Here is a 56,038-nt window from a genome sequence, read left to right on the forward strand (position 1 = left end):
GGCCTTGACGATGTGGCCGATCTCGTAGCCGTACGCGGGGTCGTACGAGACGACGGCCGGGTTCGTCGACGCCAGCAGCGGCGAGTGGCCGTCGGCGTGCTGCAGGCCCTCACCGGTCAGCGTGGTGCGGCCGGCGGTGGCGCCGATCATGAAGCCGCGGGCCATCTGGTCGCCCGCCGCCCAGATCGCGTCGCCGGTGCGCTGGAACCCGAACATCGAGTAGAAGACGTAGACCGGGATGAGCGGCTCGCCCTGCGTCGAGTACGAGGTGCCGACCGCCGTGAACGCCGCCAGGGCGCCCGCCTCGTTGATGCCGACGTGGATGATCTGGCCCTGCGGGCTCTCCTTGTAGGCCAAGAGGAGCTCGCGGTCGACCGAGGTGTAGTGCTGGCCGTTCGGGTTGTAGATCTTCGCCGACGGGAAGTAGGCGTCCATGCCGAACGTGCGGGCCTCGTCCGGGATGATCGGGACCACGCGGTCGCCGAAGTCCGGGGAGCGCAGCAGGTCCTTGAGCAGGCGGGCGAACGCCATCGTCGTGGCGACCTCCTGCTTGCCGGAGCCCTTCTTGACGACCTGGTACTTCGAGTCGTCCGGCAGGGTGACCTGCGTGTACTTCGTGCGGCGCTCCGGCACGTACCCGCCGAGTGCGCGACGGCGCTCGTGCATGTACTGGATCGCCTCGTCGTCGTTGCCCGGGTGGTAGTACGGCGGCGTGTAGGGGTTCTCGTCCAGCTGCGCGTCGGAGATCGGGATGCGCATCTCGTCACGGAACTGCTTGAGGTTGTCGAGCGTGAGCTTCTTCATCTGGTGGGTCGCGTTGCGGCCCTCGAAGCTCGGGCCGAGGCCGTAGCCCTTGACCGTCTTCGCCAGGATGACCGTCGGCTGGCCCTTGTGCTCGGTCGCGGCCTTGAACGCGGCGTAGACCTTGCGGTAGTCGTGGCCACCGCGCTTGAGGTTCCAGATCTGGTCGTCGGTGTAGTCCTGCACCAGCTCGAGCGCCTTCGGGTCGCGCCCGAAGAAGTTCTCGCGGACGTACGCGCCGTTCTCGGCCTTGTACGTCTGGTAGTCGCCGTCCGGCGTCTGGTTCATGAGGTTGAGGAGCGCGCCCTCGGTGTCGCGGGCGAGCAGGTCGTCCCACTCGCGGCCCCAGACGACCTTGATGACGTTCCAGCCCGCGCCGCGGAAGAACGCCTCGAGCTCCTGGATGATCTTGCCGTTGCCGCGGACCGGGCCGTCGAGTCGCTGCAGGTTGCAGTTGATGACGAAGTTCAGGTTGTCGAGGCCGTCGTTGGCGGCGACCTGGAGCTGCCCGCGGGACTCGACCTCGTCCATCTCGCCGTCGCCCAGGAACGCCCAGACCTGCTGGTCGGAGGCGTCCTTGATGCCGCGGTTCGACAGGTACTTGGCCTGCTGCGCCTGGTAGATCGCGTTGATCGGGCCGATGCCCATCGACACGGTCGGGAACTGCCAGAAGTGCGGCATGAGGCGCGGGTGCGGGTACGACGACAGACCGCCACCGGCGTGCGACTTCTCCTGGCGGAAGCCGTCGAGCTGGTCCTCGGAGAGGCGCCCTTCCATGTAGGCGCGCGCGTACATGCCGGGGGAGGCGTGACCCTGGAAGAAGACCTGATCGCCGCCGGACGGGTGGTCCTGTGCGCGGAAGAAGTGGTTGTAGCCGACCTCGTACATCGCGGCGCTCGACGCGTAGGTCGAGATGTGCCCGCCCACCGCGATGCCGGGACGCTGCGCGCGGTGCACCGTGATGGCCGCGTTCCAGCGGATCCACCGGCGGTACCGGCGCTCCAGCTCCTCGTCGCCGGGGAACTCCGGCTCGTTCTCCGGCGCGATGGTGTTCACGTAGTCCGTCGTCGGGACCATCGGCACACCGAGGTGCAGTTCCTTGGACCGCTTGAGCAGGCTCAGCATGATCTCGCGACCGCGCTGGTGGCCGTGGGTCCGGACCAGCCCGTCCAGGGACTCACGCCACTCGGCGGTCTCCTGCGGATCCTGGTCGTTCGCCCCGGTGCTGTACGGGTCCTGGTCGTTCACCGTCACCCTTGACCTCGTTCGTTCTCGTGGTGGTGGACATGGTGGCTCCGGTGGTCGGGTCACGACCGGCTGGGGCCCCGTCCACTCTAGGCCCCAGCGCCGACGCTGATGCTGATGGTGTCGTGCAGGTGGACGGGTGCTTGCATTCGCGTGACGTCGGCGTAGCATGGCCGATCGTGCACACGCGACCCGCGTGCGCACGACCCGACGGGCACACCCCACGCCCGAGGAAGAAGCACACGTACCGATGGCACTGGAGATCGGCTCACTCGCGCCGGACTTCGAGCTCCCGAACCAGTTCGGTGAGCACGTCCGACTCAGCGACCACCGCGGCCACCGCCCCGTCGCCCTCGTCTTCTTCCCGCTCGCGTTCTCGTCGAACTGCACGAACGAGCTGTGCGAGCTGCAGGACAACATCGCGATGTTCCAGGACCAGCGCATCGAGCTGATCGGCATCTCCGTCGACTCGAAGGCCACCCTGCGTTCCTTCGCCGAGACGAACGGCTACGACTTCGAGCTCCTGGCCGACTTCTGGCCGCACGGTGCGGTGTCGAAGGAGTACGGCGTGTTCCTCGAGCACAAGGGCTTCGCCACCCGCGCGACCTTCGTCATCGACGTGCAGGGCCGCATCAAGGCGTCGATCATCACCGAGCCGGGCCTGCAGCGCGACGTCGCGGAGTACCGGGCGGCGCTCGACCGGCTCGCGGCCTGCTCGGCACCCGTCGCCGTCGGCTAGCGTTCCGAACCCCTCGTGTCGACGCGTCCGCGTCGGCGGACGGGAGGCCCGGTGCACGCCACCGACACCGACCCGCGTGCGCGCGTGGTCGCCGCTGACGACCGCTACGCGCCCTTCCCGGTCCGGGCGACCCCCGGCACCTGGGGCCTCACCCGCACGGTCGTGTCGACCCCGACGGGCGCCGTCGTGGTGCACCACCGCGCCGGTCCGGACCCGCTCCTGCTGCTGCACGGCGTGGCCGGTTCGTGGTCGACCTGGACGCCCCTGCTGACCGCCGCCGGCGGGGTCGGTGGTCGAGGACTGGTGCTCGTCGACCTGCCCGGCTGGGGTTCCTCACCCGCTCCCGACGGGCCGTTCGGGATCGACCGGGTCGCCGGGGTGCTGACCGCGGTGTGCGACGCGGTCGGGGTCGGCACCGTCGACGTCGTCGGGCACTCGATGGGCGCGTTCGTCGGCATGCACCTGGCCGTGGTGGCACCCGAGCGCGTCCGGTCCCTCGCCCTGGTGTCCGGCACCACGGTCGCGACGTCCCGCGCCGCACGGCACCCGCTGCGCGCGCTCCGGAGCCTGCCGGCGTTCACCCTGCTGCGCGCGGGCCTGACGGTCACCGGCGCCGCGGCGCTCCCGGTGCTGCGCGGGCTCGACCGCATCGGCCTGCTGCCACTGCTCGCCGCGCCGGTGTTCACGCACGTGCGACGGCTCGACCGGAGCGTGCTCGACGCCTTCGTCGACGAGCTCCGGCCGGAGCGGTTCACCGACGCGGCCCGGGCCGCAGCGGCGTACGACGTCGACCGGTGGCGCGGCATCACGTGCCCGGTGACGGCGATCGCGGGGCGTGACGACGTGTTCGCCCGGGTGTCGGACCTCGACGCGCTGCGGTCGCTCATCCCGCGGACCCGCACGGTGCTGCTCGACGACTGCGGGCACTTCGCCCACGTCGAGCGCCCCGACGCCGTCGCGCGGGTGCTCGGCCTCGTCTGAGCGTGCTCGGCGTCGTCGATCCGCTCGTGGAACGTCGCTCGATGCACACGCACCAGGACGGGACGCCCGGGTCAGGTGTGCACGGGGAACGTCGCCGCGACGCGGGAGCGCACCTCGGCGACGACGGCCTCGCGCATCGCGGGGGAGAACAGGGCGTGGTCCCCGTCCTCGACCCGGACGACCGACACCGACCCGCGACGGTCGTCCCCGCCGAAGCGACGCACCGCCCGCTGGCCGCCGAGGCGGTCGAAGAGTGCGGCGTCCTCGGGGGCGACGATCACGACGACGTCGGTGCCGTGCTCGACGAGCGGACGGACGTGGCCGACGACGCCGCCCATCCGGTCACGGCGGGCGATCCGCTCGCGCAGGGCCGTCGGCACGAACCGGTTGTACCGCTCGCGCAGCCACAGCCGGGCGGCGGAGGGGGTGTCGATCGCCCGGACGGTGTCGGCGTACGACCCCGGCTCGGCGGGGACGCGGCGGTAGTCGTTCGGGCTGATCTCGACCACGAGCCGCGGGGACTCGTCGATCGCGCGGCCGGCGACCCAGGCCCCGGCGCACATCCCGACCAGCACGAGCCGGTCGGACGGGGTCCGGAGCGCGGCGACGACGGCGGACTGGTCCTCGACCCACTCCTGCGCGAACAGGAAGCTCCGCTCGTCCTCGTGCACGCCGGTGCTCTCGCCGGTGGCGCGGCGGTCGACCCTGACCACGCGGGCGCCGTCGCGCGCGAGGGCGCGTGCGAGCTCCACCTGGTAGTCGGTGGCCCCGACCCGGTGCTCCGCGCCGCCGCTGTGCAGCACGACCACGGGTGCGTCGTGGTGCTGCGCGGACGACACGGTCTCGATGCCGAAGAGTCCCTGCTCGCCGAGCACGACGATGCGTTCGGACACCCGGCCGTCCACGTCGAGGACCTCGTCGACGGCGGGTGCGGTCGTCACCACGGTGTGCTCGGGTGCCCAGGCGTCGAGCCAGGCCACGACGGTGTCGACGGCGGCGCCGGGGATGCGGGCGTGGATGCTCGTGCCGTCGAGGAGTTCGGCGCTGCCCGTGACCTCGGTGGTCGGCACGGCGCCGAGTCCCCTCGGTGCGGTGCTGCCCGGACGGACGAGGGCGACGGTGGGACCGGTGCGCGGGGTGAAGGCGAGGGCGGCGAGCGTGGCGGCCTCGTCGGGGTCCACGTCGAAGCCGATCAGGCTCTCGATGCCGTCGACGACCCGCTCGGCACCGATCGTGATCGACGCGAGGGCGCGCTGTCGTCGGAGCCACCCCTTGCCCGACGCCGGCGCGTCCCACACGACCAGGCCGTCGGCGTCGGTCGCGGCCTGGGCGGCGACCAGCGCCGCGGACGCGAGTCCGACGAACGCGACCTGGCGGACCCCCGTGCTGCGCAGCAGCGCGGCGGCGTGGCGTGCCGACCGGACCTGCGCGTCGGGATCGGGGTCGGGTGCGCCGTCCCCACGGCCGGACGGGTCGTAGCGCACCGAGGCGATGCCACGGGCCTCCAGGCGGTCGGCGAGCAGGCGGAGCGTGCGGTACGCGATGACGCCCTCCTGGCCGAGCGGCGGGCAGATGACGACCCCCGCGCGGGCGTGCGCCGGCAGCTGGACGGCGGCCCGCAGGGCGGGCCTGCCGGACCAGCCGTGCAGGGTGGTCACAGGGCCAGGGCCGCGCGGACGGACGCCGGCCAGGTGTCGACGTCCGTGCCGTGGGCGGCGAACAGGGCGATGGTGATGCGCTCGAGACCGAACGCGATGCAGGCGCTGTGGGCGACCTGTCCGTCCTCGGTGCGCAGGCCGAAGGACGTGCCGAAGTGGTCCTCGTGCAGGTTCGCCGAGCTGATCGCGGTGGCGTCGTGGTCGGGACCGTAGACGGGCGTCACGAACTCGAACTTGAGCGCCTGCTCGACCTGGTTGCGGGCGAGCATCGCGCCGACGCGACCGAAGAACGGGTCGTTGGCGGGGACGACGTCGATCTCGAGCCCGAACGACTCGAGCAGGGCGCGCATGACCGGGATGCTGCCGTCGCGGTGCGCGGCGGCCGAGGCGGGCGTGCCGACGTGCACGAACTCGTGCATGTGGAAGGCCTGCAGGCGCATCGGGTCGAGCGAGGGCTCGCGGCGGAAGGAGTCGCCCAGGACGTCGAAGAACCGCCCCTGCTGCGGCACGGTGTCGCCGATCAGGCCGTAGACCGGGTGGCAGACGGCCGGCGTGAGCATGAGGTCGGCCGGCTCGAGGAACCCCTCCCAGCGCTCACCGCGCTCGCGGGCGGCGAGCAGGGCGCGGTGGGTGCGGTCGTCTCCGGTGAACCCGGAGATCGACGCGGCGAGGTCCGGGAAGGACGCGATGTAGTCGGTGCGCTCGAACGCCGCGAGCGGCTCGACGGGCGGGAACCGGAGCACGTCGGCGTGCAGGTGGGCCTGGCTGCGGACGGCGGCGGCGTCGACCCCGGAGGTCACGCGCTCGAACACGCCGGTGCGGCCGTAGAGCCCCGGCGTGCCGAGGTCGATGAGCACACCGTCGGTGAGGAGCCGGGCGCGGAGCGCGGCGCGTGCGGCGTCCAGGTCGGCGGCGCCGTCGGTGGTGGGGGTCGTGTCCGTTATGGTCACAGGATCACTCCTGTCATGAGTGCCAGGTCGGCGTCGTTCGTGAGGAGACGGTCGTTGCTCACCATGACGGCGGCTCCGTGGGCGTCCCGGAGGTGTCGGGCGATGCTCATCGGCCCGGACGCGGCGTAGCCCGCGATCCCGACGATGCGCAGCGCCTTCGTGACGATGTCCGTCACCCGTTCGGACGACCCGATCTTCAGGGCGTTCGCGGCGAGGGCGGACGCGCTCGAGGCCAGCACCGCGGGGTCGTCCGCGGCGGCGTCGAAGCGTTCGGCGGCATGGCGGACCGAGTCGGCCATGGTCTGCAGGTCGACGAGCACCTCAGCCAGGCGCAGGGCTCCCGGCGGGGTCGTGCCGATCGTGGCCCGGGCCTGCCGGCGCACGGCGCTCCGGGCCCGTTCGGTGGCGGACACCGCGATGCCGAGCCAGACCGAGGCCCACAGCACGTGCGACACCGGCAGGACGGTCTGGGCGGAGATCGTGGCGTAGTCGTCGCGGAACACCCGGTCGGTCGTGGTCTCGGTGTCCAGGACCCACCCGTTGCTGCACGTGCCGCGCAGGCCCATGGTGTCCCAGGTCGACGTCTGCGACAGGACCATCGTGTCCCGCCGGCAGACGAGGAGCCGCTGGTCGGACGCCGGGGCCTCGGGGTCGCGGCGGGCGGTGACGAACACCGCGTCGGCCTCGGTGGCGTACGAGATCACCGGCGCGTCCTTGCGCAGGCGGATCCGGCCGTCCTCGGTGGCCTCGATGGCGCACGTCGAACGACGGGCATCCCCACCGACCCCGCGCTCCGTCGTCGCCGACGCCACGAGCGCGCCGTCCCGCACCGCGGCGATCGTCTCGAGCACGCCGGCACCGTCGCCACCGTGCCGCCAGAGCGCCATCACCTGCCCCTGGTGCATCGCGAACACCATGCCCGTCGCCGCGCACGCACGGCCGAGCTCGGTCGCGATCACGGAGAGCTCGGCGACGGTGGCTCCTTCGCCACCGTGCTCGACGGGTACGGCGGCCGCCAGCAGCCCGTACTCGCGCATCGCGGCGATCGCCTCGCGCGGGGGACGGGCGTCACGGTCGACCTCGTCCGCGAACTGCGCGGCGACCTCGGCCACCGCGCCGGCACGCTCCGCGAAGCGGTCGACGACCGACGGCGCGGGCAGGGTCAGGGTCACGACGCGAGCTCCGCGGCCGCGGTGATCGACTCGACGGTGGCGAAGGTGGACCGGTTCAGCACGGAGTCGGGGAACTCGACGTCGAGCTCGGACTCCACCGCGAGCATCACGTTGACCGTGGCGTGCGAGGTCAACCCGAGCGCGTACAGGTCCGCGATCGACGCCACGTCCCACGCGTCGACGGACAGCCGACCGTGGTCGACGAGCGCCCGTCGGACGGCCCGGCCGATCGCCGGGTCGGCGATCGTCGCGGTGGTGCTGGAGGAGTTCGGGACCTGTTCCATGACGGCAACCATAAGGAAGGACCGCCCTCGGGAAACCGCCGTGCGGGTGCGGGAAACCGCACGGAGTCGGGAGCCGGCGGTCAGCGCTCCGAGAGGGCCACCGCCGTCGCCACCGCGAGCCCCCGTTCGTGGGCCAGCGACACCGCGATCGGGCCGCAGCCGACCGACTCCGCCAGGGCCGCGGCCGCTCCGGACAGCTCGACCACGGGGGCACCGCCGGCGTCGAGCACGACGGCGACGTCGCGCAGGGGGACCGCCTGCCCGGGCGCGGGCCGGAGCAGCTTCACCACGGCCTCCTTGCCGGCGAACCGTGCGGCGAGGCGCTCCGGGTCGTCGCCCGTGTCGGCACGCTCACGCGCGGTGAACAGCCGGTCCAGGTAGCGCTCGCCGTGGGCGGTGATGCCCGCCACGACGTCGTCGACCGCAGCCAGGTCGGTGCCGGTGCGGATGGTCGTCACGAGGAGCAGGCTACGCACCACTCGCGCCCGGCGCATGCCCCGACGGGCATGGTCGCCGGGGAGGGTTCGTATGATCGTCGCCAGGGACCACCGAGGGGGAACGATGGCATCACCGTGGACGGGCATCATCGAGGACGCGCGGCACTACCCGTCGCCGCACAACTCGCAACCGATCGTCGTGCGCGTCGAGGACGACCGCACCGCGACGGTGTTCTACGACCTGCGGAAGGGGTTGCCGGCCGAGTCGTTCGGGATCCCGTTCGGCCACGTCTGCGCGGGGGTGTTCCTGGCGGGGCTCGAGGTCGTCGCGCGGGCGCACGGCTTCGCCGTGCAGGAAGAGCTGGACCACGCCGAGATGGACTTCGGCCGGCTCGACGCCGCCGGCGACGACCACCTGCACCGGCTGGGCACGGTGACGTTGCGACCGCGCACGGTCACCGCGGACGACCGGGAGGCCCTGGCCGGCTTCCTCGCGCGGCGCACGTCCCGCAGGCCCTACGACGCCACCCTGGTCGGTGCCGACGGGATCCAGGCCGCCGAGGCGATCGCCGCGGCTGCGGGGCACCGCTTCCGCACGACGGACGACCGAGCGACCGTCGACGAGATCGTGCGCGTCAACCAGGAGACCCTGTTCGACGACCTGCAGCACGACGCCGTGCACGCCGAGATCCTGCACTGGCTGCGGTTCTCGAAGCGACAGGCTGCGGCCACCGGCGACGGGCTGTCCGCCGAGACGATGCTCATGCCCGGACCGGTGCTCCGGTTCGCCATGGAGCACCGCGGGATGTGGCAGGCGCCGGGCGTCGGTGCGGTCATCCGGAAGGTGTACCTGTCCACCATGCGGGGCGTCCGGCAGCTCGGTTGGCTCGAGGGGCCGTTCAGCACCCCGGCCGAGTACGTCGAGGCCGGCCGCGTCTTCATGCGGCTCTGGCTCGAGTTGTCGCGCCGAGGGGTCGCGATGCACCCCTTCGGCACCGTCATCACCAACCCGCGGTCGCACGCCGCGTTCGTCGAACGGGCCGAGGCCGACGAGTCCGACGGGCGGATGGCGTGGATGCTCTTCCGGTTCGGACACAGCGCCCCACCACCCCTGGCCCACCGCCGGCCCGCTGCCGCGATGACCGTCGGGGGTGCACGGTGAAGCGCGCAGCGGTGTTCTCGGTGGTGTGGGTGGTGGAGACGTTCGTCGCCCTGTTCATGCCCCGCGTCGGCACCCACAAGCTCCTGCTCACGCCGGGCATCGAACCGCTCCGCTGGACCCTCGGCCGCTGGCGCGCCTGGCGGACCGCGGAACAGGCCGCGAAGCGGGTCCCCGCGTACCGGGCGTTCCTGGCGGAGTCCGGACGTGCCTCCAGGCTCGACACCCGCGGCGGGATCGCCGCAGCGATCTCGGGACTGCCCGAGATGGACAAGGACTCCTACGTCAAGCGCTGGAGCATCCCCGAGCGCTGCGTCGACGGGCGGCTGCCGCGGCGCGGGGTCGTCGTCGACGAGTCCAGCGGGTCGAGTGGCACCCCCACCAGCTGGGTGCGCGGCCCGGACGAACGACAGGCCACCCGGCAGCTGCTGCAGCTCGGGTTCTCGCGCACCGCGAAGGACCTGACCAAGCAGCCCTTCGTGCTCAACGCCTTCTCGCTCGGCGCGTGGGCCACGGGGATGAACGTGACCGCATCGCTCACCGAGTCGTCGATGATCAAGTCCGTCGGACCCGACCGCGACAAGATCGTGCAGACGATGCGCGAGTTCGGCACCGACTTCACCTACGTCATCTGCAGCTACCCGCCGTTCCTCAAGGCACTGTTCGAGGACGACCGGCTCGACTGGAGCCGCTACACGATCGTCGCGGCGTTCGGTGGCGAGGGCATCAGCGAGAACATGCGCGCCCACATCGAGCAGTACGCGCAGGCCGTGCTCGGGTCGTACGGGGCGAGCGACCTCGAGATCAACCTCGGCATCGAGACGCCGTTCAGCGTGCAGCTCCGCCGGGCGATCGCCGCGTCGCCCGAGCTGTCCGCCGCGCTCACCAAGCAGGGCGAGTACGGCGTGCTGCCGATGGTGTTCCAGTTCAACCCGTTCGGCTACCTGATCGAGACGAACGAGCTCGGCGAACTCGTCGTGACCATCGCCCGGTCCGAGAACATCAGCCCACGCATCCGGTACAACATCCACGACCGCGGGCACGTGGTGCGCATGAAGGAGCTGCGGTCCGTGCTGCGGGCGACGGGACACGCGGCGCTCGCCGACCAGGCGGAGCTCGACCTGCCGCTGCTGTTCCACTACGGCCGGTCCGACCTGTCCGTCGACTACAACGGAGCCGTCGTCGCGCCGGACATCGTCCGTGACGTGGTCTACGGCGACCCGGACCTGCTCGAGGCGGTCGAGAACCACCGGCTCATCAGCTACGAGGACGACCGCGGTGACCGGCAGCTGCACATCGCGTTCCAGCTGGCGGCCGGTGCGGGCGGGTACGACGCCGACACCGCCCGCGGCACCGTCATCACGGAGCTGCGCCGGTTGAACCGGGACTTCTCGAACGCCATCCGCACGGCGCCGCCCGGCACCCTGCCCACGGTGGCCTTCTACCCGTACCGGACGGGGCCGTTCCGCGAGGACGGCAAGAAGCTCAAGAACGAGTACGTGTGGCAGCTGCCGGCTGGGTCGGTCGAGCAGTGGGACCTCGACCTGTCGTGGGTCGCGGCGAAGGAGGCCTGAGCCGAGCGACGGCGGCGCTAGTCGTACTGGGGCGGCCAGTCGAAGGGTGCCGGCAGGCGCGGGACCTCGCCGACGCCTGTCACGACGAGCACGACCTGCCGCAGGTCGGTCAGCTCGATCGAACGCGGGTTGCCGATGCGGCGGTGCCCGTCGACCCAGACCGTCAGCTCGCCGCGCAGCCCGCCGACGTGCTCCGGACCGAGCGACACGCCCCACTCGTCGAAGAACTGCCCGAGCGTGAAGGTCTGCTCCGTCGGGGACTCCACGTGCACGATGCCCGAGGTGTCGTGTGTGTGGATCTCGGCGGCGAACTCGCGCTCGGCGGAGTGCCCGACGTTGGCGGGCACGGTCACCGGGTCGTCGCCGTCCAGGATCGTCAGGTGCGTGTGCACGTGCTCGGCGAGCCGTTCGCCCCACACGTTGCCCAGACCGGCCGCGTCCGCGCGCGCGGACAGGTCGGTCGGCCGTGGCCAGGGCGGAGCGTCGCGGGTCGTGTCCGCTCCGGGCGACGAGCACCCCGACAGCAGCAGGACCGCGGCGACGGCGACCGCGACGCTCCGCAGGGTCACCAGCGGTCGTGGACGCTCGCGCGGAACCACGTGTCGTACAGGTCGTGCACGGTGGCGTCGAGCCCCTCGACGGGCGGCAGGTCGGCGGCGGCCGCGTTCGAGCGGGCCTGCTCCGGGTTGCGGGCACCCGGGATGGCCGCGGTGACGCCGTCCTGCGCGATGATCCACGCGAGCGCCGCCTGCGGGACCGAGACGGCGTCGGGCAGGGACGCGGCGAAGGTCTGGGCCGCACGCACACCGTCGTCGTAGTCGACGCCGCTGAAGGTCTCGCCCTGGTCGAAGGCCTCGCCGTGGCGGTTGTAGTTGCGGTGGTCGCCCTCGGCGAACGACGTGTCGGTCGTGTACTTGCCGGAGAGCAGCCCCGAGGCCAACGGGACGCGCGCGAGGATGCCGACCCCGGCCTCCCGGGCGGCCGGCAGCACGCGGTCGAGCGGCTTGAGGCGGAACGCGTTGAGGATGATCTGGACGCTCGCGACACCGGGCCGGGCGATCGCGGTGAGCGCCTGGTCGGCGGTCTCGACGCTGACGCCGTAGGCGGCGACCGAGCCGTCGGCGACGAGCGCGTCGAGCGCGTCGTAGACGGCGTCGTCCTCGTAGACCGGGGTGGGCGGGCAGTGCAGCTGCACGAGGTCGAGGGTGTCCTGCCGCAGGTTCGTGCGGGAGCGGTCGACCCACTCGCGGAAGTTCGCGGCGACGTAGTTCTCGGGGACCTGGTCGGCGCGACGGCCCATCTTCGTCGTGATCGTGAGCGGCACGTCGGGGTTGGCGGCACGCCACGCGCCGATGAGCTGCTCGCTCCGGCCGTCGCCGTACACGTCGGCGGTGTCGAACAGGGTGACGCCGGACTCGACGGAGGCGTCCATGACGGCGTTCGCGTCGGCTTCGGAGACGGGACCCCAGTCACCGCCGAACTGCCAGGTGCCGAGACCGATGGGGGAGACGGAGCGGCCGGTGCGGCCGAGGGTGCGACTCTGCATGCTGCCGAGCGTAGTCAGGCGGGTGCGGACCGGGTTCAGCCGGTCGTGGACACGCCCCGGCGCAGCAAGGCCCGCGCCGCCCGGGCCCTCGGGATCACCCAGAGCGCGGCCCACAGCACCATCCCGCTCCAGAGCAGGATGAGCATCGCCGTGATGAGCGCGTCGTGCTGGTCGCGCATCGACCAGGTCATCGCGATCCACAGCACGCCGAGCACGACCTTGCCCCAGCCGGCGCCCTCGCGGTCGGCCTGCGCCTGGACGAGCGGGATCCAGTGGGCGGCCGGCACGTGTGCGGGCACCTGGCCGTCGGCGATCCAGTCGCGCACGGTGATCGACTGCTCGTACCCGCCCTCGGCGCGCCACGCCCGCCGCTGCAGGACGACCGCGATCGTCGCGCCCAGGGCCGCCGTGGGGATGCCCACCGACACGAGGACCGTGGTCGTCGCCTCGGTCCACGACGACAGGACGAGCATGACGAGGACGACGGCGAAGGCGGCGCCCGTCACGCCGGCACCGAGCAGGCGGAGCCGCCCGGCTTCGTCGAGGACTCCGACACCGTTCACGGGCACGAGCGTACCTGCGGCGGCCGGGAGGGAGTGGCGGTGCGGTGGCCCGTGGCTGCTGGCTAGTGGCTAGTGGCTCGGTGGCTCGGTGGCTCGGTGGCTCGGTGGCTCGGTGGCTCGGCGCTCGGTCAGCTCGGCGCTCGGCGCTCGGTCAGCTCTGCGCCAGCAGCCAGCACGTGCCGGCGGCGGCGAAGGCCATCGCCCAGCTCACCAGGCTGCCGATGAGGAAGTACTCGGCCTGGTAGCCGGTGGTCTCGCGGCGGATCTCCGGGAACCGGACGATGCCCTTCGCGGCGATGAGTGCGGCGACGACGGGGAAGGCACCGGCCAGGGCGAACCCGGCCAACAGCAGCCGTTCGATCGGGCCGATCAGGCGGCCGCCCTTGAGCGTGACCGTGCCGTCCGCGGCTGCGGCTGCGTCTGCGTCTGGCGACGTGTTGGTTCGCCGCCGGGAGGAGCGCTTCCGTCGGGTCGGCTCGGCAGTCTCCGCGCCGGGCCGCTCGTCGGGCGAGAGCCCCGGCGGCAGCGCCTGGGCGACGACCACGTTCGCCGAGTCGACGAGGAACAGCGCCGATCCGATCCCGGCCACCACTGCCGCGAGCGGGACCGCCCGGACGAACGCCGGACCGGCGTCGCGGTGCCAGTCGACGACGAAGCCGGACGCGTCCGGAGCAGGTGCCCAGAGCAGCAGCACCGCGACGGCGACCGCGAGCAGGGCGGCCGGCCAGGAGCCCGAGCGGCGGAGCCAGGGGAGTGCCCGACCGCGACGGCTCGCCCCGCCCCCGGACCGGACCGGGACCGTCGTCGCGACCCACAGCGCCGCGAGGACGACCAGCGTCAGCGCGGACCGGACGTCGACGCCGAGACCGAGCACGGCGACCACTGTCACCCCGGCCCAGAGCAGGACGACCGCCGTCGTGCACAGGGCCCGTCGTGGTGCCGCGTCCGTCCCGGTCCGTGCACGTGCGACGTCGGCCAGCCCGACGAGGGCGAGGAGGATCCCGGCGAGCATCAGCGGCCCCCGTCCCCGAGGACACGCAGGCCCTCGACCACGGCGGCCACGCCCGACTTCTGCACCGACTGCGACACGGCCGACGGGGTGATGCCCTCATCAGCGGCGATCTGCGCCTGCGTCCGGCCCTCGACCAGGCCCAGCGCGATCCGACGTGCGCGGGGTGTCAGCCGTGCCACCACGTGGTCGCGGCTGAGGAACCAGGCGTTCACGAGCCGCTCCGTCGTGCCGTGGCGGTCCTCGGCGTCGTGGTACCACGACCGGAGGAACGCGGTCCGCGCGTCCTCGCGGCGGTGGGTCTCGTTGATGGCGTCCCGCGCGGACCACCACCCCGGGCCGTCCTGCAGCGGACCGGTGCCGCCCGTGCCGATCGTCCGGACCTGGCCGCGCCCGATGCCGAGACGGATCTGCACCGTCGGGGGGAGGGCGAGGGTCGCGGCGGTGGTCGCCACGAGGGCGTCGGGGAGCGTGGCGTAGATCACCTGGAACTCGTCGCCGACGGTGGCGCGCAGGGGATCGAGCGCCCTGACGTCCGCGGTACGGTCGAAGGCGTGCTCGACCGCGTGCTGGGCCGCCTCGCGGTCGGCGAGCGCGCGGGAGTCGACCAGGTCGACGATCACCGCGATGACGGGTTCGGGCTGCATGGGTTAAGCGTAGAGCTTCATATCGGCGAAAGTAAGTCTGGGGCTGAACTTCGAGGGGGGTACCAGACGCTCTAGGATCGTCGTGAGGGCCTTTAGCTCAGCTGGTAGAGCGCCACGTTTACACCGTGGATGTCGTCGGTTCGATCCCGGCAGGGCCCACCTGGAGATCTCGGTCGGGTGCCCGGCACCACCGCCTGCGCGATCCCGCCGGGCCGGTGCCGGTTCACGCCGGGTCCGTGCCGGATCGGCGCCGCGTCCGTGACGGACGGGCGCGTTGCCGACGCGTCGACGAGCCCTCAGCGGTGCGCGGCTGCGGTCGTCTGATCGCGCGGCGATCCTGCCCCGGCGTACGACGACACCAAACCGGTCGTGGTGCCCGCCCCGAAGAGGTGGACGGTGGCCGGTTCCGGTCGCCGTCAGCAGACGAGGAGCTTCCCGTGAAGAAGAACACCCGAATCCTGAGCACCGCGACCGTCGCCGTGGCACTGACGCTCGGCGGTCTCGCGACGAACGCGACCGCGGCGAACGCAGCCGAGGCCCCCAGCACGAGCGTGACGACCCCGACGCTCATCGAAGGACCCCTCGTTCAGGGTCCGCTCATCGACCTCGGCGGGATCCTCAACTCGCTGCGCATCGGTCAGTTCCAGTAACACCCGGAGCCACCGACACCAGCGGAACCGTGATCCGGCCCCGACACGGGCCGCGACCCGACAGGAAGAGCCTCTCCGTGACGAGCAAGCACCACCAGGACGACCGCAACGAGCACGGGGCGCCCGTCCGCGTCCCGCTGACCTCCGCACAACGGGGGATCTGGTACGCCCAGCAGCTCGACCCGTCGAACCCGACCTACCAGATCGGGCAGTACCTGGACCTCCACGGCGAGCTCGACCAGCGGCTCGCGCGGATCGCGCTCACCAAGTCGGTGGCCGACCTCGATGCGCTCTCGACACGCATCCGGTCGGACGCCGAGGGCCCGTACGGGATCATCGAACGTCCGAGCCCGACCGACGAGGTCATGCAGGTCGTCGACCTGCGGCACCTCGACCCGGCCGCGGCTCGTGCCGAGGCGCTGGCGTCCATGGACCGCGAGATGGGGACGCCGCGGGACGTGCAGGGCGACGACCTGTTCGGCGCGGTCCTGTTCCAGGTCACGGACACCCGTTCGCTGCTCTTCCTGCGCGTGCACCACGTGCTGCTCGACGGGTACTCCGCGGTCATCGCGCTGCGGTACATGGCCGAGGTCTACACGCGGTTGTCGCGGCACGCGCCCTCGGGGCGGCTGCTGGACGTCACCGCGAAGCCCCTCGCGCACCTCGCCGCGCGCGTGTCGTCGCCGCTCCCCGGGCTCGACGACCTCCACCGTGACATCGCCGAGTACGAGGCGTCCGACCAGCGCGACGCCGACGAGGCCCACTGGCGCGACGCGCTGGACGACGACGCGACCGTGGCCGGACTCGAGGGGACCGCCGCGACGGCCGCGAGCTCGGTCGTCCGGGTGGCCGTGCCCCTCGACGACGCGCGCACCGCGCGACTGACGGCGCTCGGCCGCGACCTCCCCAAGACGGTCGTCGCGATCGTCGCCCTGTACATGTCGAAGATCACGGGCGAGGAGCGGGTCTCGCTCGGCCTGCCGGTCACCGCACGCCGCGGCAAGGTGGCGAAGACCACGCCCTCGATGCTCTCGAACATCCTCCCGCTCCGGATCGACGTGCCCGCGAACGCCGAGGTCTCGGACGTCGTCGCGCACGCCGGCGACGTCGTCCGCGGTGCCGTCGCGCACCAGCGCTTCCGCGTCGAGTCCCTCGACGGCGCGCCCCGCCACGCCGGACCGTCGGTCAACCTGCTGCCCGTCATCGACGAGATCCGGTTCGGTGACGCCGTCGGCGCGGTCGAGATCCTGTCGACCGGACCGGTCCACGACCTGTCCATCGTGCTGTCCGGCCTGTCGAGCGACGCCGCCGCCGCGACGCTGCAGCTCGAGGGGGACGCTGCGCTGCACACGACGGCGAGCCTCACCGAGCACGCCGACCGGTTGCTCGCGTTCATCGACCGCGTGGTCGACGGCCCCGAGGGGCTCACCGTCACGGACGCCGCGGTGGTGCACGAGGACGAGGTCGCGGCACTCCTCGAACAGGGAGCCGGCGACACCGTCACCCTCGATCCGGAACTGGTGCTCGAGGCCTTCGCCGACGTCGCCCGTCGACGCCCGGACGACCTCGCCGTGGTCGCCGACGACGGCACGAGGACGTTCGCGGCGCTCGACGCCGACGCCACACGCCTCGCACACCACCTGATCCGCGAGGGCGTCGTCCCCGGTAGCCGGGTCGCGGTCCGCATCGAGCGCAGCGTCATGCTGCCGATGCTCGTCCTCGCCGTGCTGCGGGCGGGCGCCGTGTACGTCCCCCTCGATCCCGAGTACCCCACGGACCGCGTCGCCGGGATGATCGAGGACTCGACCCCGACGATGCTCCTGACGAGCAGCGCCCAGCTCGCCCGTGACCGCGCCGCGGGTGCGCCCTGGCAGGTGCCCTCGCTCCCCGTCGACGCCGACACGGCGGTGTGGCACCGCCGGACGGACGACCCGAGCGCACTGCCGCAGACGGCCCCGGACGCCCTCGCGTACATCGTCTTCACCTCCGGCAGCACCGGACGGCCGAAGGGCGTCGGCGTGGACCGCACGGCCTTGCGGAACCTGTTCCAGCACCACCGCGCCGAGATGTTCGACCCGGCACAGGCACGACTCGGTCGGCCGTTGCGCGTGGCGCACACGGCCGGGCTGTCGTTCGACGCCGCGTGGGACCCGCTGCTCTGGCTCTTCGCCGGCCACGAACTGCACATCGTCGCCGACGACGTCCGGCGCGACCCGGAGCGCCTCGTCGAGTACTTCGTGCGGCACCGGATCGACGCGGTCGAGACCACCCCCTCGTTCGCCGAGGCGCTGCTCGCAGCGGGCATGCTCGACACTGACGTCCACCCCACCGAGATCGCCGTCGGCGGCGAAGCGGTCGGCCCGGCGCTGTGGGACGCGCTCGCCCACCGCGACGACGTGCACGCCGTCAACCTGTACGGGCCCACCGAGGCCACCGTCGACAGCCTCACCGCGGTGCTGGAGCCGGGACGCGCGCCGCACATCGGCTCGTCGGTCCGCAACACGCGCCACTACATCCTCGACGCCAGCCTCACCCCGGTACCCGACCGGGCCGTGGGTGAGCTCTACCTGGCCGGCACGAACGTCGCACAGGGCTACGTCGGGCAGCCCGGGCTGAGCGCCGAGCGCTTCGTCGCCGACCCGTTCTCCGCCGACGGTTCCCGCATGTACCGCACCGGGGACGTCGTCCGTCGTCGGCGTGACGGGTCCCTGCGCTTCGTCGGCCGCATCGACGACCAGGTCAAGATCCGCGGCTACCGCGTCGAGCTCGCCGAGGTCGAGGCCGCGATGGCCCGCCAGCCCGGCGTGGCCGTCGCCGCGGCCGTCGTCTCGGGCGAGGGGCCGGCCAGCCGCATCATCGGGTACGTCTCCTCCGACGGCGACCTCGGGGGCCTCCCCGCGGCCGTCCGGGACGGCATGCGCTCCGAGGTGCCCGACTACATGGTGCCCTCGGTCGTCGTCGCCCTGCGCGAGATGCCGATGACCCCGAACGGCAAGCTGGACCGTCGTGCGCTGCCGGCCCCCGAGCAGTCGACGACCGGCACGGTGCTGCCGCCGCGCAACGAGACCGAGCGCATCGTCGCCGACGTGTTCGCCGAGGTCCTGGACGTGCCCGTGATCGGGGTCGAGGACGACTTCTTCGCCGCCGGCGGGCACTCCCTGCTCGCCACCCGGCTCGCAGCGCGCCTGTCCGAACGGCTCGACCGGACGATCACCGTGCGGGACGTCTTCGAACGGCCGTCCGTGGCCGCCCTCGCCGGCGGCAGCGGCTCGCCGACCGGCCGCGAGTCCCGGCTGGCACGGACCACGCGTCCGGACGAGGTGCCGCTGTCGCTCACGCAGCGCCGGCTGTGGTTCCTGAACCGCCTGGAGCCGGACTCCGCCGCCTACAACATCCCCGTGGTGCTCCGTCTCGACGGCCCGCTCGTCGTCGAGGCGCTGCGCGCTGCGTTCGTGGACGTCGCGATGCGGCACGAGCCCCTGCGGACCATCGTGCCGCTCGCGGGCGACGAACCGCTGCAGCAGGTCCTCGAGGGCGCGGCCGCGGAACCCCCGTTCCTGACGGTCACGGTGCCCGAGGACCGGGTCGACGACGTCGTCCGCGACGAGGCGACCCGTCCGTTCGACGTGACGACCCAGACACCCCTCCGCGCGGTGCTCCTGCGCATCGACGACGACCGTCACGTCCTGGTCGCGACGATGCACCACATAGCCTCGGACGGGTGGTCCCTGGCACCGTTCGCCCGCGACCTCGGGACGGCCTACGCCGCCCGTGTCAGCGGGACCGAGCCGGGATGGCAGCCGCTGCCGGTGGACTACGCCGACTTCACGCTGTGGCAGCGGGAACAGCTCGGTGACGCCGACGACCCCTCGAGCGAGCTCGCCGAGCAGTTGGCGTTCTGGCGCACCACCCTCGTGGGTGCACCCGACGAGATCGCACTGCCCCGCGACCGTGCCCGCTCGATCGACGACCGAGGTGCCCGGCAGGCCGTCGGCGAGGTGGCGCTGACCCTCGACACCGCACGGCACGAGGAGCTCCGCCGGTTCGCCGCCGACCACCGGACCAGCCTCTTCATCGTGCTGCACGCGGCCGTGGCCGCCACCCTCCAGCAGCACGGCGCGGGTGAGGACATCGTCGTCGGGACGCCGGTCGCCGGCCGGACGGACCCGCAGCTCGACGAACTCGTCGGCTTCTTCGTCAACACGGTCGCGCTCCGGACCTCGCTCGTCGGCGACCCGAGCATCGAGGACCTGCTCGAACGGGTGCGGTCCGCCAACTCCGCGGCGTACGCGCACCAGGACGCACCGTTCGACGCGGTCGTCGACGCGCTCCGGCCGCCCCGCTCCGTCGGTCGGCACCCGGTGTTCCAGGTGATGCTGACGTTGCAGAACACCGAGCCGGCATCCCTCGACCTCGGCGACGTCGCCGTGTCGCTGCCCGCCCAGTCGACCAGCGCCGGGGTGAAGACCGACCTGCTCCTCGACGTGACGAGCCCGGACGGCGAGGACGGCGCACTCCTCGTGACGTTCGGGTACGACGCGACGCTGTTCGACGGACCCACCGTCGAGCGCCTGCGCGACGCCCTCGACCGCGTGCTCGCGGCGTTCGTCGCCGACCCGCTGCGTCGCCTGTCCGACATCCCGAACGTGGACGCCGAGACCGCCCTCGCCCTCGACCGGCAGGCGCGGGGGCGGACCGTCGACGTGACGGGGACCGTCCTCGACCGCCTCGACGCCACGGTCGCCCGCACCCCCGACGCCGACGCGCTCGTCGACACCGCCGGCACGACGTCCTTCGCCGAGCTCGCAGCGCGGACCACGGCCGTCGCGACCGGCCTGTCGACGCTCGGCGTCGGCCGGGGTGACCGCGTCGCCGTCGCCCTCCCGCGCAGTGCGGACGCCATCACGGTCGTGCTCGGGGTCCTCCGGGCCGGCGCCGTCGCGGTGCCGGTCGACGTCGCCTACCCGGACACGCGTGTCGGTCAGATCTTCGCGGGGGCGGAGCCGTCCGTCGTCGTCACGGACGACGCGGAACGCGCTCGCACGGTCGCCGCCACGGCGGGCGTGTCCGTGCAGGTCGTCCCGCCGGCGGACCTCGTCGGCGCGACCGGCCTCGGCACGCGGCCCGTCGCCCCGGAGCCGGAGGACGTGGCGTACCTCGTCTACACGTCCGGCACCACCGGGACGCCGAAGGGCGTGCAGGTGTCCCACGGGTCGCTCGCCAACGTGCTCGCGCAGCACGAGGACGCCATGATCCGGCCGGTCCGCGACCGCGTCGGAGGACGCACCCCGCGGATGCTGCACCTGTCCGGGCTCGGGTTCGACGCGGCGTGGGACCCGATCCTGTGGCTCGTCGCGGGGACGACGCTCGAGGTGGCCGACGACGCCACCCGGACCAACGCCGAGGCCGTCGTCCGCACCGTCGTCGGGCACGGCATCGACGTCATCGAGACCACACCGTCGTACGCCCGGCAGCTCGCCGCGGTGGGACTCCTCGACGCCGTGGCGGAGCACGAGGGCCACCTGACCGTCGCGGTGGGCGGCGAAGCGGTGCCGCCCGACCTGTGGGACCAGATCGCCGAGGCCGACCACATCGACGGTTGGAACCTGTACGGGCCGAGCGAGAGCACGGTCGACGCCGTCGTCGCCCGGATCGAACCGGGGGAGGTGACCATCGGCTGGCCGATCGCCAACGTCACGGCCCGGGTCCTGGACGACTTCCTGCAGCCGGTCCCGCCCGGGGTCGAGGGAGAGCTCTACCTGTCGGGCGGTTCCCTCGCGCACGGCTACCGCGGACGACCCGCAGAGACGGCCGGACGCTTCGTCGCCGACCCGCAGGGTGACGGGACCCGCATGTACCGGACCGGGGACGTCGTCCGCCGTCGCGCCACCGGGGAGCTCGAGTTCCTGCGCCGCGACGACGACCAGGTCAAGCTCCGGGGGTACCGGATCGAGCTGGCCGACGTCGCCCGGGCGCTGGAGCGGATCGACGGCGTCGAGGCCGCCGTGGCGCGCATCGTCGCGCCCGCCGGTCCGGACACCGCACGCCTCGTGGCGTGGGTCGTCGGGACGGTCGACGAGCAGGCCGTCCGACGGTCCGTGGCGGCCGACCTGCCCGACTACATGGTGCCCACGGCCATCGCGGTCGTGGACTCCATCCCGTTGACGCCGAACGGCAAGCTCGACACCGCCGCACTGCCCGAGCCCTCGTCGACCGGTGGAGGCGACCGGCCCGTGACCGAGGACGAGCGGACGATCAGCCGTGTCTTCGGCGACGTGCTCGGTGTGCACGACGTCGGCATGCAGGACGACTTCTTCGCGCTCGGCGGCCACTCGCTCCTGGCGGTCGGACTCATGGGACGGATCCGGGACGAACTCGGAGCCACCCTGCCGCTCCGGAGCATCTTCGACGCCCCCACCCCGGCCGGCCTCCTGGCGGCGGTCGGTTCCGCGGGGAGCACCACGCCGCAGGAGGAGCGGCACGATGCGCCGGCGCTCCGTGCGTGGGCGGCGGCGAACCCGCGACGCGACGGCGAGCAGCTGCCGCTGTCACCGAACCAGGCGCGGCTGTGGTTCCTCAACCGGCTCGACCCCGCCTCCACCGACTACTCCGTGCTGCTGCAGGCGACCTTCCAGGGCGACCTGGACGCCGACGCGTTCGCGGGCGCCGTCGACGACGTCGTCGAGCGTCACGAGGTCCTCCGCACGACCTACCCGGAGGTCGACGGTCGGCCGACGCAGCGCGTCCACGACGCGACGCCCGGGATCGTCACCGGCGACGCCGTCGACACGTCGGTCGGTTTCGACCTGACGGTCGACCTGCCGGTCCGTGCCGGACTCGTCGCGACGGGGGAGCAGCGGTGGCGCCTCGACCTGCTCATCCACCACATCGCCACCGACGGTGCGTCCCTCGCTCCGCTCGCGCGGGACATCGCCACCGCCTACGCCGCCCGGACCGGGAGCACCGCTCGCGCGCAGCGTCCACTCGAGGTGCAGTACGCCGACTTCGCGCGGATGCAGCGCGCGCTCCTGGACGCCGACGGCGGCCGGCACGACGCATCGCTCTCGGCGTGGGTCGAGCAGCTCGCCGGCATCCCGGACGAGCTCGACCTGCCCGCGGACGGACGGCGTCCGGAGTCGGTCACCCGTGCTGCCCGCCAGCTGCGGTTCACCGTGCCCGAGGACGTCGTGTCCGCACTGCACGCCGCCGCCGGGCAGGCGCAGGCCAGCGGGTTCCATGCCTGGCTCGCCGCACTCGCGGGCTACCTGCACCGCATCGGCGCCGGCGACGACGTCGTGATCGGATCGCCGTCGGCCGGGCGCTCCGACCCGGACACGGCGGAACTCGTGGGCTTCTTCGTGAACACCCTGCCGCTGCGCATCGAGATGGCGGACGCACCGCACCTGGTCGAGACCATCGAACGAGCACGGGCGGCGACCCTGCGCGCGATCGAGCACGAGTCGGTGCCGTTCGAGCGCATCGTCGAGGCGATGGCCCCGGAACGTCGACTCGGACGCCACCCGCTGTTCCAGACCATGCTCTCCGTCGAGGAGGACAGCGGGGTGGCGATCGCCCTGCCCGGCGTCACGACCGAGCGGATCGAACCGGACACCACCGGTTCGGCGAAGGTCGACCTGTCGTTCACCCTCCGCCCGCGCCCCTCCGGTGTCGTCGACGGCGTCCTGGAGTACGACGCGTCGATGTTCAGCGACGCCGCAGCGCAGGGGTTCGTCGACCGGTGGACCGCGTTCCTGGCGGGAGCGTCCGCCGCCCCGCGACTGCCCCTGCTCGACGTCCCCATCGACCCCGCCGCCGGACGGCTCGCCGCCTGGCCGGCGACCGCCACCGACGGGCAGGAATCCCTGCTCGAGGCGTTCGCCGCGTCGGTCGCGGCCCGCCCGGACACCCCCGCGATCGTCTCGGGGAGCCACTCCCTGACCACGGCGGAGCTCGATGCCCGCGTCGACGGGCTCGTTGCGAGGATGACGGCCGCAGGCCTCCGACGAGGCGAGGGCGTCGCGCTGCCGCTGCACCGCGGCGTCGACACCGTCGCCGCTCTGCTCGCGGTGTGGCGAGCCGGTGGGGTGGCCGCGCCGGTCGACGTGGAGCTGCCACGCGACCGGATCGCGACCATGCTCCGGACCGCCGCCGTCGCCCTGGTGCTGCACCACGGCCTCCAGGACGGCGCAGCCGACGCGGACGCGACCGCCGTCGACGTGGCGACCCTCGCCGCGTCCGATGCGGGCGTGCCGTCGCACCGGATGCTCCGGATCGACGGCGACGGCGACGGCGACCGCCACGGCGACGGCAACGACGCGTCGTCTCCCGTGGCGGCAGAGCGACGCGAGCCGGCGGCGCCGGCTGCCGACGACCCCGCCTACCTGGTGTTCACGTCCGGCACGACGGGCGAACCGAAGGCCGTCCAGGTGCCGCACCGCGCGCTGGCCGCGCTCCTGTCGAGCCACCGCGCGACGCTGCTGCCGGACCCCGCGGACCGACGCGTGCGCCTCGCGCACACCACCGGTGTCGGGTTCGACGCGGCGATGGACCCCGTGGTCTGGCTCGCCGCCGGTCACGAGGTGCACGTCGTCGACGATGCCACCCGGCGCGACCCCCGGGCGCTGGTGACGTTCCTCGCCGACCGGGCGATCGACGCCTGGGAGACCACGCCGAGCTACGTCACCGCACTCGCCGGTCAGACGGACCTCGGAACGCTGTTCGATAGCCGGGACACGGCCGACCCGTTCGTCCTGCTGCTCGGCGGGGAACCGCTCGACGCGGGGCTGTGGACGTGGCTGCGCGACCGTCCTGCGGTCGAGGCCTGGAACCTCTACGGACCGACCGAGGTCGGTGTCGACTCGATGGTCGCCCGGGTCGCGGACAGCACCACCCCGCAGCTCGGCGCGACGACGGTCTCCACCGTCGGCTACGTCCTCGACGCCCGCCTCCGCCCGACCCCGGTCGGCAGCGTCGGCGAGCTGTGGCTCGCCGGTGCGCAGCTCGCCCACGGGTACCTCGGCCGCGCGGGTGCGACGGCCGACCGCTTCGTCGCGGACCCCTTCGCAGCGGACGGCTCGCGGATGTACCGGACGGGCGACCTCGTCGTGCGACGGGACGCCGACGGGGACGACCGCCCCGCCGTCACCTCGTTGGGACGCAGCGACGGGCAGGTGAAGATCCGTGGTCACCGGGTGGAGCCGGGCGAGGTCGAGGCGCTGCTCCGCGACGCCGACGGTGTCGCCCAGGCCGTGGTCCGCCCGGTCGACACCCCTCGCGGCACCGAGCTCGGCGCGTGGGTCGTGACCGACGTCCCCGCCACCGACACCTTCCTCGGTGCCCTGTCCGACCGCGTCCGCTCCCGCGTCCCCGACTACATGGTGCCCGCGGGGATCGCGCCGATCGACGCGGTCCCGCTCACGCCGAACGGCAAGGTCGACGTGCGGGCGCTCCCCGAGCTCCGGCTCGGCGGGGGGACCGGCGCGGCTCCGAACGGACCGGCGGAACGCGCCGTGGCCGCGGCGTTCTCCGCGACGCTCGGCGTCGACGACGTCCGAGCCGACGACTCGTTCTTCGCACTCGGAGGGCACTCGTTCGTCGCACAGCCGACGATCCTGGCGATCAACGACGCGCTCGGCGCGGACCTGCCGGTGCAGGCGCTCTTCCAGGCGCCGACCGTCGCCGGACTCGCCGCCCTCGTCGAGTCCGGCGAGGCGGACGTCGCCGAGTCACTCCGGACGATCCTGCCCCTGCGCCCGACCGGGCACGGCACCCCGGTGTTCGCGGTGCACCCCGCGAGCGGCGTCGCGTGGAAGTTCTCGTCGTTCGTCTCGCGTCTGGCCACGACCCGACCGATCCTCGGCGTCCAGATGCCGGGCATCGCGCCGGACCAGCCCGAACCCCCGACGGCCGGATCGTTCGCGGAGCTGCTCACCGAGTACGTCACCGCCATCCGCGGTGAACAGCCGCACGGACCGTACCTGCTCGTGGGGTACTCGTTCGGTGGGCGACTCGCGCACCACATCGCGGCCCGGCTGCAGGAGGAGGGCGACGAGGTGGCGCTCCTCGCGGTCCTCGACGCCTACCCGACCGAGGCACCGGCACTCGCCGGCGTCGCGGACGCCGACGCCATGTGGCGTGGGTTCCTCGACGCGAACGGGGTGACGCCCCCGACGGACGACCTCGACGGTGACCGCGTGCTCGCGCTGCTCGCCGAGGCGGGGAACCCGCTCGCCGACGTGCCGGGCCACGTGGTCGACCGCATGGTCCGCCGGTTCCGTCGGCTCGGCGAGCTCCTGGACGAGGCGCCGGTCCCCGTCGTCGACGGCGACCTCCACGTGTTCGCCGCGACCGAGGACGTGCCGGCGGACCGACCCGCCCCGGAGGCGTGGGCGCGGTTCGTGACCGGGCGGGTGACGTCGAGCCCCGTCGGGGTCCGGCACCAGGACATGCTCGCCGACCGGGCGATGGACGACATCGCACCGCTGCTCGACGAGTTCCTGGCAGCGCCCGAGCGGACGGCGGGGCGGGGGACCGACCCGCTCGGATCGAACCGATCCGGCGCCGGCTCCGAAGACCCTGGTGAGACGACAACCGTCGCCGACACAGAGGAGGATCGACCGTGACGAACCCGTTCGACGATCAGGACGGCACCTTCCGGGTGCTGGTGAACGAAGCAGGACAGCACTCGCTCTGGCCGGAGTTCGCCGACGTCCCCCGAGGCTGGGTCGCGGTCTTCGGTCCCGCCGTCAAGGCGGACTGCACCGACTACGTGTCGGAGCACTGGCACGACATCACACCGTCCGTCGAGAGTCACCGCGTGGCCTCGTGATCTCCGTCCGAGGGATCACGAAGCGCTTCGGGAACCACCAGGCGCTCGACGGCGTCGAGCTCGAGGTGCCCGAGGGGACGGTCCAGGGGCTCCTCGGGCCGAACGGAGCCGGGAAGACCACGACCGTGCGCGTCCTGACGACCCTGCTGCAGCCCGACTCCGGGGACGCGTTCGTCGCCGGACGATCGGTGCTCACCGAGGGACACGCCGTGCGACAGCGCCTCGGGGTGTCCGGCCAGTACGCGGCGGTCGACGAGAAGCTCACCGGGTTCGAGAACCTGACGATGGTCGGTGAGCTCTACGGCATGCGCCGGAAGGACGCGAAGGCACGGGCTCGCGAGCTGCTCCGGGACTTCCGCCTCGACGACGTCCCCGACGACAAGCGAGCCGGCGCGTACTCGGGCGGCATGCGTCGACGCCTCGACCTCGCCGGCGCGATCGTCGCCCGGCCGCCGGTCGTCATCCTCGACGAACCCACCACCGGGCTCGACCCCCGCGGACGCCGGGACACCTGGGACGCGATCGAGTCACTCGCCTCGGGCGGGACGACCGTGCTCCTCACCACCCAGTACCTCGAGGAGGCCGACCAGCTCGCCGACTCGATCGCGGTCATCGACGGAGGACGCATCATCGCTGAAGGCACCGCCGCAGAACTCAAGACCCAGACCGGTGGGGCGCGCGTGGACATCCTGCTCGCACCGGGCAGCGACGTGGACCTGGCGGTCGACGCCGTCCGTCGAGCAGGCCACGGCGCGACCGTCGACCGGCGCGCCGGTCGCCTCACCGTCGGCGCGAGCGGCGGGAGCCGGGACCTCGTCGAGGTCGTCGGCGCACTCCACGCCGTCGGGCTGGAGACGACGGAGGCGGCCCTCCGGCAGCCGACGCTCGACGAGGTCTTCCTCCAGCTGACCGGCACGGCGCCCGCGACGGAGACGACCACCGACCAGTCGGCCTCGCCCGAGCGGGAACCGGTGACGGCCGGCGGGTCAGGGGAGGTGCGCCGATGAGTGTCGCGAGCGTCCTCCGCGACGGCCGCGTCATCGCGCGCCGGAACATGCTCGGGGTCCGCCGGACGCCCGGCGCCCTGGTGACCGGGGTCGCCCAGCCCGTCATCTTCGTGCTCATCCTCGGGTTCGTCTTCGCCGACGCGCTCGGGGGCGACGACTACCGCGAGTTCCTCATCGGCGGTGTCCTCGCACAGACCCTGACCTTCAACTCGTCGTTCACCGCGGTGTACCTGGCGAAGGACCTGCAGACAGGGCTGATCGACCGGTTCCGGGCACTCCCGATGTCACGCGTCGGCGTGATCCTCGGTCGCACGACCTCCGACCTGCTGACGAACACCATCTCGATCGTCGTCGTGATCGCCTGCGGTCTCGCGATCGGGTGGCGGGTGCACGCCGACCTCGGGTCAGTGGTGCTCACCTGCGGGCTGCTGCTCCTCTTCGCCTTCGCGACGTCGTGGATCGGCGCGTTCATCGCGCTGACCGCCCGCAGCGTCGAGGTCGCGCAGAGCCTGGGCCTCCTGTGGCTCTTCCCCGTCTGCTTCGTCTCCGGCGCGTTCGTCTCCGCCGACATGCTCCCGGGGCCGCTGCGCGTGGTCGCCGAGTGGAACCCGGTCACCGCGGTGGCGACCGCGGTGCGTCGCGGCTTCGGGAACGAACCGCCGTCCGGCTTCGCCGTCGGCCACGGGTGGCCCGCCGACAACGCGCTGCTCTACGCCACGCTGTGCTGCGTCGCGATCATCGCCGTCTTCGCGCCCATCGCCGTCGTGCAGTACCGGCGGATCAGCAAGCGGTGATCCACCTCCTGCTGGCCTCCGTGGACGACGTGCTCGACACGGGCGACCGCCTGCTCGGACGGACCGACGGCGCCGGTGCCTCGGCGCTCGTCGACGCGGCCGACCGCGCCGCTGCAGCCAGCAAGCGCGCGGAGTCCGACCGTCGTCGGACGCTCGCCGGCCGACTCGCGCTCCGGCTCCTGACCTGCGCCGTGCAGGGGCGCCCGGTGTCCGACGCGCCGTCGCTCCGCGTCGATCGCACCTGCGACCGCTGCGGAGCGCCGCACGGCCGCCCGCGCCTCGCGGAGCTCTCCGCCTCCACCTCGTCGTCCGGCCGCCTGGTCCTCGCCGCCGTCGCCGGCGACGCGGCCCGGGTCGGCGTGGACGTCGAGGAGTACCCGGAGCGCCTGTGGCCCGGCTTCGACGACTACGCCCTGCACCCGGCGGAACGGCAGACGGTACCGTCCGGCCGTGCCGGACTCGTCCGGAGGGTCCAGACCTGGACCGCCAAGGAGGCACTGCTCAAGTCGGTCGGGGTCGGCCTGCGCAGCGAACCGGCTGGGTTCCGGGTCGCCACCACCGCGTCCGCACGCGTCACCACGGCAGGTGGTCGCGACGGGTGGCGTCCGGTGGTGCAGTCTGACGACCCCGGGTTGGCGCGGGCCTGGACCACCGGCGTGGACGCCGGTGCGCGAGCGGCGGCTTCCGTCGCGGCGGCCGAGCCGACCGCGATCCGGACCTGGAGGATGAGCGGGCACGGGCCCGACACGGTCTCCGGTGCGCTCCTGCGCGCGCACGGCTCGGACGACGGTGCGGAGCAGCCGGTCAGCGCACCCGCTCAGGTCTGAGCTCCTCAGCGCCGGACGACGACCCCGGCCACCACCCGCAGCAGCAGTGCCACCGCACCGACCACGGCAGCCCCGACACCGATCACCACGAGGACCGCGGTGCGGACCAGCAGGTCCGTCCCGGACTCGTCCTGACGCAGCCCGAGCGTCGCCGCGGACACGAAGACGAACACCGCGGCGACGAGCAGCAGCACGCCGGTCCAGGTGACGGCACGGAGCGACGCCGGCACGGGCACGTGGTCGCTCGGTGTCGCCGGGCGCGCTCGAGCGCCCTCGGTCTCCCAGTCAGCGAGTCCGGTCATGGTGGTCCCCCTCGATCGACGTCACGTCGACACGATCGTAGGGCGCTCGACGTCAGGAGGGCACGATCTCCGATGCCGTTCGGCGCGCCACCCGCCGAACAGGCTACCCAGCGCCAGCGCCAGCGCCAGCAGCAGCAGCGGGAGCGGCGACGACCCCGAACCCGACCACCAGCGCCGCGAGCACGCCCACGCTGACGACCGAGCCGACGAGGACCGCAGCGATCGCGAACGGAGATCCGTGGTCGTGCTCCCGGTCCTGCGTGCCCGCGAGGACGAGCGCGATGACCCCGAGACCTGCACCTGCCGGCGGCAGGAGGAACGCGAGGATGAACGCGCCCACCGCGAGCGGCTTCACGCTGCTCGCCGGCCGCCGCCGCTCGCCTGTCACGGCCGCCCACCCGGACGCCCGGGACCAGGCCGAGCGTCGTCGCGCCCCGCAGATTCGCCCTCGCCGCCCGCCGGATCGACCCGATCGACCGGGTCGGCCCGGTCGATCCTGCCGAGCCGGTCGACTCCGCCCCGTTCGACTCCGCCCCGGTCGACCCCGTCGACCCCGTCGACCTCGCCGACCCCACCCACTCGGTCGTCCTCGATCTCGGCCCCGATCACCACGAGGGCGAATCCACGGTGTCCACGGCTCGCCCACACGGCGATCACCGACGTCGCCGCCAGCACGAACGCCGCCAGACCGGCCAACGGCACGTCGACCGCCAGCAGGGTTGCCCAGCCGCCGGAACCGAGGGCCCACCGGATCACCCGTCGCCCGGTGTCCGGCGAGGGTGCGGGCCGCAGCCGCACGACCAGTTCGCCGACGGTGCGCCCCGAGGCCGACACGACGACGAGCTGCACGACGGGTGCGACGAGGGAGCTCGCCCACAGCAGGGCGCCCAGCACCGGGTCGCCGGACGGACGACCGAGCAGCCCCCAGACCACGGCGATCCCGACGCTCAGGGTGCCGGACAGCAACCAGATGACCAGGACGTCGGACAGGATCCCCGAGAAGCGGCGCGCGGCGGTCACCGGACGGGGCACCTCGGCGTCCGTCGGACGGTCCGACCCCGCGACGAGCCCGACGAGCGGTGCGAGCAGGGTCCCGACGACGGCACCCGCGGTGTTCGCGAGCAGGTCGTCGACATCGAACAGGCGGTACGCGCACGGGTACAGGAACCAGTCCCCGGTGAGCTGCGTGGTCTCGATCAGGGCCGAGACGACGAACCCGGCCACCAGCCCGACGAGCAGGCCCGAAGGGACCCGGCGCCGTGCGACCGCGTGTCTGGCCAGCGCGCCGAGCGGCAGGAACAGCAGCACGTTGAAGAGCACCTGCGCCGACGCGGGGTTGGCGAGCAGGGAGCGCGGGCCGCTGATCCCGCCCTCCTTCGCTACGTCGTCGAGGAACGCGAGGGGGTGCAGCTGCGGTGTCGATGCCGACCGGCACGTGGTCGCGACGTCGTCGGGCAGGGGCAGCAGCGTGTAGGTGACCAACGCCAACGCGTACACGAGCGTGCCGAACGCCACGAGGGACCGCCGGGCGCCGAGCCGTCCGTGCCGGCGGTACTCCCAGGCCGTCCAGGGCACGAGCGCGGCGACCGCCAGGACCACACCGATGCCGAACGCGACGACCCCTGGCAGGACGGTACCCATGCAGCCGACAGTACCCAGCCACCGCACCACTGTGCCGCGACCGCCTCAGTCCCGCGCGGTCGTGCGGAACCCCCGGTCCAGGAACTCGACGAGCCACGCGGCACTCGCCTCGACGTCGGTGCCCATCCGGAAGCCGCCGGCGGCCTCGGTGGTCGCGAAGCCGTGCACGACGCTCCGCAGCACCCGGAGCGCGTGGACGCGGTCGTCGGGAGCGAGCGGGTACCCGTGCAGCGCTGCCCCGAACGACGACAGCGCGCGGTCCAGGGCCACGGAGAGGGGATCGTCCGCTCCGTCGGGTCGCACGCCGACCGCGGCCGCGTACCGCGCCGGACGCTCACGCACGAACCGGCGGAGCGTCCGCAGGGCCGCGTCGAGGGCGTCCCGACCGGCCCGGCCCTGCATGGCCTCACGGAGGGCGTCGCCGAGCTCCGTCGCACCGAGCACGGCGATGCGGTGCGTGAGGTCGGCGAGTCCGTCCACGTGCTTGTACAGCGACGGGGCCTTCACCCCGAGCCGCCCGGCCACGACGCTCATGCTCAGCTGCGCGAGTCCGATCTCGTCCGCCAGGGTCGCCGCGGCCTCGGTGACCGCGGCGGGGTCGAGGCCGGCCCTAGGCACGGTCGCCGTCCACAGCCGTCGCGAGGGCGCGACCGAGGAACGGCAGGAGCACCGCCACGACGTCGTCCGGTGTCTCGGCGTGCGGGTAGTGGCCGGCGCGCTCGACGACCGCGAGCTCGCCGAGTCCCTCGGCCAGGTCCGCCACCACGCGGGCGCCCTCGGCACGGGGGTCGGCCCAGTCGGGGTCGGCCCCGCCCTCCACCACCAGCACCGGACAGCGCACGGCACCCAACCGCGCACCGGCGTCGGCCGGGGAGGTCCTCGTCATCGCGCGGAGGACCGCCATCCGCTCCGGCCGCCGCAGCGACGTCGCGATGCGCGCGCGTTCCTCCGCCCAGTCCGCGGGCTTCGACGGGATCGCCAGGTCGAGGTACGCGAGCCACCCGTCCAGGCTCCCGGTCGTCATCACCCGCGCGAGCTGCACCGTCGCGGCGCGGTGCCGTCGGTCGCGCAGGAGCCCGCCGAGACTGACGGACTGCTTCCGTGTGAAGGGGGCGATCTCGACCAGACCCGCGACGACGTCGGGGGCGTCCGCCGCGGCGATGGTCGCGGCACCGCCACTGATCGACTGGCCGACGATGACCGCGGGTCCGCCCAGGTGGCGGACGACCGCGACCAGGTCGCGCGCGATGTCGGTGCGCGAGTAGCCGGACCACTGCGCACTCGACTCGCCGTGCCCGCGGAGGTCGGTGTTCGCGACGCGGTAGCCGGCGGCCACCAGGCGGGGGACGACGAAGCGGTATGCATGCCGACTGTCGCCCATGCCGTGCGCGAGGACGACGAGCGGCCCCGACCCGGAGACGTCGACGGCGATCGTGCCGCCGTCGGTGTGCAGGTGCTCGAGCATGGTGGTCTCCCTTGCGGCTACGGTTGGTAACTCACAGGCTAATGGTCGTAGCCAGGATGTCAAGGGCTCGTCGTGCCATCATGTGCCCGTGCCCACGGACGCCAGCCGCCACCGCCCGGGCGTCACCGCCGTCGAGATCGTCGGGGGACCGGAACCGCTCACGGTCGGGCTCGTCGCGCACGACGACGGGTGGGCCGCCGTCTTCCGTGCGCACCGGCGGCGCATCCTGGAGGCCCTGCTCGCGTCCGGCGCACCCGCGCCGGTCGTCGAGCACATCGGCTCCACGGCCGTCCCCGGCCTGGCCGCGAAACCCATCGTGGACATCGCCGTCGGCGTGGCCGACGTCACCGACGAGGGTACGTACCTCGACCCGCTCCTGGCGGCGGGCTACGAGCTCCGTGTCCGCGAGCCGGGGCACCGGCTGGTCCGCACGCCCGAGCGGGACGTGCACGTGCACGTGTACGGCCGAGGTGCGCCGGAGATCGACGCGTACCTGCTGCTGCGCGACCACCTGCGGGTCGACGCGGCCGATCGTGCCCTGTACGAAGCGACGAAGCGGCGGCTGATGGCGCGCCGCTGGGACGACATGAACGCCTACTCCGACGCGAAGACCGCCGTCATCGCGGCCATCGCGGAGCGCGCCCGTCTCCGTCGCGACGGCTGATCCACGCCGTCCCGCGCGGTCAGCGGAGCGGTCGACCCGACTCGTCGTCGACCGCCGTCCGCAGCTCGCCGAGGACCGGCAGCGCAGCCCGCAGTGCCGCCACCCCGCCCGGTTCGAGCCGTTCGAGGGCCGCGACGAGCACGCGCTCCGCCGAGGCGTCGTACACGCGCAGTCGTTCGGCGGCCAGGTCCGTCAGGGCGATCTCGGTGCTCCGGCCGTCGCCGACGGCGAGCCGCCGCTGGACCAGCCCGCCGCGTTCCATGGTGGTGACGAGGTTGCTGACCGTCGACCGCGCGAGCCCGAGCGACCTGCCGAGCGCGGTCGGGGTGGTCCAACCGCCGTCGTCGAGTCGCCGCAGCACCTCGATCTGCGCGTCCGGCAGTTCGGGCAGCTCGCCGTCGCGCCGCGACGCGTTGAGCAGCGTGCGGCGGAACGGCCCGATCTGGTCGCTGATGCGCCGGGCGATCTCGTGGAGGTCGGCGGCGTCGGCACGGCTGGGCATCGTCTCAGTGTAGGGAGCGCAGAAAGGTTTGCAACAAACACAGTTCCGGAGCAGGATGGAACCATGACGATCTCCACCTCAGTCGAGCACCCCGTTCCCGCCCAGGACCTCTCCGGCATCGTCGGACACCGGTTCATCTACACGTACGCCAACGGCTGGCAGTACGAGATGTACGTGAAGAACGCGACGACCATCGACTACCGCATCCACTCCGGGATGGTCGGCGGGCGCTGGGTGAAGGACCAGCAGGTCGACCTCGTGGTGCTGACCGAGGGCGTCTACAAGGTCTCGTGGAACGAACCGACCGGCACCAGCGTCGTCGTGAACGTGGTGCCGGGGGAGCGCGTGCTGCACGGCACGATCTTCTTCCCGCACTGGGTGGAGCAGGACGGCAGCAAGACCGTGCTGTTCCAGAACGACCACCTGGACCGGATGCGGGCGTTCCGCGACGCCGGCCCGACCTACCCGATCTACGTCGTCCCGGAGTTCGCGCACATCACCCTGTTCGAGTACGTCGGCGCGGACGACGAGACCGTGGTCGACACCGCGCCGGGCGACCTGCCCGCGGGCTTCGCCGACCGGAGCAACTGATGGCGGCCCTCGACCGCCCGCGGCACCGCGACCTGACGGCCGTCGACCTCGACCGCCGCGGCGGCACGCTGCGCGGCTGGGAGCTCCGGCCCGCCGCTCCCGACGCGCACGCAGCGCCGGTGCTGTTCGTGCACGGCTTCGGCGACACCGCGACGGGCCCGCGGCAGCTGTTCGTGCAGGCCGCGGACGCGCTGGCGGCGGTCGGGGTGCCGGCGCGCTCGTACCACCGGCTCGGGCACGGCACGAGCGACGGCACCTTCGCCGACATCACCATCCGGGACGAGGTCGACCAGGTCACCGCGATGATCGACGCCCTGGCCTCGGAGCGCGGCGGGGCCGTCCACGTCGTCGCGCACAGCCTGGGTGCCGTCGAGTCGGCGATGGCCGCCGCGCGGGTGCCGGAGCGGGTGCGGTCCCTGACGCTCTGGTCGCCGGCCGGCGTCGTCGTGGACGACATCACCGTGCACGACGCGATCCAGGGACAGCCCCTGGCCCCGGTCCGCGAGCGCGGCTGGTTCGACTTCGGTGGGATGCGGCTCGGCCGGGTGTTCATCGACGACGTGCAGGACGGCCTCGACGTCTACGCCGAGGCCGCCGGCTACGACGGGCCGGTCGACGTGCTGCACGGCACCGCCGACGAGATCGTGCCGGTCGCGTACGGACAGCGCTACGGCGAGCTCCTGCGCGGGGCGTCGTTCACGGCCGTCGAGGGTGCGGACCACGCGTGGTCGGCGGTCCCGTTCCGCGAGCAGCTCGTCGGACGGCTGCTCGAGCGGGTCACCGGACCGTCCGCGCGATGAGGTCCTCGACCCGGGCCCGCACGTCGTCGCGGATCGGCCGGACGGCCTCCAGGTCCAGGCCGGCGGGGTCGCGCAGCTCCCAGTCCTCGTAGCGCTTGCCCGGGAAGACCGGGCAGGCGTCCCCGCACCCCATCGTGACGACGACGTCCGCCGCCCGGACGGCGTCGGTGCTGAGCAGGGCGGGCTGCTCGGCCCGGATGTCGATGCCCTCCTCGAGCATCGCCTGCACGACGACCGGGTTGAGCTGGTCGGCGGGTTCGGAGCCGGCGCTCCGCACGTCGACGCGATCGCCGGCCAGGTGCTGCAGGTACCCGGCCGCCATCTGCGAGCGACCGGCGTTGTGGACGCAGACGAACAGGACGGTGGGGACGGTGGTGGTCATGGTGGGGGCTCTTCCGGTCAGAGGACGACGGCGCCGAGCAGGCCGGCTCCGATGACGACGGCCCACGGGGGTGCGGACCAACGGGTGAGTGCGACGAACGCCGCGACGGCGAGCGCGAGTGCCACGGGGGACCGCACCCCCTCGGTCAGCACGGGGTCCCACAGCGCCGCCGCCAGCAGACCGACGACGCCCGCGTTCACGCCGGCCAGCACGCGGCGCGCCCACGGCAGCCGCCGGAGCGTGTGCCATGACGGCAGGGCGGCGACCACCAGGAGCGCCGCGGGCAGGAACACCGCGACGAGTGCCACCGCCGCGCCGACGATGCCGCCCGCACCGCCGTCCGACACGGCGCCGAGGTAGGCGGCGAACGTGAACAGCGGCCCGGGCACGGCCTGCGCGGCACCGTAGCCGGCCAGGAAGTCCGCGTGCCCGACCAGGTCGGTGGCGACGGTCTGCGACTCGAGCAGCGGCAGCACGACGTGGCCGCCCCCGAAGACGAGCGCCCCCGCCTGCGCGAAGAGCCCGGCCGACCGGACCAGACCGGTGCCCGCCGCCGCGGCCACCGGGGCGGCGACGAGCACGGCCACGAACGCCGCGAACGCGGTCGGTGCCACCCAGCGGGGGAGCCGCACCACGATGCCGTCGCCAGCGTCGTCGCCCGCGGGCTGGACCACGCCGCGCAGCCACAGGGCGCCGACGAGGCCGCACGCCGCGATGACCGCGACCTGCGCTGCCGGTCCGGGCGCCAGGAGCACCACGATCGTCGCGGCCGCGGCGATGGTCGCGCGTCGGGCATCCGGGGCCAGCGACCGGGCCATCCCGAGCACGGCCTGGGCGACGACCGCGGCCGCGGCGGCCTGCAGCCCGAGCAGCCAGCCGGCGTCGGCGAGGTCGGGTGTGCCGGACACGAGCAGGGCGAACGCCACCAGGAGCACCGCGGACGGCAGCGTGAACCCGCACCACGCGGCGAGCAGCCCGAGCAACCCGGCCCGCTGCAGTCCCAGGGCCATCCCGACCTGGCTCGAGGCCGGACCGGGCAGGAACTGGCAGAGCGCGACGAGGTCGGCGTAGGCGGCCTCGGTCACCCACCGTCGCCGCACCACGAACGCGTCGCGGAAGTACGCCAGGTGCGCGACCGGGCCGCCGAACGAGGTCAGCCCGAGCCGCAGGAACACCAGGAAGACCGACGCGGCGGAGGACGACGACGCCGTCGGCACGGTCGGGTCGGTCGTCGTCACGGGCTCATCTTGACGGCGGCCGATGGTTCAGTCAACATTGAACAGATGAACGACCGGCAACCGGAGCGCGAGCGACGTGCGGCGCAGCACGCGGCCCTCGGCGACGTCGCCCGGCTCGCGATCGTCGACCTGCTCGCCGCGTCCGACGCCACCCCGACCGAGGTCCGGCGCGCCGTCGGGATCTCCGCACCGCTGCTCGCCCACCACCTCCGCGTCCTCGAACAGGCGGGCCTCGTCACCCGGCGCCGGTCCGACGGCGACGGGCGCCGGAGCTACCTGCACCTCGAGCCGGTCGGCCTCGCGCACGGCGTCCCCGTGGTGGGCAGGGACGTCACCCGGGTGCTGTTCGTCTGCACCGGCAACTCGTCACGCTCCCCGCTGGCAGCGTGCGTCTGGTCCCAGGTGAGCGACGTCCGTGCCCTCTCCGGCGGCACCCGGCCCGCCGCCGCCGTCGCGCCCGGAGCCGTCGCCGTCGCCGGACGGCACGGCCTCGACCTCGGTCACCACGTGCCCCGGTCGTTCCGCGACCTCGCGACGGACGGCGACCTCGTGGTCACCGTCTGCGACCGGGCGCACGAGACCATCGACGACCGCGACAGCCTGCACTGGTCGCTCCCGAACCCGGCACGCCGGGGGACGGCCGAGGCGTACGAGGACACGTACGCGGCCCTCCGCTCCCGTGCCACCGCGCTGGCCGAGCGCATCGCCGCCTGACGCGGCCCCACGAACGGAACGCCCCGATGGGATCCCCCCTCCCCATCGGGGCGTTCTCTGCGTGCGCGCGACCCCGCTGCGGACGGGAGGCACGGGGCGGCGCCGCACCGCGCCTCCCGTCCGTCGGGTGGTGACCCCACTGCCGGACACGCGTTCCTGGGAACGACCGGTGTGCGCGTGGTTGTCTGTCCGCCGTCGGCACAATCAGGGGTGCCGGGGGCGAAGGCGGCCGCATGTCGTGGTTCAGGGACACCATCATCGAGCACCCGGAGATCGCCGTGTTCCTGGCGCTCGGGATCGGCTTCTTCGTCGGACGGTTCAGCTACCGCGGCATCGGTCTCGGGGCGGTGACCGGGACCCTGCTCGCGGGTGTCGTCATCGGTGCGGTCCTCGGTGACGACCTGCAGGTCGACCCGATCGTGAAGCAGATCTTCTTCCTGGTCTTCCTGTTCGCCCTGGGGTACAAGCTCGGGCCGCAGTTCGTCGCGGGGCTCAAGGGCTCCGGGCTGCCGCAGGCGGTGTTCGCGGTCGTGCTGGCCGTGGTCGGGTTCGGCACCACCATCGCCATCAGCAGCATCCTCGGGTACAACCCGGGTCTGGCCGCGGGACTGGCCGGCGGCGGGCTGACCCAGTCGTCGATCATCGGCGTGGCGCAGGACTCCATCGCCGGGCTGCCGGTGAGCGCGGAGACCGCCGAGGCGTGGAGTGACCTCGTCCCGGTGGCGTACGCGGTCACCTACATCTTCGGCACGGTGGGGGCCGCGCTCTACATCTCGCTCGTGGCCCCGCGCTTCCTCGGCATCCGGGACCTGCCAGCAGCGGCGCACGAGCTCGAACAGCAGCTCGGCGTGCACGACGACAACCCCGACGTCCACAGCGCGTACCAGCAGGTCGTCCGGCGCGCGTACCGCCTGACGTCCGCGTTCCGAGCCCAGACCGTGGGCGAGTTCGAGGACGCCTCGGACGCCCGGGTCGGGTCGCGCGTCTTCATCGCCCGGATCCGCCACGGGGACGAGATCGTGGAACCGCACCTGGACCAGCCGCTCGCGCCGGGCGACGTCGTCGTGGTCGCCGGGCACCACGCCGCCGTCATCGAGGACCACCTGACCTCGTTCGCCGAGGAGGTCGACGACCCGGCGCTGCTCGACATCCCGATCGAGGAACTGACGGTCGTCGTGACGAACACGGCCGTCGTCGGCAGGACGGTCGAGCAGCTCCGCCGCACCCGTCGCGCCCGCGAGATCTTCCTGAAGCGCGTCACGCGCGGCGGCCAGTCCATCCCGTTCGGGTCGGACACCGTGCTGCACGCGGGCGACGAGCTGCGGGTGCAGGGTCCGCTGCCGTTGCTGGAGCAGGGCATCCGGTACGTCGGGTTCCCGGAGCGGACCGACCCGAAGACCGACATGGTGACCGTGGCGCTCGGGATCACCGTCGGTGCCGTCGTCGGCGTCCCCTCGATCACGCTCGGCACCGTCCCGCTGTCGCTGACGACGAGTGTCGGCGCCCTGATCGTCGGCCTCCTGCTGGGGTGGCGGCGGTCGAAGAGCCCGACGTTCGGGCACGTCCCGCCGGGAGCGCAGTGGTTCTTCGAGACCGTCGGACTGACGCTCTTCGTCGCCGTCGTCGGCATCGACGCCGGTCCGGGGTTCGTCGACGGCCTGGCGCAGTACGGCGTGCAGCTGCTCGTCGCGGGCGTGGTCGTCACCCTCGTCCCACTCGTCGTCATGACCTTCGTCGGTCGCTTCTGCTTCCGGAGGACGCACCCCGTCCTCATCCTCGGCATGCTCACCGGCGCCCAGACCACCACGGCGGCGGTCGGGTCCCTGCAGGAGACGGCGAAGAGCACCGTTCCCCTGCTCGGCTTCACCGTCCCGTACGCGATCGGGAACATCGTCCTCAGCATCGGCGGCGCCGTCGTCGTCGCGATCACCGCCCACTGACCGTCCAAGGAGTCCACATGCCCGTTGCCAGCGTGTCCCGCGAGGAGATCGCGCGGTTGCAGCAACTGTCCCCGTTCGAGCTGAAGGCCGAGCTCCAGCGCATCGCCGGCGAGCACGAGGCGCGCACCGCGTTCCAGATGCTCAACGCGGGTCGCGGCAACCCGAACTTCATCGCGCCGACCCCGCGCGAGGCGTTCTTCGCGCTCGGACAGTTCGCCCTCACCGTGTCGCGCGAGAACCGGGAGTGGGACCACGAGCTGGTCGGCGTCCCGCAGAAGGACGGCATCGCCGAACGCTTCGGGTCCTGGCTGACCGAGCACGAGGGTGAACCGGGCGTCGACCTGCTCCGCCGGGTGCTCCGGCACGGCGTCGACGACCTCGGGTTCTCGCCCGACTCGTTCGTGTGGGAACTCGCCGACTCGGTCATCGGCGACCACTACCCGGAGCCGGACCGGATGCTGCACCACGCCGAGCAGATCGTCCACGAGTACCTCGTGCAGGAGATGTGCGACGGACAGCCGCCCGCGGCGCCGTACGACCTCTTCGCGGTCGAGGGCGGCACCGCCGCCATGTGTTACGTCTTCGACACCCTGCTGGAGAACCGGCTCGTGCACCGCGGCGACCGGATCGCGTTGATGACGCCGATCTTCACCCCGTACCTCGAGATCCCGGCGCTGGAAGACTACGCGCTCGAGCAGGTGCACCTGCACGCCAGCACCGTGGACGACGACGGTGTGCACACCTGGCAGTACCCGCCCGAGGAGATCGACCGTCTCCGTGACCCCTCCATCAGGGCCCTGTTCGTCGTCAACCCGACCAACCCGCCCTCGGTCCGCATCGCGCAGGAGACGCTCGACGCGATCGCGGACGTCGTCGCGACGGACAACCCGGAGCTCACGGTCATCACCGACGACGTGTACGGCACGTTCATCGACGGCTTCCGCTCCCTGATGTCCGTCGTCCCGAGGAACACCATCGGCGTCTACTCGTTCTCGAAGTACTTCGGCGCGACCGGATGGCGTCTCGGCGTCGTCGCGGTGAACCAGGACAACGTCTTCGACGACCGGCTCGCGGCCCTGCCCGAGGAGGACCTCCGAGCGCTCGACGCCCGCTACGGGTCGCTGTCGCTGCACCCCAGGGACATCCGGTTCGTCGACCGGCTGGTGGCGGACAGCCGGTCCGTCGCGCTGAACCACACCGCCGGGCTCTCGCTGCCGCAGCAGTGCCAGATGCTGCTCTTCGCCGCGTACGCCGTGCTCGACGAGACCGGGCACTACAAGCGCGAGGCACAGGCACTCATCCGACGGCGCCTGCAGCTGCTGCTCGACGGCATGCAGGTCACCCTGCCCGAGGACGTCGACCGCGTCGGGTACTACGTGGAGCTCGACGTGCTCGCCTACGCCGAGCGCCTGCGCGGTCCGGGGATCGGCGCGTTCCTGCGCGAGCACTACGAACCGACGGACATCCTGTTCCGGCTCGCCGACCAGACGGGCATCATCCTGCTGAACGGCGGCGGGTTCGACGGTCCGGAGTGGTCCGTCCGGGTGTCCCTCGCCAACCTCCGGGACGAGGACTACACGCAGATCGGGCGGAGTCTGCGCGCCATCGGCAAGCAGTACTTCGACGAGTGGCGGGCCGAGCAGGGGACCGACGTCGACCAGGAGACAGCACGATGAACCGAAGCGTGTTCCGCCGCTGCGCGATCGCGGGGGTCGCCGCGCTCGCGGTGCCAGCCGCCCTGTTCGCCTCGGCACCGGCGACGGCCGCCGACGTCGCGCCGGTCAACCCGGTCTCGGTGCCGGTCGACGGCCACCCGGCGAACCAGGGGTTCCTGGTGTTCGTCGAGGGCGACGTCCAGCTCGCTGCCGACGAGTCCGAGGGCACCCTCGCGGCCGGCGGCGACCTGGGCTTCGCGACCAGCTACAACGTCGGCGCCGGCAACACGCCGCCGGACGCGCTGACGCTACCGGGCGACGACCGGCCGACCTTCCTGTACGTCGGCGGCGGGATCCGGTTCCCCGCCGACCAGTCGTCGGTGCTCCGCGTGCTGAACGGTGGGTACACCCACGTCGGGGACACCACGACGTACGACGCCTTCGACACCGACCAGAACGGGGCGACGATCAACTACCGGCTCGCGCCCGGGGGCGCGACGGCGGAGACCGTGCCCCGCATCGAGGGGACCGTGCAGCAACCGGCGGCCGACGTCCCGGTGCTGGCGGACCCCGCAGTGCTCGACTTCACGGCGTCCTTCGCCCGCTACCGGTCGCTCTCGACGGACATCGGGACGTGCCCCACGACCACCGAGCTGCAGGACGCGTCGGGCGCTCCGGTGGCGTCACCGGTACCGCAGGGCACCGCCGCGTTCGTCGACGTCCGTCCGGGCCCCACCAACGTCCTCACCGTGCCCGCGACCGACCTCGACGCGCTCGACCTGCTGACCTTCCGCGGCCTGCCCGACCCGTCGTCGCCGCTCGTCGTCAACGTCACCGGTTCGTCCTTCGACGGGACGATCCCGAACCTGGCCAACCTGACGAGCGCGAACGCCCCCTTCGTGCTCTGGAACTTCCCGGAGGCCACGAGCGTCCACGTGACCGGCGCCGACGTGCTCGAGGGCACGATCTACGCCCCGCGCGCCGACGTGCGGTGGGACGTCACCCAGAACATCGAGGGCAACGTCATCGCGGCGTCCTTCACGCACGGCGTCGCCTCCGCACCGGGCCCGCTGCCCCTGGAGATCCACTCGTTCCCGTTCTCGACCACCGTGTCCTGCCTGTCGACGACCGTGGCGGAGGGATCGCTCACGCTGGTGAAGCAGGTCGTCGGCGGTGACGCAGCCCCCGACGACTGGACGCTCACCGCGAGCGGTCCGGCGACGGTCAGCGGTCGTTCCGGCAGCGATGCCGTGACCGACCAGACGGTGCCGGCGGGCGACTACCAGCTGAGCGAGTCGGACGGACCGGACGGCTACGAGTCCGGTGACTGGGCCTGCACGGGGGCCCCGGTGGCTGACGCCGTCGTGTCCGTCTCGGACGGCGACGACGTCGTGTGCACGATCGTGAACACCGCGACCGAGACGCCGGACGGCGGGGACGGCAACCCCGGTGGGGGAGACCCGAGCACGCCACCCGGCGACCCCGGGACGGGCGGGACATCGCCGGGCGACGGCGGCAGCACGCCACCGCCCCCGTCTGGCGGGTCCGGCGGTGGCGGGCAGGTCGGCGACGGCGGGACCGGGCCGATCGAGGCTGGCGACCCGGGCGCGTCCGACGGTGAGGCGGACGACGGAGGCTCCCTCGCCTTCACCGGGTACGACCCCGGTCCGCTCGCCGTGCTGGCCGTCGGGCTGCTGGCGTCGGGCGCCGCGCTCGGTCTCCGCCGAAACCGCAGGGACCATCAGCGCTGACCCACCGCGGGAGGTCAGCGCTGACCCACCGCCGGGAGGGTCAGCGCTGCTCCACGACCGGGACCGACAGCGCTGACCCGGAGCCTCAGCGGTCGGACGCCTCCACGACGCAGCTCTCGACCTGCTGGGCGGCCTCGGAGTCGTCGGCGAAGGGCGACGGTGCGTCCGAGGTCGTCGTCGACTCGTCGGCCACGGCGGTCTTCGCGACGTCGTTCACCGCGTACAGCGGGCCGTCGAAGTCCTCGGACGTCGGGTCGGCGGTGGTCGCCCAGATCGTGACCTCGTCGTCGTTCGAGTCGTTGCTGTCGGCGGGGACGATCGCGGCACCGAGGTACCACCCGCCGTCGCCCTCCTGGACGTTCGCGAACTCCGTGGTGTCGTGCGAGCCGACGGCCTCGTCGATCATGTCGACGACGGCGCTCGAGGCGACGTCGCACTGCGCCGCCTGCGACTTCTCCTCGGAGCCGGGCACCTTGCCGACGGGGTTGATGTTCTGCGCCCCACCGGGGTCGCAGGCGGTCAGCATGAGGGCCAGGGTGGCGGCGCCGAGCAGCGCCGTGACGGTCTTCGCTCGCGTGGACATGCCCTGACCGTAGGCTCCGCGCGGTGGGTGGGGACTCAGGAGGGACGCACCCCGCGGACGGACGGGAGGCCCGGCGCACGACGTGCACCGGGCCTCCCGTCCGTCGTCGGGTGCGGTCAGAGGATCGGCGTCCCGCCGGTGACGGCGACGCGCGCGCCGGAGACGTAGCTGCCGTCGTCGCTGGCGAGCAGGACGTAGACGGGGGCCAGTTCGGCCGGCTGCCCGGCGCGGCCGAGCGGCGTCTGCTTGCCGAACTGTTCGACCTCCTCCGACGGCATCGTCGACGGGATGAGCGGCGTCCAGATCGGACCGGGCGCCACGCTGTTCACCCGGACCCCGCGGCTGCCGAGCAGCTGGGCGAGGGCGGCGGACAGGTTCGCGACGCCGGCCTTGGTGACGTCGTACGGGGCCAGCGTCGGCTTCGGGTTGTCCGAGTTGATCGAACTCGACCCGATGATCGAGGACCCGGCACCGAGGTGGGGGAGCGCCGCCTTGACGAGGTGGAAGTAGGCGCTGAGGTTCGTCGCGATGGTGTGGTCCCACTCCTCGTCGCTGATCTCCTCGAGCGTCTCGTGGCTCATCTGGAACGCGGCGTTGTTGACCAGGACGTCGAGCCCGCCGAGCTCGCTGACCGCGCGGTCGATCACCGAACGGCAGTAGGCGGGATCGCTGAGGTCGCCGGGGAACAGCACCGCGGTGCGGCCGGCGTCCTCGACCCACCGCTTGGTGTCCTGCGCGTCGTCCTCCTCGTCGGGGAGGTAGCTGATCAGGACGTCGGCCCCCTCGCGGGCGAAGGCGATGGCGACGGCCTTCCCGATGCCGCTGTCGCCACCGGTGATGACGGCACGCTTGCCGGTGAGCTTGCCGGATCCGCGGTACGACTGCTCACCGTGGTCGGCCTGCGGGCTGAGCTCGTGGTCGCTGCCCGGGGGCTGCTGCTGGTCGGTCATGGCACTCCCTGTCGTCGCTGCGTCCGACCCGGTGGTCGGCTCTGACCACCACGATGGTCGGCGACACGCACTGGGCGTCCGTCCAGCCGCGGCTGCGTCGAGTACGAGGCCGTGCGATCGACGCCTCCTGGACAGCGGTCGTCGCCGAACATGTGAGCCGCGCAGCGACCGCCGCCTATCGTCCGACGGGACCAGGGGGTCGTCATCTCGGCGGTTCCCCCGGCCGGTCGGGAGCCGTCGTGAAGTACGTGAACTACGCGGGCACGGTCCGCATCCTCACGAGCGATGCGGTGGCCGACGCCGTGATCCGCTACGCGGCAGCGCTGCACCAGAGCCGTCTGAGCGACGTCGTCTCGGTGCCGACGAGCGACGAGTTCGGCTGCGCGGCCACCGTCGAGGTCCTGCTCGCACCCGCGGTCGCACTGGCGGTGGAGCCCGCTCCGGACGACGACCTCGAGCCGGAGGGCGACGCGTTCCTGCGCGAGATCGACGCCCGCACCGGCTCGGTGCTGTCGATGGACGACCACGCGGCGCGGATCGACCGGCGGCGCTGACACCGACGCTGCCTGCCGGTCACACCGGGTCCGGTGCGTCACCCTCGACGAGGTCGGTCCGCTGGTCGGCGTGGATCGCCGCCTCGTGCTCGAACGTCAGCGTCGCCGCCCGCAGCCGGGCGACGAACTGGTCGTGCTCGCCCTCGAGCTCGTCCTCCTCGGCGTCCTCGACGACGAGTTGGCTCGCGGGGCCGATGAGCACCTTCGTCGTCGTCATCGTGCCGTCGGCAGCGACGGCCGGGATGGAGACCGTGTCGGCGCGGTCACCACCGGCCAGGGCCGCGGCGTACTCGATCACGGCGTCGGCGACGTCGTCGGTCGTCAGGATCGACGAACGGTCGTACTGGATGTACTTCATCTCCGGCCTCCACCGTCCAGCAAACCGCCCCGACGCTGGCGATCGTCCAGGAAACCGGCGCGTCGCCCGTTGCGCGGAGTGCCCGTTGTCGTCAGGATCGACACGTGCCCGAGACGATGCACCGCATGCAGCGGGAGATCCAGACCGACCAGCCCTCCCTGGCGGCCGAGGCGATGGTCCGGACGCACGTCATCCACGAACTGTCGGTCGAGCCGGGGGACGCAGACTTCGTGTTCGAGGAGCGGGTGCGGGGGACCGATCTGCTGTCCCTCGAGTCCACGAACTGCTCGGGCACGCTCAGCGGGTCCATGGAGCCCGGCAGCACCGTGATGATCTACTGGATGAAGACCGGTGCCGGGTCCGTCGACGACGAGCCCGTGGCGATCGGGCGGCCGGTGCTGTTCCGCCAGCGGCCGCAGCGCTTCCGGTGGACCGAGTGCAGCAAGGACCTGCTGCGCATCGATCGCAGCATCGTCGAGCAGGTCGCTGCCGAGCGCGGGGACTGGGCGCCGGGTCCGCTCGAGTTCCGCCCGCACCACGTCCCCGAGGGGCCCACGCTGGCCGCCTGGTGGTTGATGGTGCGTGCCGTGGCGCAGGAGGTCATGGCCGGCCCGGACGAGGTCCCCGTGGAGCGCGAACGCGAGCTCGCTCGGTTCGCCGCCGGTGGCCTGCTCTCCGCGATCCCGCACTGGCCGGTCGGCCAGGTCGAGCGACCGCTCGCCGCCACGGCGCGCTTCGCCCGCGCCGAGACCTTCCTGCTGGAGCACGCGACCGAGCAGATCACCGTCGACGACGTCGCCGCGGCCGCGGGACTGAGCGTCCGCGGAGTGCAGGCGGCGTTCCAACGGCACCACGGCATCACGCCGACGATGTACCTGCGCCGGATCCGACTGCTGCTCGCGCGCGAACAGCTCGAGGCCGCGGACGGGCGCAGCGTCGCGGAGATCGCCCGCGCCACCGGGTTCGCCCACCTCGGACGGTTCGCCGGCAGCTACCGCCGCGAGTTCGGCGAGCTGCCCCGGCAGACCGCCGCCTCGGCCCGCGACGACCGCCCCTGACGCGCGCGCCGGCCGACCCCGACGCGGGCGCCGGCCGAGGCCGACCCGGGCGTGGACCGCCCCTGACGCGGTCACCGCACCGCCACGTGCGACGAGCTGTTCCGTCCGGGCCGGCGGTCTGCCACGATGAGCGTGTCGCGGGCGGACGGTGCCCGCGCGGGACGAAGGAGACCGTGATGTCCGTGCGCCTCAACCCCTACCTCGGGTTCCGCGACGGGGCCCGTGCAGCCCTGGAGTTCTACCACTCCGTCTTCGGCGGGACGCTCACCGTCGGCACGTTCGGCGAGGCCGGGATGAGCCAGGACCCGGCGGAGGTCGACAAGGTGATGCACGGGCAGCTCGACGGCGAGCACGACCTCGTGCTGATGGCCTCGGACGCCCCCTCGGGCATGCCGACGCCCCCGGCGAGCAGCATCTCCCTGTCGCTGAGCGGCGACGACCCCGAGGTGCTCACGCGCTGGTGGAACGGCCTGGCCGACGGCGCGACGATCATCGAACCGCTGACGGTGGCACCGTGGGGCGACACCTTCGGCATGCTGACCGACCGTCACGGGGTGTCGTGGATGGTGAACATCAGCGGCGCGTCGAGCTGACCGACGCCGACACCGACGTCGACCCCGGCCGGACCGGCACGGCGCCCACCCGGGCGGGCACCGGCCACCGCGGCACCCAGCACCGGACCTGCCGGGCGTAGCGCCGGAAGTCGTCGCCGAAACGGGCCTCCAGGTCGGCCTCCTCGAGCGGCCGGACGACGCAGTTCCAGACGACGGAGCCGGCGACGGCGTAGACGACGACGAGCCACGACGACATCGCCAGTCCCACCGCCGCACCCTGCGTGATGCCGGCGAGCGCCATCGGGTTGCGCACCGAGCGGTACGGGCCGGCGACGACCAGCCGGTTCGCCGTGGCCGAGGGCAGCGGGGTGCCGTTGCCCTTCGTGGACATCGCGGCGGCCGACGCGATGCCGAGCGCACTCGCCAGGGCGAAGACGACGACACCGACGACGGCGAGGCCGTCGACGAGCGGTGCTGGCAGGGTGGGGTGCAGCCGCCACCGGTGCTCGGCCGTGGCGATGACGAGCGGGAACACGCCGAGGAACAGCCCCCAGAACACGACGATCTGCACCGCCGTCGCCGTCACGTGCCGCCAGCGGGGTGCGTCCGGGTCCGCCGTGCGCAACCGCAGCGGGCCGGTCGTCACCCACTCCGTCGGGATCCGACCGAGCACGACCAGCGCGAGCGCCAGGACCGAACCGACCGCCGCACCGACCATGACGAGCACGCCTGCGCCGGCCTCACCCGTGACGGTCGCCCAGACGGCGAGCGCGGCGAGCACGAGGAGCGTCCACGCGGTGGTGACGACCGCGGCGGTCCGCAGGCCCAGTGCCGCCAGCGCCGACGCGACGACGAACAGCGGGACGTCGAAGACCGCGACGACGACGGGGTCGAGCGACCCGAGTGTGGCGGTGCGGACCCCGGGCAGCACGGCGACGGCGATCCACCAGGCCGCTCCGCCGAGGGCCTGCAGTGCGAAGTACAGCCGACCCCGTGCCATGCGTGCACGCTAGCAGGGCACGTGGCGGGTGCCGCGGGGCACCGGGCGATCCGGGACCGGGGCCGTGGACAGACCGTGGCCGCCCGGCCCGGGGTCAGTCGGCGTGGTTGATCTGACCGAGCCACCGTCCGAACGACGCCGACGGCTCGTCGTGCAGCGAGGCCAGTACGGGCTTCGGCAGGCAGCTGCGGTCGTCGTCGAGTCCGGTGCTCCCGTGCAGGTCGATGCTCATGGTGTGCTCCTTCGTGGTCGGTGGAGTGTTCGACACCGGACGGGCCCGATCCATTCCCACCCGGTGTCGGTGACCGCGGAGCGCGGCCGGACGACGGGCTGCGGTCAGGGGGTGACCATGCCGCCGTTCACGTTGAGCGTCTCGCCGGCGACGAAGCTCGACTCCTGCGAGGCCAGGAAGACGTACGCGGGTGCGAGCTCGGCCGGCTGGGCCGCCCGGCCCATCGGGGACTCGCTGCTGCCGAACTCCGGCAGGGTCGACGGGTCGACACCGCCGCTCGGCTGCAGGACGGTCCAGGTCGGTCCCGGTGCGACGACGTTCACGCGGATGCCGCGCTCGACGAGCGACTGCGACAGCCCCTTCGAGAAGTTGTTGATCGCGCCCTTCGACGCGGCGTAGTCGAGCCGGTCGGGAGCGGGCTGGTACGCCTCCATCGACGCGGTCGTGGTGATGGTCGCGCCCGGCTGCAGGTGCGGCAGGGCGGCCTTCACCAGTCGGAACAGCCCGAAGACGTTCACGTCGAAGGTCGCCTCGAACTGCTCGTCGGTGATGTCGAGCAGGTCGGGCTGCCAGCGCTGCTTGCCGGCGACGCTGACCAGGGCGTCGATGCCGCCCAGGCCCTCGACGGCCTGGTCGACGAGCTGCTGCGCGTACGCGCGGTCGCGCAGGTCGCCGGGGATCGCGACGGCCGTGCGTCCGGCTGCCCGGATCTGCTCGATCACGTGGTCGGCGTCGGACTGTTCCTCGGGCAGGTAGGCGAGCGCGACGTCGGCGCCCTCGCGGGCGAACGCGATCGCGACCGCCCCGCCGATGCCGGAGTCGGCGCCGGTGATGAGCGCCTTGCGGCCGGCGAGCCGGCCGGTGCCCCGGTAGCTCGTCTCACCCAGGTCGGGCACCGGGTCCATGGCGGACTGGAGGCCCGGCTCGGCCTGGGTCTGCGGCTTCGGCTCGACGTTCGGGTACCGCGTGCGCGGGTCGCCGTGTTCGTACTGGTCGGTGGGCATGGGATCCTCCTCCGGATTCGCTCGACCAGCAAACGCTCCACCGCTGGACGACCGGGGGACGCCGTCCGCGGTGCGCACTCCGCCGTCGTCCAGGACCGGCGGGTTGGCTCGGCGCATGAGCGAGCACGACGACGAGCAGACCTGGGCCGACTTCGACCAGGCGGTCACCATGACGGCCACGCAGCTGCGGAAGTGGCTCGACACCGACGAGTCGAAGTCCGTCGGACAGAAGCCCTCCGGCGGTGGGGAGTCGACCGGACACGAGAGCGGTCGGCACATCGTGCGGATCCTCGAGAAGCACAAGGCCGACCTGACCGACGACGACCTCGCCCACATGCGCAAGGTCGTCGGGTACGTCGCCCGGCACACGAAGCAGCGCCCGGACGGCGACGTGCACGACACCCCGTGGCGGTACTCCCTGATGAACTGGGGACACGACCCGGAGCAGCACTGACGGCATCGGGCAGAATGGTCCCGTGAACGAGACGGGCATGCCACGCTTCCGACGGATCTGGTCGACCGTGCAGGTCGGGGTCCTCGCCGTCGCCGTGGCGTTCTGCATCGTCATGCTCGTGATCGGGCAGGGCGAACTCGACCGCGTCTACGCCGTCGGCGCCGTGTTCTTCGGGCTGGCGCTCGTCGGACACAGCACCTACCTGTGGCTCCTCGCGCGGAACCGACGCCCCTGACCCTGCCTAAGCGCTCTGGAAGACGCGGAGCCAGTCGATCGTCATCTGCTGCGGGAACGACGTCGACGCGTCCGGCGACCCGGGCCACGTCCCGCCGACCGCCACGTTGAGGATGACGAAGAACGGCTTGTCGAACACCCACGGGTTCGAGCCGACGTCGGCTCGGGTGACCGTGCGGTACGCGACACCGTCGACGGTCCAGGTGACCGACCCGGGCCGCCAGTCCACCCCGTAGACGTGGAAGTCGTCGGCGAAGGGCGCTCCCGACGGATTCTGGCGGGTCGACGAGATGCCCTGCGCGCCCGAGTACCCCGGCCCGTGCACGGTGCCGTGCACCAGGGTGGGCTCGTACCCGACGTTCTCCATGACGTCGATCTCGCCGCACGCCGGCCAACCGACCTGACCGATGTCGGCGCCGAGCATCCAGAACGCCGGCCAGATGCCCTGGCCGCGGGGGATCCGGATCCGGGCCTCGATGCGCCCGTACTGCGCGGTGTACGTGCCCTCGGTCTTCAGGCGGGCGGAGGTGTACGACCCGTCGGCCTCGCGTCGCGCCGTGATGACGAGGTTGCCCGCCCCGTCGAGCGCGGAGTTGCGGCGGGTGTCCGTGTAGGTCTGCAGCTCGGCGTTGCCCCACCCGCCGGCACCGAGGTCGTACCGCCAGATGGCGGGGTTCGGTGCGCTGCCGGCCGGACCGTCGAACTCGTCCGCGGCGAGCAGGACCGGTGCGGTCGCGGCGTCGGCCTGGTCCGGGACGGACGCGGCCGTCCCGAAGGCGGTGGCAGCGGCCCCCGCGAGTCCGAGTGCCATGAAGCGGCGTCGATCGAGGTGCTCTCCCATGTCGTGCTCCCTGCAGCGCGATGGTGGTGTGGTGGTCGGATCATGCCCCACTCGGAGCCGTGACTCCAGCACCGGGACGGAATCGTCCGCAGGACGCAGGACCGCTCAGCCGAAGTGCACGGCGAGCGGCCCGATCAGTGCCGCGACCCACACGAGCACCATGACGAGGGCACCGACGGCGATGATCCGCCTGCGTCGCCGGAGCTTCGGGCTCCGCTCCTCGCCCCACATCTGTGTGCGGACGAGCACCCGGTTCGCCTGCTCGACGACCTTGCGGACCTCGGGGTCCTGCAGGTCGAGTGCGCCGGAGCGCGCGTGCTCGGCGATGACCGTGGCCTCGTCGACGGTCAGGTCGTCGTTGCGCATGCTCCATCATCGCACCGGGCGGCGGGGTACGCCGGGACTGGACGGTGCCGCACCGTCGAGCGGGTACCAAGGACCCATGGGACATCGGTACCGCGGGAAGATCGTCGTCATCACCGGAGCATCGAGCGGCATCGGGAGGGCCGCAGCGCACGAGTTCGCCCGACAGGGCGCCACGCTCGTCCTCGCTGCACGTGGCCACGACTCGCTCGAGGCCGCGGCCGCCGAGTGCCGGAAGCTCGGTGCCGAGGCGATCGCGATCCGTACCGACGTGGCCGACGAGCACCAGGTCAAGGACCTCATCAGCACGGTGACCACCCGGTTCGGCCGCATCGACGTCTTCGTCGGCAACGCCGCGCTGTTCGTCTACGGGCTGTTCGAGCAGACCCCGACCGAGGCGTTCAAGCGTGTCGTGGACACGAACCTGTACGGGCACCTCAACGCGATCACCCACCTGCTGCCGCACTGGAAGCAGCGCGGCAAGGGCACGTACGTGCTCGTCGGCTCGATCCAGTCGCTGCTGTCGGCGCCGTACCAGTCGGCGTACGTCACGAGCAAGCACGCGGCGCTCGGCCTGGTCGACGTGCTCGGCGATGAGTTCGCGGGCACCGGCATCCAGTTCACGGCGCTGCTGCCGTCGACCATCGACACCCCGATCTACCAGAACGGGGCCAACTACACCGGCAAGGCCTCGCACCCGCTGCCGCCGACGGTCTCCGTCGAGCGCGCCGGCCGCGCCGTCGTCACGGCCGCCACCCACCCCAAGCGGTACCGCTTCGTCGGTCGCATCCAGGCCTCGCTCGTGCCGCTGCAGTACGTGTTCCCGGGGCTGTTCCACAAGATCACGAAGCCGATGGTGCAGACGTTCGCGCTGCGCGGCAAGCAGCAGCCGACCGACGGCAACCTGTACGCGCCCGCCGACGCGGGCAACGCCACGGACGGCGGCTGGGTCGCGAAGCGACGGCGCGTCACGCGCCCGCTCGTCTGGCTCGGCGCGGCCGCGGCGGTCGGCGCGGTCGTGCTCGGCCGCTCTCGGCGGTAGTCGCGAGCCACGTCGGACGGGAGGCGCGGTGCCAGCTGGCACCGCGCCTCCCGTCCGTCGTGTGCCTGCGCGCACCCCGCAGCGTCGCGCGGGCGGTGCCGGGTTCCGGTCCTCGGCCCGTCAGACCCGGATGTCGTCGTAGTCCTCGGGCAGGGCGAACGGCGCGAAGGTCTGCATCATCGGGTCGACACGGTCCTGGGCGCGTGCGACGGCCTGCTCCGCGGTCGCCGTGCCGAGCAGGACGCTCGAGCGCGCGTCGGCCAGGGCGTCCCACCAGGCACCGCCCACGGGCAGCGGCGGGCGGCAGGTCGAGGCCGCGATCGACTCGACGAAGTAGCGGATCGACGGCGCCGAACCCTCCGGGTCCTCGAGCGCGGCGATGTTCGTCGGGACGCTCGTGGCCGGCACCATGTAGGTCCGCTGGCCGCGTTCGCCCGTGAAGTACTTCATCAGGTCCCACACGGCCTTGGTCTTCTTCGACCCCTTCGGCAGGCACAGGGCGTACCCGCCGGACCAGGTGTACTCCGGATCGTCGGCCTGCTGCACCGGCAGGAAGGCCGTGGTCCAGTCCAGGTCGTCGGGGCCGTGGTTGTCGAACGTCTGGATGGTCGAGGGCACGCTCACCATGAAGGCCATGCGGTTCGCCAGGAACGCGGTCTGCCCGGGCGGGTGGCCGGTCGGCTCGTAGGTGGCGATGAAGGTGTCGGCGGCCTTGTAGCCGTAGCGTCCCGCCCAGTCCTCGTAGAACTCGAAGACCCGCCGCACGCCCGGGTCGGTCATCGTCATGTGCGAGGTCTGCTGGTCGTAGTACGAGGCACCGAGCCCCAGGCCCCAGGTGAACGGCCATCCCTCGCCGTACCAGGGGAGCAGGCCCACGTGCGTGTAGTCGACACCGGAGCGCTTCGTGACGCGCTCGCTGACCTCCCACATCCGGTCCATCGTGACGGGTCCGTTCCGTTCCCAGTCGAACTCGTCGGGGTCGACGCCCGCGTCGCGGAGCATCGTGCGGTTGACGAACATGCCCCGGGCGTCGGTGTCGTGCGGCAGGCCGTAGGTCTTGCCCTCGTAGGTGACCTCGCCGACGGCGAAGCCGAGCCACTGCGCCAGGAAGTCCTCCTTCGACTGGTCCTCGTACTGCGCGATGAGGTCGTCGATCGGTTCGATGAGGCCGATGGCCGCGTACTGGGCCGCGCTGAACCGGTCGAGCAGCCACAGGTCCGGTGCGGTGCCGCCGCGGACCGCGGTGATGATGCTCGTCGCGTCGCCGGTGCCCTGCGACGGGACGACGTCGACGTTCACCGTGACCTCGGGGTGGAGTCGCTGGAACTGCTCGATGACCTTCGTCTGGAACGGGACGAACGTGCCGCCCACACCCCAGAGCGAGACCTCGTCGGGGTTTCCCCGACCCGGGTTGCTCGCACACGACGCGGCGAGGAGCGCGAGGGCTCCGGCACCGACCGTGGCGGCGGATCCGCGCAGGAAGGTGCGGCGGTCGAATGCGCTGGTCACTTGAAGCTCCCGATCTGGACGCCCTTCAGGAACGTCCGCTGGAACACGAAGAACAGGACGACGAGCGGCAGGATGATGAGCACCGACGCCGCCATCAGCTGGTTGAACTGGAAGTCCTCGGAGTTGGTGAGGCGGAACACCTGCAGGCCGATCGACAGCGTCTGCACGTCCTGGTCCTGTAGGTAGATGAGCGGCCCGAGGAAGTCGTTCCACGCTCCGACCGCGGCGAAGATGCCGACCGTGACGAGCGCCGCCCGCGCCTGCGGGAAGACGATCGTCCACAGGATCCGCCACTCCGACGCCCCGTCCATCCGGGCCGCGTCGAGCAGGTCCTTCGGCACCTGCAGCAGGAACTGCCGGAGCAGGAACGTGTAGAACGCCGACCCGAACATCGCCGGCACGACGAGCGGCAGGAACGTGTTGATCCAGCCGAGCCGGGCGTACAGGTCGAACATCGGGATGAGCGTGACCGGGAACGGGATGAACAGCGTCGCGAGCACCACGTAGAAGAGCCGGTCGCGGCCGCGCCACTCGATGCACGCGAAGCCGTAGGCGATCACCAGGTTCGACAGCACCGAGAAGACGGTCACGAGCGCCGTGATGACGAGCGTGTTCCGGAAGAACGTGAGGAACGGCATCGCCTGGACGGCCTGGGCGAAGTTCCCCCAGTCGAGCCAGTGCGGGTACCAGGTGGCCGGGAACGCGCCGAGCTCGGTGTTGCCCTTGAGGGCGGAGATGACCATCCAGTAGATCGGCACGAGGAACAGGACGCTCATCGCGATGAGGATGATCCGGGCCGTGACGGACGACCAGACGGACCGAACGGAACCGTCGGCGTTCCGGGAACGGCCGCGGTCCCCACGGGTGGCGGCGGTCGTGACGGACTCGGTGGTCACGGGGGTCTCGGTGGTCACGTCGTCACTCCCCGGTCACGTCGTAGTTGACGAAGCGCTTGGACAGCCAGTAGACGAGCCCCGACAGGAGCATGCCGGCCAGGAACAGCAGGACGGCCATCGCACTCGCGAAGCCGAGCTGCGCGTAGCTGAACGCGTTCTTGTACAGGTAGAGCATGTAGAAGAGCGTCCCGTTGTCCGGGCTGCCGAGGCCGCCGGTGCCCGACGAGATGACGTACGCCTCGGTGAAGACCTGCAGCCCGTTGCTGATGCCCGTGATGAGGTTGAACAGGATCACCGGCGACAGCAGCGGCAGCGTCAGCGCGAAGAACTGGCGGACCGGACCGGCGCCGTCGACGCGAGCAGCCTCGTAGAGCGTCTTCGGGATCCCGCGCATGCCCGCGAGGAAGATGAGTGCCGCGTTCCCGGCACCCATCTGTGCGAGCGCGATGATCACGAGCTTCGCCGTCGTCGGGTCGCCGAGCAGGTTCGTCGCGGGCACGCCGAACACCTTGAGGGCCTGGTTCACCAGGCCGGTCTGCGGGTTGACGAGCACCACGAAGATGAACGCCAGCGCGAACGTCGGGATGAGCGACGGGATGTAGAGCGCCGTGCGGTACCAGCTGATCTCGCGGACGTCCTGGTTCATGGCGATGGCGATCACGATCGCCACGACGATGCCGAGCGGCACGGCGATGGCGGCGTAGAAGACCGTGTTGCCGACGGCGGTGTGCACGAGCGGGTCGATGAACGCCGCGGCGTAGTTGCCGAAGCCGACCCAGGTCGCCTCCTGCATGCCCGAGTACCGGGTCAGGCTGATCGCGAACGAGTACACGAGCGGGTACCCGACGAACACGAGCACACCGATGATCCACGGTGAGACGAAGGCGAGTCCGAGCCGGACCCGGCGCTTCTCGGCGGCGGTCCAGGGATGCCGCTCGTGTGGCCGTCGTCGCGGTGGCGTGCCCCGGAGGTCGGTGGTGGGTCTGGCTGCTGCTGTCGTGCCGGTCCGTGTCGTCGTCGTCACGAGCGCCCCTTCGCGTCCTGGCCACCCCAATGTGGCCGATCGGTTCCGTCCATTCGATGGACGAAACCGTTCGGGTGCGATGCTAAAGAAGGGCCGCTCGTGGGGTCAACCGTCCGGACTGCTCGTGGTGCAGGGCAGAACCGGGCGTGCGCCCCGCCGCGTCAGTGGGCCGGCAGGCGGACCCAGTCGCCCGTGGCCTGCCAGGCGGTCGCGTCGAAGGAGAAGACGCTCCCCATGCCGGGCTGGTCGAGGGCGCGGGTGATCGGCACCCCGCGCAGGTGGGCGAGGAGGAGTGCGCCCACGGCGCCGTGCGAGACGATCGTGACGTCACCGGCGGCGCAGTGCGCCTGCACGGCCCGGACGATCCGCGCCTGCGCGTCGACCGCGCGCTCCCACCCGCGGACGGACCGCTCGGGCTCCGCGAAGAACGCGTCGACCACCGCGTCGAACGCGGCCGGGGGCAGGTACCCCGTGGCGCTGCGGTCGATCTCGCCGAGCAGCGGGTCGCGGTCGACCGGCGTGCCGACCGCCGCACCGAGCACCTCGGCGGTCTCGACCGCCTTGCGTTCGGTGCTCGAGACGATGCGGCGGTCGCCGGGTCCCCACGCCAGGGCGGGTGCCTGCGCGGCGCGGCATCGGCCCTCGGGGGACAGTCCCCACGACCCGATCGGTACGGCGGGGTCGACGACGACCTCGGCGTGGGTCAGGAAGGACGACACCATCCGGCGATCCTCGCACGGCGGCGCTACCGTGGCCGCATGACAGCGCATCGCGTGACCGCCCCGGGACCCCCGGCGGACGGCAAGCCGGCGAAGGGGCCGGCGTCGTACTTCCCGAGCATCGAGCAGACGTACAGTCGGCCGGTC

55 protein-coding genes and 1 tRNA gene (2 of these 56 running past the window's edge) are annotated in these 56,038 nt (G+C 72.6%); 25 read left to right on the top strand and 31 right to left on the bottom strand.

The features are described 5' to 3' along the window. Window positions 1–2,055, bottom strand: the 5' portion of a protein-coding gene (gene aceE, locus I8920_RS06780; RefSeq protein WP_198658365.1) for a pyruvate dehydrogenase (acetyl-transferring), homodimeric type. Its footprint begins 690 nt before the window's first position; the window shows 2,055 of its 2,745 coding nt (coding positions 1–2,055); it begins with the start codon at window positions 2,053–2,055; the stop codon falls past the left edge of the window. A 241-nt stretch (window positions 2,056–2,296) separates the two neighbouring features. On the opposite strand from aceE, the gene I8920_RS06785 reads away from it, so the two are divergent. After that, a complete protein-coding gene (locus I8920_RS06785; protein ID WP_198658366.1) occupies window positions 2,297–2,785 on the top strand; it encodes a peroxiredoxin in 489 nt (162 codons plus the stop codon). Window positions 2,786–2,836: 51 nt separating this feature from the next. Further along, window positions 2,837–3,766, top strand: a complete 930-nt coding sequence (locus I8920_RS06790; protein WP_198658367.1) for an alpha/beta fold hydrolase — start codon at window positions 2,837–2,839, stop codon at window positions 3,764–3,766. Window positions 3,767–3,837: 71 nt separating this feature from the next. Here the strand turns inward: I8920_RS06790 and I8920_RS06795 are convergent, their stop codons facing one another. The 5 genes from I8920_RS06795 to I8920_RS06815 all read right to left on the bottom strand — a co-directional run bounded on the left by I8920_RS06795 (window position 3,838) and on the right by I8920_RS06815 (window position 8,288). Beyond that, entirely contained in the window at window positions 3,838–5,424 is a 1,587-nt protein-coding gene (locus I8920_RS06795) for an alpha/beta hydrolase (protein WP_198658368.1), read from the bottom strand. Continuing rightward, window positions 5,421–6,374 carry an amino acid--[acyl-carrier-protein] ligase gene (locus I8920_RS06800; protein WP_198658369.1) on the bottom strand — a complete coding sequence of 318 codons (954 nt, stop codon included), beginning with the start codon at window positions 6,372–6,374 and terminating at the stop codon, window positions 5,421–5,423. Before I8920_RS06800 ends, I8920_RS06795 begins: the two co-directional genes overlap by 4 nt. Then, window positions 6,371–7,546 (bottom strand): acyl-CoA dehydrogenase family protein, encoded by a 1,176-nt coding sequence (locus tag I8920_RS06805; protein WP_198658370.1) that lies wholly within the window; start codon window positions 7,544–7,546, stop codon window positions 6,371–6,373. The genes I8920_RS06800 and I8920_RS06805 overlap by 4 nt, the downstream gene beginning before the upstream one ends. After that, a complete protein-coding gene (locus tag I8920_RS06810; protein ID WP_198658371.1) occupies window positions 7,543–7,830 on the bottom strand; it encodes an acyl carrier protein in 288 nt (95 codons plus the stop codon). The genes I8920_RS06805 and I8920_RS06810 overlap by 4 nt, the downstream gene beginning before the upstream one ends. Window positions 7,831–7,910: 80 nt before the next feature. Continuing rightward, window positions 7,911–8,288, bottom strand: a complete 378-nt coding sequence (locus I8920_RS06815; RefSeq protein ID WP_198658372.1) for a holo-ACP synthase — start codon at window positions 8,286–8,288, stop codon at window positions 7,911–7,913. A 103-nt stretch (window positions 8,289–8,391) separates the two neighbouring features. Between I8920_RS06815 and I8920_RS06820 the strand changes: the two genes are divergently transcribed. Both I8920_RS06820 and I8920_RS06825 read left to right on the top strand, forming a co-directional pair. Further along, window positions 8,392–9,429 carry a hypothetical protein gene (locus I8920_RS06820; protein WP_198658373.1) on the top strand — a complete coding sequence of 346 codons (1,038 nt, stop codon included), beginning with the start codon at window positions 8,392–8,394 and terminating at the stop codon, window positions 9,427–9,429. Continuing rightward, window positions 9,426–11,000 (top strand): phenylacetate--CoA ligase family protein, encoded by a 1,575-nt coding sequence (locus I8920_RS06825; RefSeq protein WP_232832848.1) that lies wholly within the window; start codon window positions 9,426–9,428, stop codon window positions 10,998–11,000. Before I8920_RS06820 ends, I8920_RS06825 begins: the two co-directional genes overlap by 4 nt. A gap of 17 nt (window positions 11,001–11,017) precedes the next feature. Here I8920_RS06825 and I8920_RS06830 read toward each other — a convergent pair whose 3' ends face one another. From I8920_RS06830 to I8920_RS06850, 5 genes are all read right to left on the bottom strand, one after another. After that, a complete protein-coding gene (locus I8920_RS06830) occupies window positions 11,018–11,569 on the bottom strand; it encodes a hypothetical protein (RefSeq protein WP_198658374.1) in 552 nt (183 codons plus the stop codon). Continuing rightward, the gene (locus tag I8920_RS06835) at window positions 11,566–12,546 is read right to left on the bottom strand and encodes an aldo/keto reductase (protein WP_198658375.1); all 981 of its coding nucleotides are present in this window, start codon (window positions 12,544–12,546) and stop codon (window positions 11,566–11,568) included. The genes I8920_RS06830 and I8920_RS06835 overlap by 4 nt, the downstream gene beginning before the upstream one ends. Before the next feature lie 35 nt (window positions 12,547–12,581). Continuing rightward, complete coding sequence (locus I8920_RS06840; RefSeq protein ID WP_198658376.1) at window positions 12,582–13,109, bottom strand: hypothetical protein; 528 nt, start codon at window positions 13,107–13,109, stop codon at window positions 12,582–12,584. Between the two features lie 151 nt (window positions 13,110–13,260). After that, the gene (locus I8920_RS06845) at window positions 13,261–14,121 is read right to left on the bottom strand and encodes a hypothetical protein (RefSeq protein WP_198658377.1); all 861 of its coding nucleotides are present in this window, start codon (window positions 14,119–14,121) and stop codon (window positions 13,261–13,263) included. Next, entirely contained in the window at window positions 14,121–14,765 is a 645-nt protein-coding gene (locus tag I8920_RS06850; protein ID WP_198658378.1) for a SatD family protein, read from the bottom strand. The genes I8920_RS06845 and I8920_RS06850 overlap by 1 nt, the downstream gene beginning before the upstream one ends. 86 nt (window positions 14,766–14,851) lie before the next feature. Between I8920_RS06850 and I8920_RS06855 the strand changes: the two genes are divergently transcribed. From I8920_RS06855 to I8920_RS06885, 7 genes are all read left to right on the top strand, one after another. Further along, window positions 14,852–14,924, top strand: a tRNA-Val gene (locus tag I8920_RS06855). A gap of 278 nt (window positions 14,925–15,202) precedes the next feature. Beyond that, window positions 15,203–15,415, top strand: coding sequence for a hypothetical protein (locus I8920_RS06860; protein ID WP_198658379.1), 213 nt, complete (start codon window positions 15,203–15,205; stop codon window positions 15,413–15,415). Window positions 15,416–15,492: 77 nt separating this feature from the next. Beyond that, entirely contained in the window at window positions 15,493–26,037 is a 10,545-nt protein-coding gene (locus tag I8920_RS06865) for a non-ribosomal peptide synthetase (protein WP_198658380.1), read from the top strand. Then, window positions 26,034–26,243: an MbtH family protein gene (locus tag I8920_RS06870; RefSeq protein WP_198658381.1), complete on the top strand. Its 210-nt coding sequence runs from the start codon at window positions 26,034–26,036 to the stop codon at window positions 26,241–26,243. Before I8920_RS06865 ends, I8920_RS06870 begins: the two co-directional genes overlap by 4 nt. After that, complete coding sequence (locus tag I8920_RS06875) at window positions 26,240–27,250, top strand: ATP-binding cassette domain-containing protein (protein WP_198658382.1); 1,011 nt, start codon at window positions 26,240–26,242, stop codon at window positions 27,248–27,250. Before I8920_RS06870 ends, I8920_RS06875 begins: the two co-directional genes overlap by 4 nt. Then, window positions 27,247–28,044 carry an ABC transporter permease gene (locus I8920_RS06880; RefSeq protein WP_198658383.1) on the top strand — a complete coding sequence of 266 codons (798 nt, stop codon included), beginning with the start codon at window positions 27,247–27,249 and terminating at the stop codon, window positions 28,042–28,044. The genes I8920_RS06875 and I8920_RS06880 overlap by 4 nt, the downstream gene beginning before the upstream one ends. Further along, window positions 28,041–28,871 (top strand): 4'-phosphopantetheinyl transferase family protein, encoded by an 831-nt coding sequence (locus tag I8920_RS06885; protein ID WP_198658384.1) that lies wholly within the window; start codon window positions 28,041–28,043, stop codon window positions 28,869–28,871. Before I8920_RS06880 ends, I8920_RS06885 begins: the two co-directional genes overlap by 4 nt. 5 nt (window positions 28,872–28,876) lie before the next feature. Here I8920_RS06885 and I8920_RS06890 read toward each other — a convergent pair whose 3' ends face one another. The 5 genes from I8920_RS06890 to I8920_RS06910 form a co-directional block, all read right to left on the bottom strand. Next, window positions 28,877–29,173, bottom strand: coding sequence for a hypothetical protein (locus I8920_RS06890; protein WP_198658385.1), 297 nt, complete (start codon window positions 29,171–29,173; stop codon window positions 28,877–28,879). Between the two features lie 103 nt (window positions 29,174–29,276). Further along, on the bottom strand, window positions 29,277–29,528 hold the full coding sequence (locus tag I8920_RS06895) for a hypothetical protein (RefSeq protein WP_198658386.1): 252 nt from the start codon (window positions 29,526–29,528) through the stop codon (window positions 29,277–29,279). Window positions 29,529–29,557: 29 nt separating this feature from the next. Beyond that, entirely contained in the window at window positions 29,558–30,814 is a 1,257-nt protein-coding gene (locus I8920_RS16285; RefSeq protein WP_198658387.1) for a VanZ family protein, read from the bottom strand. Between the two features lie 45 nt (window positions 30,815–30,859). Further along, window positions 30,860–31,432, bottom strand: a complete 573-nt coding sequence (locus I8920_RS06905) for a TetR/AcrR family transcriptional regulator (protein WP_198658388.1) — start codon at window positions 31,430–31,432, stop codon at window positions 30,860–30,862. Then, window positions 31,425–32,279, bottom strand: a complete 855-nt coding sequence (locus I8920_RS06910; protein WP_198658389.1) for an alpha/beta fold hydrolase — start codon at window positions 32,277–32,279, stop codon at window positions 31,425–31,427. Before I8920_RS06910 ends, I8920_RS06905 begins: the two co-directional genes overlap by 8 nt. 88 nt (window positions 32,280–32,367) lie before the next feature. Between I8920_RS06910 and I8920_RS06915 the strand changes: the two genes are divergently transcribed. Further along, window positions 32,368–32,943: a GrpB family protein gene (locus I8920_RS06915; protein WP_232832849.1), complete on the top strand. Its 576-nt coding sequence runs from the start codon at window positions 32,368–32,370 to the stop codon at window positions 32,941–32,943. Between the two features lie 19 nt (window positions 32,944–32,962). Here I8920_RS06915 and I8920_RS06920 read toward each other — a convergent pair whose 3' ends face one another. After that, window positions 32,963–33,445, bottom strand: coding sequence for a MarR family winged helix-turn-helix transcriptional regulator (locus I8920_RS06920; protein WP_198658391.1), 483 nt, complete (start codon window positions 33,443–33,445; stop codon window positions 32,963–32,965). Between the two features lie 63 nt (window positions 33,446–33,508). Between I8920_RS06920 and I8920_RS06925 the strand changes: the two genes are divergently transcribed. Together I8920_RS06925 and I8920_RS06930 are read left to right on the top strand one after the other, a co-directional pair. Continuing rightward, the gene (locus I8920_RS06925; protein WP_225558954.1) at window positions 33,509–34,036 is read left to right on the top strand and encodes a phenolic acid decarboxylase; all 528 of its coding nucleotides are present in this window, start codon (window positions 33,509–33,511) and stop codon (window positions 34,034–34,036) included. After that, window positions 34,036–34,836, top strand: a complete 801-nt coding sequence (locus I8920_RS06930) for an alpha/beta fold hydrolase (RefSeq protein ID WP_198658392.1) — start codon at window positions 34,036–34,038, stop codon at window positions 34,834–34,836. The genes I8920_RS06925 and I8920_RS06930 overlap by 1 nt, the downstream gene beginning before the upstream one ends. Here the strand turns inward: I8920_RS06930 and I8920_RS06935 are convergent. Next, complete coding sequence (locus I8920_RS06935) at window positions 34,814–35,218, bottom strand: arsenate reductase ArsC (RefSeq protein ID WP_198658393.1); 405 nt, start codon at window positions 35,216–35,218, stop codon at window positions 34,814–34,816. The genes I8920_RS06930 and I8920_RS06935 overlap by 23 nt on opposite strands. Before the next feature lie 17 nt (window positions 35,219–35,235). Continuing rightward, window positions 35,236–36,456 carry a chromate efflux transporter gene (gene chrA, locus I8920_RS06940; protein ID WP_232832850.1) on the bottom strand — a complete coding sequence of 407 codons (1,221 nt, stop codon included), beginning with the start codon at window positions 36,454–36,456 and terminating at the stop codon, window positions 35,236–35,238. A 45-nt stretch (window positions 36,457–36,501) separates the two neighbouring features. Between chrA and I8920_RS06945 the strand changes: the two genes are divergently transcribed. The 4 genes from I8920_RS06945 (at window position 36,502) to I8920_RS06960 (ending at window position 42,516) form a co-directional block, all read left to right on the top strand. Next, complete coding sequence (locus tag I8920_RS06945) at window positions 36,502–37,170, top strand: arsenate reductase/protein-tyrosine-phosphatase family protein (protein WP_198658394.1); 669 nt, start codon at window positions 36,502–36,504, stop codon at window positions 37,168–37,170. Between the two features lie 233 nt (window positions 37,171–37,403). Then, window positions 37,404–39,110 carry an aspartate:alanine exchanger family transporter gene (locus I8920_RS06950; protein ID WP_198658395.1) on the top strand — a complete coding sequence of 569 codons (1,707 nt, stop codon included), beginning with the start codon at window positions 37,404–37,406 and terminating at the stop codon, window positions 39,108–39,110. 17 nt (window positions 39,111–39,127) lie between these two features. Then, the gene (locus I8920_RS06955) at window positions 39,128–40,786 is read left to right on the top strand and encodes a bifunctional aspartate transaminase/aspartate 4-decarboxylase (RefSeq protein WP_198658396.1); all 1,659 of its coding nucleotides are present in this window, start codon (window positions 39,128–39,130) and stop codon (window positions 40,784–40,786) included. Continuing rightward, a complete protein-coding gene (locus I8920_RS06960; RefSeq protein WP_198658397.1) occupies window positions 40,783–42,516 on the top strand; it encodes a collagen-binding domain-containing protein in 1,734 nt (577 codons plus the stop codon). The genes I8920_RS06955 and I8920_RS06960 overlap by 4 nt, the downstream gene beginning before the upstream one ends. Before the next feature lie 85 nt (window positions 42,517–42,601). Here the strand turns inward: I8920_RS06960 and I8920_RS06965 are convergent, their stop codons facing one another. Continuing rightward, entirely contained in the window at window positions 42,602–43,099 is a 498-nt protein-coding gene (locus I8920_RS06965; protein WP_198658398.1) for a hypothetical protein, read from the bottom strand. 116 nt (window positions 43,100–43,215) lie between these two features. Continuing rightward, entirely contained in the window at window positions 43,216–44,049 is an 834-nt protein-coding gene (locus I8920_RS06970; RefSeq protein ID WP_198658399.1) for an SDR family oxidoreductase, read from the bottom strand. 239 nt (window positions 44,050–44,288) lie between these two features. On the opposite strand from I8920_RS06970, the gene I8920_RS06975 reads away from it, so the two are divergent. Then, window positions 44,289–44,603, top strand: a complete 315-nt coding sequence (locus I8920_RS06975; protein ID WP_198658400.1) for a hypothetical protein — start codon at window positions 44,289–44,291, stop codon at window positions 44,601–44,603. 19 nt (window positions 44,604–44,622) lie between these two features. Here the strand turns inward: I8920_RS06975 and I8920_RS06980 are convergent, their stop codons facing one another. After that, complete coding sequence (locus I8920_RS06980) at window positions 44,623–44,961, bottom strand: hypothetical protein (protein ID WP_198658401.1); 339 nt, start codon at window positions 44,959–44,961, stop codon at window positions 44,623–44,625. 104 nt (window positions 44,962–45,065) lie between these two features. On the opposite strand from I8920_RS06980, the gene I8920_RS06985 reads away from it, so the two are divergent. After that, on the top strand, window positions 45,066–46,019 hold the full coding sequence (locus tag I8920_RS06985; RefSeq protein ID WP_198658402.1) for an AraC family transcriptional regulator: 954 nt from the start codon (window positions 45,066–45,068) through the stop codon (window positions 46,017–46,019). A 176-nt stretch (window positions 46,020–46,195) separates the two neighbouring features. Next, window positions 46,196–46,612 (top strand): VOC family protein, encoded by a 417-nt coding sequence (locus I8920_RS06990; protein ID WP_198658403.1) that lies wholly within the window; start codon window positions 46,196–46,198, stop codon window positions 46,610–46,612. Here the strand turns inward: I8920_RS06990 and I8920_RS06995 are convergent. From I8920_RS06995 to I8920_RS07005, 3 genes are all read right to left on the bottom strand, one after another. Next, on the bottom strand, window positions 46,593–47,573 hold the full coding sequence (locus I8920_RS06995; protein WP_198658404.1) for a methyltransferase family protein: 981 nt from the start codon (window positions 47,571–47,573) through the stop codon (window positions 46,593–46,595). The genes I8920_RS06990 and I8920_RS06995 overlap by 20 nt on opposite strands. Window positions 47,574–47,667: 94 nt before the next feature. Further along, window positions 47,668–47,805 (bottom strand): hypothetical protein, encoded by a 138-nt coding sequence (locus tag I8920_RS07000; protein WP_198658405.1) that lies wholly within the window; start codon window positions 47,803–47,805, stop codon window positions 47,668–47,670. A 104-nt stretch (window positions 47,806–47,909) separates the two neighbouring features. Then, window positions 47,910–48,809 carry an SDR family oxidoreductase gene (locus tag I8920_RS07005; protein ID WP_198658406.1) on the bottom strand — a complete coding sequence of 300 codons (900 nt, stop codon included), beginning with the start codon at window positions 48,807–48,809 and terminating at the stop codon, window positions 47,910–47,912. A gap of 115 nt (window positions 48,810–48,924) precedes the next feature. Here I8920_RS07005 and I8920_RS07010 point away from each other — a divergent pair, with 115 nt between their 5' ends. After that, complete coding sequence (locus I8920_RS07010; RefSeq protein WP_198658407.1) at window positions 48,925–49,263, top strand: DUF3140 domain-containing protein; 339 nt, start codon at window positions 48,925–48,927, stop codon at window positions 49,261–49,263. Window positions 49,264–49,300: 37 nt separating this feature from the next. Beyond that, complete coding sequence (locus I8920_RS07015) at window positions 49,301–49,498, top strand: hypothetical protein (RefSeq protein ID WP_198658408.1); 198 nt, start codon at window positions 49,301–49,303, stop codon at window positions 49,496–49,498. Between the two features lie 6 nt (window positions 49,499–49,504). Here I8920_RS07015 and I8920_RS07020 read toward each other — a convergent pair whose 3' ends face one another. Together I8920_RS07020 and I8920_RS07025 are read right to left on the bottom strand one after the other, a co-directional pair. Further along, window positions 49,505–50,338 (bottom strand): glycoside hydrolase family 16 protein, encoded by an 834-nt coding sequence (locus tag I8920_RS07020; protein ID WP_198658409.1) that lies wholly within the window; start codon window positions 50,336–50,338, stop codon window positions 49,505–49,507. A 105-nt stretch (window positions 50,339–50,443) separates the two neighbouring features. After that, window positions 50,444–50,704 carry a hypothetical protein gene (locus I8920_RS07025; RefSeq protein WP_198658410.1) on the bottom strand — a complete coding sequence of 87 codons (261 nt, stop codon included), beginning with the start codon at window positions 50,702–50,704 and terminating at the stop codon, window positions 50,444–50,446. Window positions 50,705–50,780: 76 nt separating this feature from the next. Here I8920_RS07025 and I8920_RS07030 point away from each other — a divergent pair, with 76 nt between their 5' ends. Beyond that, complete coding sequence (locus tag I8920_RS07030; RefSeq protein WP_198658411.1) at window positions 50,781–51,743, top strand: SDR family NAD(P)-dependent oxidoreductase; 963 nt, start codon at window positions 50,781–50,783, stop codon at window positions 51,741–51,743. A gap of 120 nt (window positions 51,744–51,863) precedes the next feature. Here I8920_RS07030 and I8920_RS07035 read toward each other — a convergent pair whose 3' ends face one another. The 4 genes from I8920_RS07035 to I8920_RS07050 form a co-directional block, all read right to left on the bottom strand. Continuing rightward, the gene (locus tag I8920_RS07035) at window positions 51,864–53,252 is read right to left on the bottom strand and encodes an ABC transporter substrate-binding protein (protein ID WP_198658412.1); all 1,389 of its coding nucleotides are present in this window, start codon (window positions 53,250–53,252) and stop codon (window positions 51,864–51,866) included. Continuing rightward, on the bottom strand, window positions 53,249–54,166 hold the full coding sequence (locus I8920_RS07040) for a carbohydrate ABC transporter permease (protein ID WP_225558936.1): 918 nt from the start codon (window positions 54,164–54,166) through the stop codon (window positions 53,249–53,251). Before I8920_RS07040 ends, I8920_RS07035 begins: the two co-directional genes overlap by 4 nt. Window positions 54,167–54,170: 4 nt before the next feature. Continuing rightward, complete coding sequence (locus I8920_RS07045) at window positions 54,171–55,172, bottom strand: carbohydrate ABC transporter permease (RefSeq protein ID WP_198658413.1); 1,002 nt, start codon at window positions 55,170–55,172, stop codon at window positions 54,171–54,173. Window positions 55,173–55,333: 161 nt separating this feature from the next. Further along, a complete protein-coding gene (locus I8920_RS07050; RefSeq protein ID WP_198658414.1) occupies window positions 55,334–55,894 on the bottom strand; it encodes a histidine phosphatase family protein in 561 nt (186 codons plus the stop codon). Window positions 55,895–55,930: 36 nt separating this feature from the next. Between I8920_RS07050 and I8920_RS07055 the strand changes: the two genes are divergently transcribed. After that, window positions 55,931–56,038, top strand: partial view of a DUF4287 domain-containing protein gene (locus I8920_RS07055; protein ID WP_198658415.1) — the beginning only. It continues 144 nt past the right edge of the window; 108 of the gene's 252 nt are visible here — the first part of the coding sequence; its start codon is at window positions 55,931–55,933; the stop codon falls past the right edge of the window.

The organism is Curtobacterium sp. YC1 (assembly GCF_016267665.1).
GTDB lineage: Bacteria > Actinomycetota > Actinomycetes > Actinomycetales > Microbacteriaceae > Curtobacterium.

What these genes read in the sequence shown, in the direction of transcription:
- I8920_RS06925 (WP_225558954.1), top strand. Translation starts at nt 33,509, where the DNA reads ATGACGATCTCCACCTCAGTCGAGCACCCCGTTCCCGCCCAGGACCTC.
- I8920_RS06935 (WP_198658393.1), bottom strand. Translation starts at nt 35,218, where the DNA reads ATGACCACCACCGTCCCCACCGTCCTGTTCGTCTGCGTCCACAACGCC.
- I8920_RS07005 (WP_198658406.1), bottom strand. Translation starts at nt 48,809, where the DNA reads ATGCCCACCGACCAGTACGAACACGGCGACCCGCGCACGCGGTACCCG.
- I8920_RS06965 (WP_198658398.1), bottom strand. Translation starts at nt 43,099, where the DNA reads ATGTCCACGCGAGCGAAGACCGTCACGGCGCTGCTCGGCGCCGCCACC.
- I8920_RS06890 (WP_198658385.1), bottom strand. Translation starts at nt 29,173, where the DNA reads ATGACCGGACTCGCTGACTGGGAGACCGAGGGCGCTCGAGCGCGCCCG.
- I8920_RS07000 (WP_198658405.1), bottom strand. Translation starts at nt 47,805, where the DNA reads ATGAGCATCGACCTGCACGGGAGCACCGGACTCGACGACGACCGCAGC.
- I8920_RS06845 (WP_198658377.1), bottom strand. Translation starts at nt 14,121, where the DNA reads ATGCTCGCCGGGATCCTCCTCGCCCTCGTCGGGCTGGCCGACGTCGCA.
- I8920_RS07050 (WP_198658414.1), bottom strand. Translation starts at nt 55,894, where the DNA reads ATGGTGTCGTCCTTCCTGACCCACGCCGAGGTCGTCGTCGACCCCGCC.
- I8920_RS06945 (WP_198658394.1), top strand. Translation starts at nt 36,502, where the DNA reads ATGAACGACCGGCAACCGGAGCGCGAGCGACGTGCGGCGCAGCACGCG.
- I8920_RS06970 (WP_198658399.1), bottom strand. Translation starts at nt 44,049, where the DNA reads ATGACCGACCAGCAGCAGCCCCCGGGCAGCGACCACGAGCTCAGCCCG.
- I8920_RS06910 (WP_198658389.1), bottom strand. Translation starts at nt 32,279, where the DNA reads ATGCTCGAGCACCTGCACACCGACGGCGGCACGATCGCCGTCGACGTC.
- I8920_RS07025 (WP_198658410.1), bottom strand. Translation starts at nt 50,704, where the DNA reads ATGCGCAACGACGACCTGACCGTCGACGAGGCCACGGTCATCGCCGAG.
- I8920_RS06835 (WP_198658375.1), bottom strand. Translation starts at nt 12,546, where the DNA reads ATGCAGAGTCGCACCCTCGGCCGCACCGGCCGCTCCGTCTCCCCCATC.
- I8920_RS06960 (WP_198658397.1), top strand. Translation starts at nt 40,783, where the DNA reads ATGAACCGAAGCGTGTTCCGCCGCTGCGCGATCGCGGGGGTCGCCGCG.
- I8920_RS07030 (WP_198658411.1), top strand. Translation starts at nt 50,781, where the DNA reads ATGGGACATCGGTACCGCGGGAAGATCGTCGTCATCACCGGAGCATCG.
- I8920_RS06995 (WP_198658404.1), bottom strand. Translation starts at nt 47,573, where the DNA reads ATGGCACGGGGTCGGCTGTACTTCGCACTGCAGGCCCTCGGCGGAGCG.
- I8920_RS06785 (WP_198658366.1), top strand. Translation starts at nt 2,297, where the DNA reads ATGGCACTGGAGATCGGCTCACTCGCGCCGGACTTCGAGCTCCCGAAC.
- I8920_RS16285 (WP_198658387.1), bottom strand. Translation starts at nt 30,814, where the DNA reads ATGGGTACCGTCCTGCCAGGGGTCGTCGCGTTCGGCATCGGTGTGGTC.
- I8920_RS06950 (WP_198658395.1), top strand. Translation starts at nt 37,404, where the DNA reads ATGTCGTGGTTCAGGGACACCATCATCGAGCACCCGGAGATCGCCGTG.
- I8920_RS06930 (WP_198658392.1), top strand. Translation starts at nt 34,036, where the DNA reads ATGGCGGCCCTCGACCGCCCGCGGCACCGCGACCTGACGGCCGTCGAC.
- I8920_RS06820 (WP_198658373.1), top strand. Translation starts at nt 8,392, where the DNA reads ATGGCATCACCGTGGACGGGCATCATCGAGGACGCGCGGCACTACCCG.
- I8920_RS06920 (WP_198658391.1), bottom strand. Translation starts at nt 33,445, where the DNA reads ATGCCCAGCCGTGCCGACGCCGCCGACCTCCACGAGATCGCCCGGCGC.
- I8920_RS07010 (WP_198658407.1), top strand. Translation starts at nt 48,925, where the DNA reads ATGAGCGAGCACGACGACGAGCAGACCTGGGCCGACTTCGACCAGGCG.
- I8920_RS07020 (WP_198658409.1), bottom strand. Translation starts at nt 50,338, where the DNA reads ATGGGAGAGCACCTCGATCGACGCCGCTTCATGGCACTCGGACTCGCG.
- I8920_RS06810 (WP_198658371.1), bottom strand. Translation starts at nt 7,830, where the DNA reads ATGGAACAGGTCCCGAACTCCTCCAGCACCACCGCGACGATCGCCGAC.
- I8920_RS06850 (WP_198658378.1), bottom strand. Translation starts at nt 14,765, where the DNA reads ATGCAGCCCGAACCCGTCATCGCGGTGATCGTCGACCTGGTCGACTCC.
- I8920_RS06955 (WP_198658396.1), top strand. Translation starts at nt 39,128, where the DNA reads ATGCCCGTTGCCAGCGTGTCCCGCGAGGAGATCGCGCGGTTGCAGCAA.
- I8920_RS06980 (WP_198658401.1), bottom strand. Translation starts at nt 44,961, where the DNA reads ATGAAGTACATCCAGTACGACCGTTCGTCGATCCTGACGACCGACGAC.
- I8920_RS06880 (WP_198658383.1), top strand. Translation starts at nt 27,247, where the DNA reads ATGAGTGTCGCGAGCGTCCTCCGCGACGGCCGCGTCATCGCGCGCCGG.
- I8920_RS07015 (WP_198658408.1), top strand. Translation starts at nt 49,301, where the DNA reads ATGCCACGCTTCCGACGGATCTGGTCGACCGTGCAGGTCGGGGTCCTC.
- I8920_RS06990 (WP_198658403.1), top strand. Translation starts at nt 46,196, where the DNA reads ATGTCCGTGCGCCTCAACCCCTACCTCGGGTTCCGCGACGGGGCCCGT.